The organism is Bartonella doshiae NCTC 12862 = ATCC 700133 (genome assembly GCF_000278155.1).
GTDB lineage: Bacteria > Pseudomonadota > Alphaproteobacteria > Rhizobiales > Rhizobiaceae > Bartonella > Bartonella doshiae.
Genome location: NZ_JH725096.1, coordinates 57,672 through 115,342 on the forward strand (window position 1 = coordinate 57,672; position 57,671 = coordinate 115,342).

Below are 57,671 nucleotides of genomic sequence, written 5' to 3' on the forward strand. Positions count from 1 at the left end.
CTTCATATTTTGTCGCTAAAACGAGCCCTGCTCCACGTGAAAGATCTGAAAGAACTTGGCTGGCTTGGATGAGAAAATGCTCAACTGTTTGTGCATGACCAGCCTCTTTGACTTGCGTTTCAATATTCTCGCGCTCTTCGCTTGGCAAATCACCCGCTTCCATAAATGCATCAACAAAAAATCGTAAACCTGATTGTGTTGGCATTCGCCCCGCAGATACATGAGGTGCATAAATCAAACCGAGATGCTCGAGATCACTCATCACATTACGAATCGTCGCAGGTGATAATGTTTGTTGCAAAAGCCGCGAAAGGTTTCGTGATCCTACAGGCTCACCATCATTAAGATAAGCCTCAACAATATGACGAAAAATATCACGTGAACGTTTGTCAAGACATTTTAATTCATCAGCAATCAATTTGTGCTTCATAACTTTTCATTCATTACTTTTAAAATACTTCCCCTTTATATAAGTTTTGCCAAGATCTGGTCAAATAATCTAAAGCAGTGCAAAATATATTCCATATTTATCATGAAAAACACTATCGCAAAACAGAAAGGTAATTCTCTTTGTCTCTTTAATCATTATCCTTATAAAATATGAAAGATTTCATTTAAATAGAATATCAATAAACAAGTAAAAAATCATGTTTCGTAAAATCTAGCAAAACACATATCACATAATCGTTTAAGCTGATTCTCAGCATAAAAAATGACTACCCTTTTCATTTTTGGAGAAATGTATATGAGAAGCATAGTAACAAAAAAACTCGTTATTGCTACACATAACACCGGCAAATTGCACGAAATTACTACATTGATTGCTCCCTTTGGTTTAACAACAGTCTCAGCAAAAGAACTCGGTCTGCTTGAACCAAAAGAAACGGGAACAACATTTGAAGAGAATGCCTATATCAAAGCTTTTGTAGCTGCAAAAAAGACAGGGCTTCCTGCCCTATCTGATGATTCTGGCATGGAAATAGATTCATTGGGTGGTGCACCAGGTGTTTATACGGCTGATTGGGCTCTCCAACCTGATGGTACACGTAATTTTCCAAAAGCTATGCAAAAAGTAGAAAATGAATTGCAAAAAATCAAAGCACGCGAAAAAAACCAACGAAAAGGCCGATTTATATCGGTTATTTGCATTGCATGGCCAGATGGATATGCGGACTATTTCCGTGGTAGCGTTGAAGGTACATTCATTTGGCCTCCACGTGGAGATAAAGGTTTTGGTTTTGATCCTATTTTTTTACCAGATGGATATGAAAATACTTTTGGTGAAATGTCAACCGAGCAAAAACATGGTTGGAAACTTAATGATAAAACACCTCTTTCGCATCGCGCACGCGCTTTTAAGATTTTGGCAGAAAACCTTTTGGCATTCTCATGAATGAACCTTTTGGTATTTATATTCATTGGCCCTTCTGTGCTACCAAATGTCCTTATTGTGACTTTAACTCACATGTTCGTGTCCATGGAGTTGATCAACCACGTTTTGTCACCGCCTTTGAACGCGAAATAAAAACGCAGTACCAGAAAATAGGTCCACGTCATGTTACGAGTATCTTTATTGGCGGAGGAACCCCTTCCCTTATGACACCTCAAACTGTTGATGCTTTGTTGTGCGCACTCGCCAAAACATGGACAATCGACAATAAAGTTGAAATCACACTGGAAGCAAATCCATCAAGTGTGGAAACAGAGCGCTTTCGTGGATACCGCATGGCAGGTGTTAACCGTTTGTCCTTAGGCGTACAAGCTCTCAATGATAAAGCACTGCGAAAACTTGGCCGCCTCCATGACGTGAAACAAGCGCTTTATGCTATTGCTTTAGCGCGGAAAATCTTTCCACGTCTATCCTTTGATCTAATTTATGCTCGTCCTGAACAAACACTTGAACAATGGAAATGTGAACTTTTTCAAGCTATTGATTTAGCCGCAGACCATCTTTCTCTCTACCAGCTAACTATCGAAGACGGAACTGCCTTCAAACGACTTCATTCTGCAGGAAAACTCATCCTCCCTACTTCAGAACACGCAGCAGACCTCTATCAGCTTACCCAAGAAATAACTGCATTGCATGGACTTCTAGCCTATGAAGTTTCTAATCATGCTCTCCTCGGTGCTGAATCAGTACACAATCTTCTTTACTGGCGTTATCATGAATATGCCGGCTTTGGTCCAGGGGCACACGGACGCTTTATCAAACGATCACCGGACAATTTTTCTCTCTTTTCAAAAGCTCATTCTTCTCAAACTGAAAACCGTGAACGTTATGTCACAATCAATGAAAAAAAACCTGAACATTGGCTCGAATTGGTAGAAACAAAAGGGCATGGCTGTATCGAAACAGAGCAACTAACCATAGAACAACAGGCAAACGAAATGCTACTCATGGGCTTGCGGCTTTCAGAAGGTTTGGATCTTACGCGCTATGAAACATTAAGCTCAAAAAGTTTACCAATAGAAAAGCTTATCAATTTACAACAACAAGGACTCATAGAAATGATAGGAAACCAGCGCTTAAAAGCTACAACCACAGGACGCATTCTTCTTGACTACATCATAAGCCAACTCGCAAACTAATCTTACATCGTCCATAAGTTCATAGTTTCAATTTTGGCTTGCACAATAAAGCTCAAGAACTTGTTTTTGACGATCTAAATTGTCTTTTTGATCATGACTGCATACACATACATAAGCTATCATTCTGCGTTGAATCGTTCTCAGAAACGAAACAGCTCAAATCTCAGCTTAAAGAGATCATAATGGCAATGCCCCCTGGCTATATGGTCAGAAATAATTGCATCTTCTTTCTCCCAACAGCATAGAATGTCAATAAAACACTAAAAGCTTGAGCCACCTTACTTATCTCAACAAACCTATCATAATAGATATTATTATAAGTAAACTGTTAAAGCCCCTCTATAGCTTTAATGCGCCATGATATTAAAAGCTTTCATTTTTCAATGCAAAAAAATCAATAATAAAACGCTCATAAATAGAAGTGAGACTTTCCATTGCATCAAGAGTCACACATTCATCAACTTTATGCATAGTTTGCCCCGGTAAACCCAACTCAATCACAGGACAATAATCTTTAATAAATCGCGCATCTGAAGTACCCCCTGAAGTTGAGCATTCTGGTATATTTCCTGTCACACTTTCAATAGCATTGGACAAAGTTTTAATGAGCTTATTATTTTTAGTCACAAAAACACTCCCTAAACTTGGAATCCATTCAAGCTGATAGTGGAGTAATTGATTGCTGTTATTGTTTGATTCTACTGAAGCAAGTCGCTTTTCAATTTCCATCACAAGCGTTTCTTTTGTCCAAAGATCATTATAGCGTATATTGAAACAGATTGTTGTCTGCGCAGGAATAATATTTACTGCGGAATTACCTGTATCAATAGTTGTTAATTCCAAATTACTTGGTTGAAAATCTTTTGTCCCTTGATCCAAAGCAGTTTCAGTCAATGCTTGAATAAGCTTATTTGCTAAAGGCAATGGATTAGCTGCCCGCTCAGGAAAAGCAACATGACCTTGGCAACCTTTAACCGTAATGATACCAGAAATTGATCCTCGACGACCGATTTTAATCACATCACCAACAGTTTTTACACTCGTTGGCTCTCCTACAAGAGCTGCGGTCCATTTCTCACCTTTTTGTTCTGCCCATTTAAGAAGCTTGACCGTACCATTGATCGCAGGACCTTCTTCATCACCGGTAATCAGAAGGCTTACCATTCCTTTAATGGGATGTTTTTTAAGAACGCGAGCCAATGCTGCAACAAAACAAGCAATCCCGCCTTTCATATCAACAGCACCTCGTCCGTATAATTTTCCCTGATTTATTACACCTTCAAAAGGAGGATACGTCCAGTTTTCCAATACACCTGGTGGCACAACATCCGTATGACCAGCAAACATAAGATGCAGTCCTTCTCTCCCTATCTTGGCATAAAGATTTTCAACATCCGCTGTATTTTTATCCTTAAAAACGGGGCGTTCAACATTAAACCCCATCTTTTTTAGAAATTGTTCCAAAGTTGATAAGGCTCCTGCTTCATGGGGCGTCACAGAAGGACAACGGATAAGCGCTTGTGATAGCTGAATAGGATCTGTAAGGATAGGCATAAGCGCTCTTCCAATCTAAACTAAGAGTTATCAGAAATTATTAAGCTGAATTACAAAAAAGATAAAGAAAAAACATTGAAGACACTCAGCAAACCAAGCAGGGGAAGACAATCGTGCTGAGGCTTCAATGACCCCTCCGCCATATAGACGAAGCATATGCATAATGAAGTACTCAACAAAAAGTTCCATCAAATGGTGTTCTCTTCAAGATTTTTTCATATTTCCAGACTCATCCAACCGATATGAATGAAAATTGATAGCTTGCAGCATATGACCATTTTCCTTCAACCAAGCGCGATATGTTTTACTTTCTGGACAAAGTTTTTCACAAAGAGTCCAAAATTTTGGTCCATGATTCATTTCAATGAGATGGGCAACCTCATGCGCAACAACATACTCAACAATTTCTTTTGGTGCCATAACAAGACGCCAAGAAAAAGAGAGCCGCCTATCTATTGAACAAGATCCCCAACGGCTTTTAGTATCTTTATAACAAACTGACTTCACTTTACGCTCTACTTTATGTGCATAATATGTAACCAATGGCGTTATAGTAAGCGCAGCCTGTTTTTTTAAAACATCAGCAATACGCCTTGGCAAATATTCTAATTGTCCATAAACGACAATTTGAGATTCTTGTCCCGCATCCCCTGCGATGATTTCCGTCACCCCACGCCCTGCTCTGTGTCTTATGGTATGTGCAACACCCAATAAAGGAATCGTTGCGCCCTCTTTGAGATAAGAATGTTCATAAGAAACGCACACTCGAGTAAGACGCGCTTCAATCCAAAATCGGTGCTTTTCAATAAAAGCCTGAACTGAACAAAGACTTATCGCTGGTGGTGTGATTACGCAAATTCGCTGTCTGCTTGCATCAATACGTAATGTGAGACGACGTGCACGCTTATGTTCACGTACCTGTAAAGGCACAACGCAATCAGAGAAAATAAAATGCTGTTCATAAATGGTCATACATTATATCTTCATCATCAATGAATTCGACCCTTCTCCCGCATTAATCCGGTCAATTAATGACCTCAATACCGTTTCGAGGCAATCCAAATCTTGCGGACGCGAAAAGCGATGATCTGCATCACGAACGAGTGTCAATGTCACATCATTCAAAGGCAAATGATTAAGTAAGGTCATAGTATGCTGATAAGGTATCTCCACATCTTCCATCCCTTGTAGAATATGGACTGGACATCCAACATCTATGCATCCCCTCATGACGCAGTTGTCTCTGCCGTCTTCAATAAATACTTTTGTAAAGGGAACCGGCTCCGTATAACTAATCTCAGATCGTTCAATATGCTCTGTCTCTTCTAAAATTTTCCACCCCTTTCGACCCAACCCTGATTCTATCAATGTTTGTGTAAAATCAGGAGCCGGCGCAATCAAGATCATACCAGCAAGCTTCTTATTTCTTTGTGCTAGTATCATAGCAAGCTTCAGAGCAATCCATCCCCCCATAGAGGTACCAATCAAAATTTGCGGCCCTTCACAATAAGTTTCAAAAACCGCTAAACTTTCTTTAACCCAGCGTGAAATCGTTCCTTGAAAAAAATCACCGCCTGATTCTCCATGCCCAGAATAATCAAAACGTAAGCAGGACAAATCATTCTTCTGAGCAAAACTATCAACCAACATAGCCTTATCCCCTGACATATCGGATAGATAGCCATGAAGCCAAACTAAACCTGGAGAATGACTGCCTTTGCGATAACGTACTGCAAGAGCAGTATCTTCAAACGAAAAAAATTGGCAAGAAATATTTTGATTCACAGTTCTTTTCCTCCATAAAACATTTTCTCTATAATAAAAAATACATGCCGAAAATCCATAAATCAAATAATAAAAAGGCTGGAATTCTAGTTGTTTTTCTGTAGATAATTGTATATTAATACGCCATAGATGAATCAGAATTAAGGAGCATAAACCATTCGTAGACCGTTTAAAATGACGCCTACCCAGAAGGATGGGCCACGTTCAAATCAAGATATTCGAGTCCCCTGTGTTCAGCTTATCAACGATGAAGGACAACATCAGGGGATTGTTACGATACAAGAAGCGCTTGCTATGGCTGAAGATGTTGGGCTTGATTTGGTTGAAATTGTACCAAACGCAGATCCACCTGTCTGTAAAATCATTGATTTGGGTAAATTGAAATATCAAACCCAAAAGAAAGCAGCTGAAACGCGTAAAAAGCAAAAAGTCATAGAAATCAAAGAAATCAAAATGCGGCCAAATGTTGATGTCCATGATTACGGCGTCAAACTTAAAGCTGTCCATCGCTTCATTGATAACGGTGATAAAGTGAAAATTACTTTGCGTTTTCGTGGTCGTGAAATGGCGCACCAAGATCTAGGATTAAGGCTCCTTCAGCGGGTTAAGGAGGATACAAGCGAAATCGCCAAAATTGAATCTGAACCAAAACTTGAAGGACGTCAGATGATGATGGTGATAGCTCCCAAATAGTTTGCGAGAAAATAACTTAGAGTGTGTAATCTACTCTAAGTTAAGAGCTAAACACAAAAATATAATTTAAAACACCGCAGGAAAACATTGTGGTGCTTTTTAAAGTTGATGATTAGTGTGCATCTCATCGTAAAAGAATGCTTTTTATAAAAAAGACTAAACATCTTTAAGAGAGTGCTTCAATCTTGCATAAAGCAAACGATAAAATGTAAAAGCACTACATGATTAAAAAACAAATTTCCTCTTTTGATAAATATATCATTATCCGTCTTTTACGGGAAAATTTTCATAAACACGTATATTGGTACGGTGCAGCTATTTTTTCAATGATTATTATTGCCTGTACAACTGCAGCAAGTGCTTGGATGATGCGTGATGTTATCAATTATATTACTGATGCACAAAACTTTGCTATGATTATTTTAGCTTCTAGCATCATTGCTTTCATTTTTATTCTCAAAGGCATTGCAACTTTTGCTCAAACTTATTTTCTAAGCAAAGCAGGAAACAGCATCATTGCTGAACAACAACGAAAAATTTATACGCGTTTTATGGAACAAGGAGTCTCCTTTTACCAAAATAATACTTCATCTGATCTTCTTGTTCGCATAACCCACAACGCCGCAGCAGTTCGTAATATCATTGATACCATTATCACAACTTTTGTGCGTGATTTGCTTTCCGTTATTGGCTTGTTGCTTGTTATGTTTATTCAAAATTTTGCGTTAATCACCTTTACCTTAATAGCAGGACCACTAATTTTTTTAGGCGTTCGAATGGCTTTAAGACATGTTCGCAAACTCGTAAGAAAAGAACTTTTCTCACTCAGTGAAATAATCAAAATTGTACAGGAAAGTACTGTTGGTATCCGAGTCATCAAAACTTTTTCATTAGAAGAATTAATGAAAACACGCATGAATAAAGCTATTTGTGATGCTGAAAAACAAGCAAATAATATTGCAAAGCTTGAAGCCATTACCAATCCAATTACGGAAACACTTGCTGGTATCGCAATTGCCGGTATTCTCTGTTTTTCGGGATATCTCGCAAATCACCGAACAGGTATTCAAGGTGAATTAATGGCTTTTATTGTTGCTTTGATTCTCGCTAACGATCCTATAAGAAGACTTGCAAATGTACGTGTCAAAATTGAATCTGGCTTGGTTAATATACGTACGATGTTTGAAATACTCGACTATCCTCTTACAATTATAGAACATGAAAACGCTAAAGATCTGAAAAAAACACAAGGGACTATTCGTTTTGAAAATGTCTCCTTTGCATATACAGATAATCAAATGGTGTTGAAAGACATCAATCTTGAAATAGAACCCAGAAAAATGACAGCATTTGTAGGACCTTCAGGTTCAGGAAAATCAACCCTTATCAACCTTATCATGCGCCTTTATGATCCAACACAGGGACGCATATTAATTAATGATCAAGACATTCGCTACAGCACATTTCGCTCCCTTCGAAAACTTATGGCATACGTAGGGCAGAATACTTTTCTCTTTCAAGGAACTGTTAAATATAATATCGGACTTGGAAAAGAAAATGCTAGAGATGACGACATTATCAAAGCAGCAAAAGCAGCCAATGCGCATGACTTTATTATGAATCTCCCAAATGGTTATGATACACAAATAGGCGATAATGGTGGTAATCTTTCCGGAGGACAAAAACAACGACTTGCCATCGCCAGAGCAATGCTTCATGATAGCGAAATTCTCATTCTTGATGAAGCAACAAGTGCGCTAGACTCACACACTGAAGCACAAATTAACGAAGCACTTCATCAACTCACAAAAGGACGCACAACAATCATCATTGCCCATCGCCTATCAACAATTGCTCGTGCCCATAAAATTGTTGTCGTACAAAATGGACAGCTTATTGAACAAGGCTCTCCAAAAGAATTGCTGGCAAAGGAAAATAGCTTTTACAAAAAACTTCATAATATACAATTCGAAACAAAAATATTCTAATAAAGTGGAATTTAAAAACGTCAATCTTTAATAATCTTTTTCATAAAAGAGACCAATACTAGAATTTTTTTCATTTCCTATGGCGCCTTTTGCTTTGAGATTACGCGAAATGTCCAAATTAATTGTTCCCTTTGTTAATCCATTCGCTCCCGCTTCAAGGCCTAAATAAATATTATTATGTATATAACGCCCAAGGCGTAAACCTGTATTTCCTTTTTCATCAGTGATAACATCAAGATCATCAAGTCCAATTTTAGTTCGTAAAGCATTCAATAAAGATATATTAGTATTACCAACAAGATCCGCTGCTACCGTCGCAAGCTGAGCAATCTGAAATGCTGATAGTTCACTAAGAGAACGCTTAAAAATTAAACGCGCTAAAATCTCATCCTGTGGTAAATTAGGTTGTGAAGAAAAATTAACACCAAGATTATCAATAGTTCCACTTACAGTGACAGTAACATTAATATCACCACTATTACTGGTAGTCACAAAATAAACAGTAGGATTAAGATTCCCACTAAAACTCGCTTGTCCTTGATTAAAACTAAGACGTTGTGAAAGAATATCAAAACGTCCACGAATCATCTGAAATTCACCCACTGGATGCACATCGTTCAATGGACCTGTCAGATTAATACGCCCTCCCAACTCAGTATCCAAACCTTTCCCACGTACAAAAAACTGATTGAGAGCAGTAATCCGCATATCTAACTGTACAACAGAAGAAGATTTTTTAGTGACATCACGGTTATGGCTATAGTTTTTAATATCAGCACGCTCTAGCGTTTTTTGAATCGGTTTGGTTAAATTTTTATTTTTAATACCAAGCAACTTTACATTTTGAAAATGATCAGGAACTATAATTTCAGCTTTTTCAACTGTAACTTCCCCACCAACAACAAGATTATTTACAAAATCACCCGTCATTTTCATCGTGCCTGATAAAGTTGCTAAAATCATAGAGCCATCATTATAATTAGCGCGATCAAGATGAATAACTAAATCCGTTTGTAGATCATTTGTGATATGACCAGAAGCAGAAAGATTCCCCCCTTCAGACGAAACAGCAGAAGCTTTCTCTATAAGAATATGACTGCCATTAAATTTGCCTTCAATTTTTATATTGTTCAACCCTAAATTTGTTTGTGAATCAATGAAACTACCATCAACTATAGAAAATTTTCCATCCAGTTGTGGCTTAGATAGTTTACCATTTAAAACTGTATCAATTTTTGCTGTTCCCGTTATATGCGCACCATGTTTTGCTAATAATAGATCAATAAAAACAAGGGGCATTATCCCTTTAATATTTAATCCAGCCTCTAAATCATTTAGAGAAATAGGACCATTTATGGAAAAATCTAATCCTTTATCTCCCGTTGCTACCATATGCTCAATATGCAATGTCGCTTTTTTATAAGAACCACGCGCACTCACATTTATTGGCATAAGCCCATCATACGTTGCGACAGTCAAACTTGTACTAGAAAGCTCAAAATAAGCAGATGGATCCTTTATTGACCCACCAATATCTATTTTACCTATTACTGTTCCTCCAAGCGCTTGACCTTCAATAAAACCATTAACCAACCGCGCAGATAACTCTTGTAAATCGACATGGAGATCAAGATTATTTGTATCTAAAAATACAGAACCTTTTGTTTGTGCTTGCATCCCCTCTCCCGTTAAATTTGCATTCACAGTAAGGATTTTGTCTACCGTTTTACCTGTAGCAGAAAACACAAAAGGCGTTATTTTTTTATCTTGAAGAGCAGTCGTAGTCAGTCCTTCTCCCTTTATATCATAGTACACATTTGGATTTTTATAATGACCATCAATCATGATCTGTCCTGTTAGAGTGCCAACAGCACCAAGATCGGATTTCCATAAATTAGCCAAAGCAACAGGAAATGCATTCATCGTAAGACCTAGATTAAGACTATCCTGAATACTACCTGAAAGCATAATCTGGCCTCCATCGACAGAAAGCCCTAATTCCTTTACTTCTATTCCGTTTTTATTAAAAACAATCATAGCCGATTTAGGCAATGTCGCGTGAAAATTGGAACGTTTCACATCTATGCTTTTAATCTGTATTTCCTGTTTTATACCTTCCGGAAAATTTACCGCCATTACACAACCGGAAAGTTGTGCATTGGTATCATTATGCAACATCGCTTTAACAGTAAAACCCGTCTTGCCATTATTGTGACTGGCGTGAGCATTTAACTGATTGATCACTATAAAAGGTGTTTGAATATTCTCTGCATTGATAAAACCTTCAAATTGTAACAAGCCAAAAAGATCAAATATGTCAGTCTCTACCGCCAATTTATTAATTTTATTCTTGGCAAAATTCAAATGATCAATATGTGCCTTCAGACTGGCTTTCTGCTTGCCATTTTGCCCGTCAAAAATAACATGCCCTTTTACTTTTCCACTACCTTCTTGCAACAACAAAGCAGAAAGCACTGAAATATCATCAGCATCAATATGTAAAGCCCCTTTTACAAAACCTTCAAGAGTTTGAGAAAGAGTTCCTGTTATCTTTGCATCCCCTCCCCTTATATTAATATTCTGAAGTTGTCGAATTTGTTTAGAATCTTTGAAAGAAGCAGATACATACAATGGTTTATTAGCAAAAACTCCTTCACCTTTTACAGAACCCGTTAACAAAGTAACGGGCGATGTATTGTCCATAATTGCCTTAAGAGTGAATGTTGTATTCTGGAGATTTTTCCCCATTAAAAGTGCTCTAGCAACATGAGTATGTGCGTTAAGTTTTATAAGATTATCTTTCCCTTTAGCACTACCCCAGACTGTGATCGTACCACCCATATTCGGATGTAATTTGGCAAGATCAGATATTTGAGCATACAGATCCATCTTTGCATTTTCACTTGAAAAATAACCATTTGCTCGTATGTTTACATATTGATTTTTCAAATCAAAACGACGCAAAACTAAATCTGTCTTGTTCCAAGCAGCCCCACCTGAAAATGTAAGATTTCCTTTGAATAAACGATCAAACGATTGAACACCTACCTTCAGGTTATCTGCTATTCCTGATAATTGAAGATCAAAAACACCATTCATTAAACCAACAGTTCCTTTGGCTTTAATATCTGCACTACCAGAAAATGACTGTTCGCTGAACAGATCCAAAAGTGTTAATGCTTGTGCTTTTAAACCGAGATCACCTTTAAAAATAAAACGGTCTACTTTTCCTTTTAACCAAGCAGAAAAATCTTGAGCCATAATACTAAAATTATGAATCATAATCGGTTTTCTAGCAACAATATCAGTATCTAGATGTACATAAACGGTTTGTTTTAAATCTTCTGTCAATGCCTCCTTAATCTTTGTAATTCCCTGTAGCGTTCCATTAACCTGAATACCAACGTGACGAGAAGCAACATCATCAAGATTTTCACTCACCCCCCCCATATCAAAAATCACATCACGAATATGTACATTTTTATTGCTCAAATTATGTACAGCAAACCGCCCTTTCCAAGAGGATTGCCCTTCGCGACCATAGTCAATGGTTAAAGCAACATTCTCCGCACGCGTTAAATCCTCTAGCACCGATAAATGAGTAAATTCATTTTTCTTTTCAAGAGACACTGCACCATCAACAAAAAGCCTCCGTAAAAATCCATCAGCCATTATTTCAGCATTAGCAACAACATTGATTGTTTTTCCTTGAATGACCATATGGTCAAGATGTACTGCACCTTCTTTTGTCATTCTCGCTTCTGCTTTCAGCGTGACATCAGATTCAAAAAAACTACGATACTGAGGAGAAATCAAAAATCCAAGTGAGCCCACAAGCTCACTAGAAAGACTATAGCCTTCTGAAATACTTGCAAGCTTAATATTACCATCTAAAATAAGATGATGATCAGCCTCTAAAGAAAGCTTAACTACCAAATCATCAAAAGAACCATCGCCTTTTATGGAAAAACTTAATGCAGGATGCTTCTCAATGTTAAAGACATGAGCCAGAATACCGTCCTGCGGCTCATAAGTAGAAATATCAATTTTCGCTGTACGGTCGCTATTGGATATTTTTGTGAAAAAAGAAAAGGAACCTGGTGCATCTAAACGGTGCGCTATGATTTTAGCATCAAAGTGATCATTGGCTAAAATTAAATGTCCTTCTAAGGATATATTAGAAAAAAGACCAAAAAAATCCTTCTCAAATGCCACACGCTGAGCTGTAAGCATATTGATAGAAACATCTATAGGCAATTTTGGTAAAGAAAACAGCTTCATTTCACTGGAAAAAGTAGAAGAAGATCCGTACGGTTTTCGTAAAAACGTAATCTGTTCCACCAAAAGCTCATTAACTTCCATCCGCCCTTTAAGCAATGCTAGGCGGTTCCAATCCATTTTAGCATTGGCGATTTTAAGCCAAACCCCTTTCTTATCACTAACAGTAACAGTGCCAATCGTCGTCTGAGAAGACAGCATTCCCTTGACATTATACAAACGAACTTTGTTATTAGGTGTTGAAAGTTTACGTTCAATCAAAGATATAGCCCATGAATGACTATCCTCTGTTACTTTTCTGAAAGATGAAATGTCTAGCAGCGCAAAAACAAGAATGCTTAGTAAAAGAAAAAAAAGCCCAAATAACAAAATCCACAAACGTACTCTTTTTTTCATTAGAATGCTTGTCCTATACCCACATAAAAACCAACACGAGGATCACCTTTCTCTCGCCAAAAAGGAAAAGCTAAATCAATGCGCAAAGGACCAAATCCCGTCATATAGCGACCTCCAATACCAGCTCCCCATTTGATTTTTTGCGCAAAATCAACAACTGCTTTCTCCCCGATGAGACCTCCATCAATAAAACCAACAAGCCCCATCTTATCATTTAAAGAAAAACGCAATTCTGCTGATCCCTCAATAAGCGCACGCCCACCAACAACAGCATTATTTTCCGTTTTTATACCAATATTACGATAAGCATAACCGCGAACAGATCCACCGCCACCAGAAAAAAAGAGCGTATCCGAAGGTACTTCGGCTGTATTACTTCCAACAATTGTTCCAAGCTTTGCCCGTGCGGCAAAAACAAAACGATCCTTTTCATCCAATACCCAATAAGAACGACCTTCCATGGTCATCTTTGTCACAAAATTGCTAAAACGCATTTCATAAAAAGGTTCAAAAATCACTTCACCATATAAACCTTTTGTTGCATTAAATTTGTTATCACGACTATCGTAAGTTAAATTACTTGGAAATCCAACTGTCGTGAAATTACGCTTCCCAAAATAAATATCTTTTGAAGAACTATTAGAAACCTCTATAGCAACCTGCCCTGATAGATTGTTATTGAAGATATGTGTCATACCTAACTTTCCACTGATGGCTCTTGTTGTGTAATTGTCTAGGACATCTTGCTGCACTTTCAGTTCAGTTCTAAGATCCGTATCAGGAGTTAGTATACCAGGTTTTATAAATGTACCTCCAAAAAGATAATCAAAGTTCTTAAAGTTATAGGAGTTTTCCTTATTGCTACCAACACCATTTATTTTCATCTCAATTTTAAGGCGTTCTGCATGGCCAAAAAGATTATTATGTATCCAATATGTTTCGAAACCTGCACCATCTAACGTTGAATAACCACCACCAACACCAAAACGTCGTGGCTTACGTTCTTCTAAAACAAGTGTGAGCGGTAAAGTACCATCAGGGTTAATTGACTCAGCCTCACGTATATTCACCGCACGAAAAACATCAAGCCGTGCAAGTCGCTCACTTGCTTTAACCAATGCATCAGAATCGTATTTTTGACCTGACTTTAATCCTGTCATCCATGCAATATAGGCTGAATCTATACGTGGCCGCTTACTGACATTCTGCACGCTTAAAGAACCGTAATAAGCTTCTCGTCCTGGATCAACCATGATTCGTGCATCAATAAGACGTGCTGCATGGTCAGCAATAATTTCACGATTCATAATTTTAGCTTTAGCATAACCTTGACGACGCCATCCCTCAATCGCCCATCTTTCTGCTTTAAGAATGATTTCAGATTTAGCAATACCCCCAACTTTATAGCCTAACTCTTCAATTGTAGGTATTCTATTGTCTCTTGATTCTATGAATGGGGAAACTTTATCGATATCTGCAATATTAAAAACATATTGGGGACCAGCATCAATCGTAATAATAATATTAGATTGTTCTGGAAGTTGCGCCACAGGACTCAAATCTGCCGCTTCTAAACCATTAATCCGAATGCTAATAACACCACCGTAGCGCCCATCAGCATAAAGAGCAGAAAGAATTGCGCGATAATCTCCACGGGCCTTAGCCAACAAACCAGAAGAACTCAATGATGCTTTATTTTTATCAGCAACTAGAGAAGATACAGCTTTAACTATTTTAACTCCTTCTGAAGGAGCTCCCTGTGGTGCAACAACTACAATTTTATAAAACTTTTCCGTACTATTTCCATCAAAAGAAGTTGCCTTTTTTTGACCAAACAAATGAATACCGAAAAGCTCAAATGCTGCAAGCGGTTGAGAAAAAACAAAAATAAAGCACAAGCTTATAAATACACAGCGCACGGTGTCTGATTTTAATAATTTCCCTGTCTGATATATCATCTAAATCAGATACCTTTAGTATTCTTTTACTATAAATAATATAGAGCAAAAAAGAGAAATATGCTTATTCTAGATATTGTACATGTTTGATCACATTTTTAATATAAAATGATAATCCTTTTCCCATATATTCACAAAATCCAGAACACTTTTGCAATACAAATAACTTCACTCTTTGTTTTTCCTAGCATATTTATTTTGCTCATTATCAATTTTTTACTGCGTTGCATACCATTATGGTTAAATTTGTGCAAATAATCATCCATGATTGTATGGCAAAGCATGCTTACGTATATAGATCTGATTCTTCAAAAAGCCATACAAACACTGCTTGATTTTTATGTGTAAATATGATTGTTTCCTTACAGTCAAAAAAGGGGGAGAGTTTGATGATCGCGCGTGTTACGACTGTTGCTTTTCGCGGTCTAGAAGCAGTACCTGTCGATGTACAGGTTATGATTTCCTCTGGTAAAATAGCAATGGCTATTGTTGGACTGGCTGATAAAGCAATCGCAGAAAGCCGTGAACGCATACAAGCAGCTCTTCATGCTTGTGGACTTTCTATGCCTAATAAACGTGTTACCATTAATCTTGCGCCAGCTGATTTACCAAAAGAAGGATCGCATTATGATTTGCCAATTGCCGTAGGTTTAATGCTTGTTATGGGAATTCTCCCTCCAGAAGTTGCTCAAGACTATATCATTTTAGGCGAATTATCACTGGATGGGTCTATTACAGCCGTTAATGGTGTTCTACCAGCTGCAATGACTGCTTTATCATGCAATAAAGGACTCATTTGTCCTTATCAATGTGGACCTGAAGCAGCATGGGTAAATGCAGAGATGAACATTCTCGCACCAGAAACTCTTCTCACTCTGGTTAATCACTTTAAAGGAACTCAAATTCAAAAACGTCCACAACCACGCCAATATACAATCCAAACTGAACTTCCAGATCTTTGCGAAATAAAAGGGCAAAAAATAGCCAAACGTGCATTAGAAATTTGCGCAGCAGGACGGCATAATCTTTTATTTGTAGGACCTCCTGGCGCAGGTAAATCTATGTTAGCCCAGCGTTTACCTTCCATTTTGCCGCCGCTTGATAGTCGTGAACTTTTAGATGTATCTCTGATTGCTTCTATTACGGGAGAAACAGTGCATAATACCCTTTCTCTCCACTGCCCTTTTCGTGCCCCACATCATTCTGCTTCCATGGCAGCAATGATTGGTGGTGGACTCAAAGGACGTCCAGGAGAAGTTTCACTAGCACATAATGGCGTTTTATTTCTTGACGAATTGCCTGAATTTTCCCCGCAGGTTCTTGATTCTCTTCGACAACCTTTAGAAAGTGGAGAATGTGTTATCGCCCGTGCTAATCACCATATCAGCTATCCAGCCCGTATCCAACTCATTGCTGCAATGAATCCTTGTCGATGTGGTATGGCAGGTGAAAAAGGTCATGTCTGTGCGAAAGGAATACGCTGTCAAATTGACTATCAGTCGCGTATCTCTGGTCCTCTGCTCGATCGAATTGATTTACGGATTGATGTCCCTGCTTTAACAGCTATGGATCTTATGCAACCAGAACAATCAGAAAAAAGCTGTGATGTCGCAAAACGCGTTGCACGGTGTCGTGCCATTCAAAGTAAACGTTTTATGGCACTGGGGTTAGATCATATTCGCACCAACGGCGACTGCCCTGCTAAAATTATAGAACAAATTGCTATTCCTGATAAAAATGCGGCCACATTGTTACAAAATGTGAGTGAAAAAATGCACCTTTCTGCACGCGCTTATCATCGTATTCTTAAAGTTGCACGCACCATTGCTGATCTCGATGAAGCAAACCAACTTTCACGCCATCATATTGCGGAAGCTATTTCCTATCGTCTAGGCAATGAAAGATTAACAGTTCTTAACTAAAAAAGAAAAGCGTTAATAAAAACTAACTGGAAAATAACGCAAATAAAGCTCCACAAGTTTTCCATCATCTTCTAAAGACTTCAAAGCATAATTGAGCATACTAACCAATATTGCATTCTTTTTTGCAACGGCAAGCTGCATACCCTCTCCCAATAACTGTGGAGCTATGTACGTTCCTCCAACAAAATGGCAACAATCATCAGACCTTAAATCGTTTAACCATAGAGATAAGGCAAATCCATCATCGAAAATAAGATCAATTTTATGCTCCTGTAATGCTTTATAGAGCTCCGCCCTCTTCTTAAATCCTTGCCATTTAGCTTCAGGAAAATAACTATGAAATAACTTTTCGTGGGCACTCTTTAACAAAAATCCACTATTTAAATGTACAAGTTTATCACTTATAGGTTCGTCGAGATTCATAAATCGAGAAGCAACAAACCGTGCAGGAAAACGCAAATAAGTTCGCGTAAAATCAAGGTATCGATGTGTTTCAACTGTTTCTTTTAAACCAGCTATAATCACTTCTGCATTACCATTTCTAACATGATCTATAAGCTCTTCCCAAGGAACAACTTCCACCTCACAGAGTTTCTCAAGGCTTAATTTTGCGCAAATAGCACGCAATAAATCGATATTATAGCCTGCAAGATGCCCTGTTTTGTCAAGAAAGTTAAAAGGAGGAAAATCAAAAGTTGTTACGAAACGTAAACGAATTATACCTGTTGTGTCAGGTTTTTCTAAACGTTGGTGTGAATCAAAAAAAGAAGGTAGTCTTCCAGCTTTTTCAGCATTTGCGAAGGATGAAGAAAGAAAACTCCATGCTATAACTGAAACGCCAATAAAAACATTGAATAAATTTATAAGTTTCTTTATTCTCAAAATTCTTGCCCCCATTTTTCAAAATTAAAAGTAACTCTCTTCAATAATCATTAATATCTAACGCGTTTTATTGAAATGTCTGGCACTTTCATAAATTAAAATGCTCACCCATTTTTATAAGCATTAATTTCCTATATACTATTTCAAATAGTGATATAAAATTTCAACAAAAAATATCCTCAAAAAGCGCATTCAAAAGTCATTTGCATTTTGGAAAAAACAATCTTTTTAGTATAAATATTTTGTGTATTTTTTTCTTGAATTATCATGGACAAAAATCATTCTCTCTGTTCCAATGACAGATGTTGAATATAGATCTGATATACGGTAAATGTTTAATATGGTTATTCCATAAATAACTGGTTAGAATATTAAGCTTAGAAAAAGCCGCTGGAATGTTGTAAATTGAATACAGAAATGGATTAACTTATGAGTGATGAAATAACCTCACCAGCACATAATGATGACTATGATGCTGCTTCCATAAAAGTACTCAAAGGTCTTGATGCTGTACGCAAACGTCCTGGTATGTATATTGGAGATACTGATGATGGATCAGGCTTGCACCATATGGTCTACGAAGTCGTAGATAATGCTATTGATGAAGCTTTAGCTGGTCATGCTACACTTGTAAATGTCACACTCCATTCTGATGGCTCTTGTTCTGTTCGTGATAATGGACGCGGAATTCCAACCGATATTCACCCAACAGAAGGTATTTCAGCAGCCGAAGTTATTATGACTCAACTTCATGCTGGTGGGAAGTTTGACCAAAATTCCTATAAAGTTTCAGGTGGTTTACATGGTGTTGGTGTCTCTGTTGTTAACGCATTGTCTGTTTGGTTACAACTACGTATTAGGCGCAATGGCAAAATCCATGAAATGTCATTTACGCATGGAGTTGCTGATTGTCCACTAAAAATTGTCGGTGATTGCGATGCGGAAAGCGGAACAGAAATCAGATTTTTGCCAAGCTCTGAAACCTTTACTATGGTCAAATTTGATTTTGAAACTTTGGAACGCCGTTTGCGAGAACTCGCTTTTTTAAATTCTGGTGTACATATTCTCCTTGTTGATCAACGCCATGCCGATATTCGATCAATTAAACTACATTATGAAGGTGGATTAATTGAATTTGTTAAATACATTGATCAATCGAAAAAAGCATTGCTTGATGATCCTATTTACATCACAAATGAAAAAGATGGGATGAGCGTCGAAGTTGCTCTCTGGTGGAATGATTCCTACCATGAAAAGGTCTTATGTTTTACGAATAATATTCCTCAACGTGATGGTGGAACCCATTTGGTAGGTTTCCGTAGCGCTCTTACACGCCAAATTAATGGTTATGCCGAATCTTCAGGGATTGCAAAAAAGGAAAAAGTTAACCTAACCGGTGATGATTGCCGTGAAGGACTCACAGCTATTCTTTCTGTCAAAGTCCCAGATCCCAAATTTTCTTCACAAACAAAAGATAAATTAGTGTCTTCTGAAGTGCGCCCTATTGTAGAAAATTTGGTGAATGAAGGACTCTCAGTGTGGCTAGAAGAACATCCTAATGAAGCAAAAATCCTTACAAGTAAGGTCGTAGAAGCTGCAGCAGCACGGGAAGCAGCACGCAAAGCGCGCGAGCTCACACGACGAAAAGGAGCTCTTGATATCACCTCTTTACCAGGAAAACTTTCTGATTGCCAAGAACGTGATCCTGTAAAATCTGAAATCTTTATCGTTGAGGGAGATTCGGCTGGTGGTTCAGCAAAAAGTGGGCGTTCACGTCAAAATCAAGCAATTTTACCTCTACGTGGTAAAATTCTCAATGTTGAACGGGCACGCTTTGACCGCATGCTTTCCTCTGATATGATTGGAACACTTATCACAGCTCTTGGAACGTCTATTGGTAAAGATGAATTTTCACCGGATAAATTACGCTATCATAAAATCATCATTATGACCGATGCTGATGTTGATGGTGCACATATTCGCACCTTGCTACTTACTTTCTTCTTTAGACAAATGCCCGAACTCATTGAGCGTGGACACCTTTATATTGCTCAACCTCCCCTCTATAAAGTAACACGTGGAAAATCTTTTCAGTATATTAAAAATGAAGCAGCATTTGAAGAATTTTTGATTGATTCTGGACTAGAAGAAACTGCTTTAGAACTCTCAACAGGAGAAATCCGTACTGGTGCTGATTTGCGCCAACTTGTAGAAGACGCACGTGTATTACGCCAACTTCTAAATGGTCTTCATACCCGCTATAATCGCAATATTGTTGAACAAGCAGCAATCGTAGGAGCTTTTAATCTTGAATCCTTTACAACACCGGAAAAAGCGCAAATAACTGCAGACAACGTAGCACATCGTCTTGATTTGATCGCAGATGATATAGAGCGTGGTTGGAGTGGTCAGTACACATCAGATGGAAATTTATGTTTTGAACGCATTTTGCGTGGGGTTAAAGATGTTATTACCCTAGATGCAGGACTTATAAATTCAGCTGATGCACGTCAAATTGATCGTGTTTCCAGAAATCTTATAGAAATATATAGCCCTACCCCTCGCTTACATCGCAAAGATAAAACAGAGCCTATTTTTGGACCTATATGTTTATTAGAAAGTATTTTTACGAATGGTAAAAAAGGTATAACTCTTCAACGTTATAAAGGACTTGGAGAAATGAACGCTGAACAGCTCTGGGAAACAACCCTCAATCCTGATGCGCGTACTCTTTTACAAGTTAAGATCAATGATGCAACCGATGCAGATTCTCTCTTTTCTCGTTTAATGGGTGATGAGGTCGAGCCTCGAAGAGCTTTTATTCAAGATAATGCCTTGAGTGTTGCCAATCTTGATATCTAAAGGTACTCTTTTGTTCCTAATTGTATAAACGTTACTGTTTTATACATCGCTTTTTCGTATTTGAATATTCTCTCCATATTTCATTTACGATAAAAGAAAAATAAGGAAGGGTCATGCGTATGGCAGCTGAAACAGAACGTGTAGGAGTCAAAGGTGGAATGGAGCGCTCTTTTGGCTTTACAAGTGTAGATGAAACGCAAAAACAATCCATGGTTGATGATGTGTTCCACTCTGTCGCTGAAAACTATGACAAAATGAATGATATCTTATCGTTTGGGCTACATCGTGTTTGGAAAAACTCTATGGTTGCATGGCTCTCTCCACCAGCTCTTTCCAGCTGGAAAGTTCTCGATGTAGCTGGTGGTACTGGTGATATCGCCTTTCGTATCCTTAATGCTTCACGCCAACAAGCCCGTGCTACAGTCCTCGATATTAATGGTTCAATGCTTAGTGTTGGCAAAAAACGTGCACAAAAAAATGGACTCGCTCCTCTCATTGATTTTGTTGAGGCAAATGCAGAGCATCTTCCTTTTGAAAATCAAAGTTTTGATGCCTATACTATTGCCTTTGGAATCCGCAATGTACCTCATATTGATCGAGCTCTTACAGAGGCTTTTCGTGTTTTAAAACCTGGTGGGCGCTTCTTATGTTTAGAATTTTCAAATGTCGATGTGCCTCTGCTTGATAAAATTTATGATCTTTGGTCCTTTCATGCTATCCCAAAACTTGGTCAACTCATTGCAAATGATGGCGATGCTTATCGTTATTTAGTCGAATCTATACGCAAATTTCCTAAACAAGATGATTTTGCCTCTATGATTAGTCATGCTGGTTTTTCACGGATATCCTACCGTAATCTCACAGGCGCAATAGCAGCGCTACATTCAGGCTGGAAGATTTAAGAATGGGGCAAATTTCCACTTACTTTCAATTAATGCGTGCTGGATGGGTCTTAGCACGTGAAGGCGTTTTGAGCGCTCTTCCTAGCGATGATCTTCAAGGATTTCCAGCATTTGTGCACCGAATAGCAAGTGTATTAGCGCGCCGCAAAACGAAAAAAAAACAACGATCTGAAAATATTTCTTATGCCATCAACAAACTCGGTCCCTCCTACATAAAACTTGGTCAATTTCTTGCTACTAGACCCGATATTGTCGGACGTGATATTGCAAAAGACTTATCACTACTACAAGATCGCGTCCAAACATTCTCCTGTACTGCTGCCATCACGCAAATTGAAGGTTCGCTTGGTCAGCCTATTCATGATTTATTTACAAACTTTTATCCTCCTATTGCTGCGGCTTCTATTGCTCAAGTTCATCCAGCTGAATACTATGATGAAGCTGGTTGTATAAAAAAATGTGCCGTTAAAGTGATCCGTCCTAATATCAGAGCACGTTTTACTAAAGATCTTAGAAGCTTTTATCTCATCGCCCATTTACAAGAACGTTATGTGCCTGCCTCTCGACGCCTTCGTCCTGTTTGTGTTGTTGATACCTTAGCACAAACCACACGCCTTGAAATGGATTTACGGCTAGAAGCGGCTGCCATATCAGAAATGGCTGAAAATATTCAACATGATAAAGGTTTTCGAGTCCCCCAAATTAATTGGGAGCGAACAGGACGTAATGTTTTAACAATGGAGTGGATCGATGGTATAAGAATATCCGAAATTTCTGCACTTAAAGAAGCTGGTTTTGACTTGAAAGCGCTTGCAACAACACTTATTCAATCTTTTCTTCGTCATACATTGCGCGATGGTTTCTTTCATGCCGATATGCATCCTGGTAATTTATTTGTAGATTCAAAAGGATGTATTGTTGCTGTTGATTTAGGCATTACTGGGCGACTTGGCAAAAAAGAAAAGCATTTTCTTGCTGAAATACTATATGGCTTTATTACGCGCGATTACCATAGGGTAGCATATGCACATTTTGAAGCAGGATATGTACCTTCACATCACAATATTGAAAGCTTTGCTCAAGCAAATCGCGCTATCGGCGAACCAATTCATGGACAATCAGCGCAGAGCATTTCCATGGCTAAGTTGCTCACACTGTTGTTTGAAGTTACCGAATTATTTGATATGCAAACACGACCTGAACTTTTATTATTACAAAAAACTATGGTTGTCGTGGAAGGTGTTGCCCGCACATTGGATCCAGATTTTAATATGTGGAAAGCATCTGAACCTGTTGTTAAAGAATGGATTGGCAAAAATTTAGGACCAGTAGGGTTGGCAAAAGATTTTAGTGAAGGAGCACAAGCACTCCTTTCATTGGCGCGTAAAACACCGCAATTGATACAAAACTTCCAAAATATGGAAGAAAACCTCAATCAAATGATCAAAACAGGATTCCATCTTTCTCCCTCCACCCTCAAACAACTTGCTGCTGAGCAAAGTCGCACCAACCGTTATGGTCGTTATAGCCTTTTTATCATCGCTCTTTGTTGCATTTGTTTCATTTTTTTATTTTTTCATCTTTTCTAATCTGTTTAATATGCTAAAGAATACCAATAATGAAATCATTACAATCACTTCATTTCTTGGATATATTTTATGGCTAGCATTACCATTCGCAACCTTTCTTCTAAAGCTAAAGAAGCTTTACGTATACGCGCTGCGCAAAATGGTGTTTCTATGGAAGAGGAAGCTCGTCGTCTTTTAAGCAACCCCACTATTCCGGCTATACACACCTCTCAAGCAAGCAGCATCGAAACGCAATCATTGCTATCAAAATCGCTCCTTCTAATTATTGGTGGAAGTATTGCATCTTATAAAGCGCTTGATCTGATTCGTCGCCTACAAGAACGTGGAGCACGTTTACATATTATCATGACACAAGCAGCGCAAAAATTTATTACTCCCTTAGCTGCAGAAGCTCTCAGTGGTGGTACTGTGTATAGCGATTTATTTTCGCGTGAAGAAGAACACGACATCGGTCATATTCGGCTAGCACGTGATGCTGACCTTATTATTTTAGCGCCCGCCACTGCCAATCGTATTGCAAAAATAGCCAATGGCATAGGAGATGATTTAGCTGATTGTGTGCTTTTAGCAGCACGCTGTCCAATCTTAATTGCACCGGCCATGAATCCCGCCATGTGGACACATCCGGCAACTGTTCGTAATGTTGCACAATTGCGTGCAGATGGCGTTCATATCGTAGGGCCAGAAATTGGAAAAATGGCTGAACGTGATGAAACAGGTTGTGGACGCATGAGTGAACCTTTAACCATTGTAGCATCAGCAGAAGCTCTTTTGGAAGTTCAGGAAAAACCACTTTCTGGACGCCATTTCATTGTAACTTCTGGTCCTACCCATGAACCAATTGATCCTGTACGTTATCTTGCAAATCGCTCGTCAGGCAAACAAGGCCATGCCATTGCAACAGCTCTTGCACATTTTGGCGCCAAAGTAACACTGATTTGCGGTCCTGTTGATCTTTCTGATCCACAAGAAGTAAAAACCATTCATGTTGAAACAGCATGTCAGATGTTACAAGCTGTTCAAGAAGCATTACCTGCTGATGGTGCTATTTTCGCTGCTGCCGTTTGTGACTGGCGTAGCCAAACGCAATCTTTACACAAGATCAAAAAGAGCGCAAATAAAACACCGCCCTCTTTGCATATGGTTGAAAATCCTGACATTTTAGCAACAATCGGTCATGCTCAAAATCGCCCTCCATTAGTGATTGGTTTTGCTGCTGAAACGTGTGATATCATTACTAATGCGCAAAAAAAATGCGCCGAAAAAGGCGCTAACTTCATTCTTGCTAATGATATTTCTCTTCATGATGATGGTACAAGCGTTATGGGCGCTGATACAAATCAAATCTATCTCGTTAGTAAAGGAAGCATTGAACAATGGCCACATATGAGTAAACAACAAGTCGCACAAAAACTCGCAAATATTATTGTGTCATTTTTCTGCTCTTCCTCTGTTACACATTAAAATAAACGAAAAGCATCCCATTCTAAATGAAAAAATTTGCTTGTATTTTAAAAAAGATATGAATTAAAAAATCGTTTGAGAAAAGATTTAATATATCTTTTACCAACTGTCTCCATGCAAAAGCAGCCACAACATTAAGAGTTGATAATAAATTATGGTGCCATTGTGCTACTTCATAAGTATAAAACAATGATGCCAATAGATTTTACATTTAGTATTCATAAGAACATCGTGCGATAGGTTTTAGTGTAAAGTGAGATGTCTTTCTAAAACAAGTGCATAAATGAGTAGTGCAATAGTTTATTATTCTTCATGAATAATGTAATCCTATAAAAACAAGAAAATTTTCTCTGTTTTTATTGACTGTCGATTTTTTATTCTATGGACTTCAATAGCTCATAAAAGATAGTCTCTACAAAATAAGCACATCTATTCATACGCGCATAAAGTGTTTTTTTAAGCAGTCTCTTGTTTTTTGTCTCTCTTTATCTTATTTACTCTTCTATGTTTTTTACTGCCGCTTCTCGCGCTCTGCAACGTCTTCTGACTCCACAATATCGTATTATGATATTGAAATCATTAGGTATTACTTTTGTTGTACTTACCATCCTATGGCTATGCGCACGTCAAATATTTATCTCCTATTTTTGGCCTTGGATTGCCGATTTTCTTCCAGGATTACCAAGTTGGGCCGGATGGTTTGGGGTAAGTGCACTTATTGTTTTAAATTTTGGCTTGGCGTTACTTATGGCTTTTTTCATTGCTCCAATCACAGCTATGATTGGAGGTTTTTTTGTTGATTCTGCTGCTGAAATTATTGAAAAAGAAGATTATCCTAACGATCCTATTGGACAAGCTATGCCATTTGGGCGCTCTCTCATTCTCTCTTTAAAATTTGTTACCTTAAGTCTTCTTGGAAATGGAATCGCTTTTATTTTATTTCTCATTCCAGGTGTCAATTTGATTGCTTTTTATACTATTAATGGTTACTTGCTTGGTCGTGAATATTTTATGTTTGCTGCTTATCGCTTTCGATCTGAACAAGATGCTCGTGCTTTTTTACACACACATTACGCAACAGTTTTTTTTGCAGGTTTACTGATAGCACTTTTTGTTTCCATTCCTATTCTTAATTTAGCAACACCACTTTTCGCAGCCGCCTTTATGACACATTTACACAAAATGCTCTCTCAAAATGCTACCAAATATATCATACCTAAATAATGGTATGCATTCCTTTAAAGATAACACAACGCTTGGATATCATGGAAGCAAAAGACAAGTTTATTCCTTGAAAAAACCATTTTCATTCCTCTCATTAAGATTTTTCAAGAAAAAAATCTTGCTCTGATGCTAGCCTTTCGCTAACATAATCCCCATCGCATCCATTATTTTTATGAAGTTTTATGCCTTATTTAATTTTACAGTTATGAAGCTTTTGTTTCAAGTTTGTACTGTTGGCATTAGTAATTGACGAAATGTTGATTTTTCGTCAGAAGAAAATGAGGAGTTTGCCATCCAGCACAAGCTATAAATATTAATATAAAAGCAAAAGAACAGACAATATAAGATATTAAAATCGCTTATTTTACCAGAAAAGCGAATCCTATAATACAGTCTTATATTTCCTCACATTGCGCAAAAATACATAACATTTAAGAAGAGAGACACAAAGATGAACTGGATTACAAATTATGTTCGCCCTAAAATTAACTCCATATTAGGGCGCCGTGAAATTCCAGAAAATCTATGGATAAAAGATCCCACCAGTGGTGAAATGGTCTTCCATAAAGACCTAGAAATGAATCAATATGTGATTCCTACTTCTGGTTACCACATGCGCATAAGTGCTAAAAATCGTCTCATGCATTTTTTTGACGATGGTATTTATACTCTTATTGAAAATCCAAAAGTTGTAACAGACCCTTTAAAATTTCGTGATGAAAAACGCTATATTGACCGATTAAAAGATTATCGTTCCAAACTTGGTGTTGATGATAATATTTTAAGTGCACAAGGCACTATTGAAGGATTATCAATTGTTGCAATCGTTCAAGATTTTGCCTTTATGGGTGGATCTCTTGGCATGGCTTCAGGAGAAGCTATCATTAAAGCTTTTCATACCGCAATTGAAAACAAATGTCCTTTGGTTCTTTTTTCCGCTTCCGGTGGAGCACGTATGCAAGAAGGAACACTTTCTTTGATGCAAATGCCTCGTACAACCGTAGCAATTGAAATGATGAAAGAAGCAAAACTTCCATATATCGTGGTTCTTACCAATCCAACAACCGGTGGCGTTACTGCATCTTACGCCATGCTTGGCGATATACACATTGCTGAACCCGGCGCTATGATTGGTTTTGCGGGGCCACGTGTAATTCAACAAACCATCCGCGAAACTTTACCAGAAGGTTTTCAAAGTAGTGAATATTTACTCGAACATGGCATGATTGATATGGTCATATCACGTTTAGAAATGAAAGCGACTATCGCACGCCTTTTACGCTTGATGATGAAATGCCCTCCAACTGTTCCTTCTTCCGATTCATCCTCAACAAATTCTCAAACATCGCTTTCTAAAATAGAAGCAGCTTAGATTATGCAAACCAGCCAAGTACAAGGAATGATAGATGATTTACTGAAAAACTATCCTAAAAAATTTGATCTTTCTCTAAAGCGTATTTTTCGCCTTTTAGAGCGTCTTGGTAATCCGCATTTAAAGCTTGCACCTATCATTCACATTGCCGGAACAAACGGAAAAGGATCTGCTTCCGCAATCTGTCGCGCCCTTTTAGAAACTGCTGGTTACCGCGTTCATGTATATAGCTCTCCTCACTTGGTCAACTGGAATGAGCGCTGTCGAATAGGTCAAATAGGAGGCGGACAACTTGTTCCAGAAAGCAAACTAGCCGAAACACTACATCAAGTTATAAAAGTAAATCATCAAGAACCCATCACTATTTTTGAAATTTTCACAGCTACTGCTTTTATGCTCTTCAGCACCCATCCGGCTGATGTAATCATCTTAGAAGTGGGACTAGGAGGACGTTTTGATGCTACAAATGTCATTCGTAAACCAGCTGTATCGCTTATTATGCCCATTGACTACGATCATGAAACCTTTCTTGGAAACACAATTGCACAAATCGCTTTTCAAAAAGGGGGAATTATTAAACAAAAAGTTCCTGTAGTCATCGGTAAACAAAATTATGATGAAGCTCTTTCTGTTTTAACAACTTTAGCTGATAAAAATAAAGCACCTTATTATCTATTTGATCAAGATTATCAAAGCTATACAGAACATGGTCGTATGGTCTTCCAAAACAATCATGGTCTCATGGATCTTCCACTTCCTAATCTTATTGGAGCACACCAAATTGCTAATGCTGGAGCCTCTCTTCAAGCAGTGCATCATGCAGGTTTTCAGCTTTCAGAACAAACTATAAGTTATGCTTTGCAAAATATTTATTGGCCAGCCCGTATGCAACATCTTACTCAGGGATATTTAGTTGATCAAATGTCTCCTGATATCGATTTATGGCTAGATGGTGGACATAACCCCGCTGCTGGAAAAGTTGTTGCGGCAGAACTAGCCAGATGGAAAAAAAAATCAAACCGCCCTATTATTATGATCGTCGGTATGCTTAATACTAAAGATGCTGTAGGTTACTTTCGCCCTCTCGCAAATCTCGTAGATGAAGTCTATACAATCCCATTGATGAATAACAATGCGGCCCTTTACCCGACAGATTTAGCTAAATCAGCTAGAAAAGTAGGACTCTTTGCTACCCCACAAGCTCATATCCAAGAGTCTTTACGTAAAATTAATTCTGAGCATAAAAAAGCTATTGTTCTTATTAGTGGCTCCCTTTACCTTGCAGGCGATATTTTACGTGACAATAAAACACCTCCATGTTAGGGTTTGGTCGTTTACAGAGCTTTAAAAGATAGACCTTTTCATCATGCAACTTGATTGTGCACTTTATCAACATCCTAAACTTATTACCGTTTTCGGCGGTTCTGGTTTTGTAGGGCGGCATATTGTAGAAACTTTAACCAAAAGAGGTTATCGCGTTCGCATTGCTGTTCGTCGTCCGCAAAAAGCTTACTACATGCTACAAATAGGAGAAGTAGGGCAAACTCAAATGCTTCAAACGGATATAAAGCATCGTGCCTCTGTTGCACGTGCGTTGCTTGGAGCAGATGGCGCTGTATTTCTTCCTGGAAGCTTAGCACAAGCAAATCAGTCAAACTTTCAAAATATACAAATTGATGGTACACAAAATGTTTCTGAATTAACAGCAGAAGCTGGTATTCCACTCATTTACATGTCAGCACTTGTTGCTAATCAAAACACTTCATGTCTTTATGCACGCGTTAAAGCTCTGAGTGAGAAAATAGTTCAAAACAAGCATCCTCAGGCCATTATTATGCGTCCATCTGTTATCTTTGGCCCAGAAGATTACTTTTTTAATACCTTAGCAGACTTATCGCGTTTTTTACCAATTATGCCCCTTTTTGGAGGTGGACAAAGTAAATTGCAGCCTGTTTATGTTGGTGACATCGCCGAATTTGTTGCACGCGTTTTAGAAGGAAAGGTTATTTTTGGAAAAAGTTATGATCTTGGCGGCCCTCAGATTATGACATTTCAAAATATCCTTGAAAATACATTGAAAATTATACACCGTAAAAAGACAATTCTATCCATACCATTTTCCATCGGACTTTTTATTGGAAGTCTTTTGGGAATTATCGGTAAATTGCCTTTCATACCAACATTGTTAACAGCTGATCAGATACGCTTCCTACAAATGGATAATATTGTCTCTCCAAAAGCAATAGAAAATGGATGCACTTTAGAAGGAGTTGGTATTGTTCCCAGAGCAATGGCTGCATTTTTGCCTAGTTATCTTTGGCGCTTTCGCCCACATGGTCAGTTTTCCACAAACTTTCCAATCTAGTGTATATTTAGTTTTATACATATTTTGTGAATCAATTCATTACTCCTTCACAAAGGAAAAAGAGATTGTTTTGGCATAATTTAGCAAGACTCATAGTGATTTTTAGTTGCTGCACCCCCTCCTATAATTATAATTAAAAAAATAAACGAATACTAACTAGCGCAGTGTTACACACTCAAAAGAATCCTGTATTAAGTTCTTTTATCTCCTGCTGAAAACATTATCACACAGATTTATAAAATTTTGAAAAAGATTTTTTCACATAAAGCAGCTTTTATATCTACTTGCATTTTTTTTTAATTTCTCCTACCGTTTTAAAAAACCGATTTTAAAGGAATAAAAAATGGCAGCTCCAGATTATGTTGTCAAAGATATCGCACTTGCTGCCTACGGTCGTAAAGAACTTGATATTGCTGAAACAGAAATGCCTGGTTTGATGGCTTGCCGTAAGGAATTTTTTTCCAGTCAACCTTTGCGCGGAGCACGTATTTCTGGTTCATTGCACATGACCATTCAAACAGCAGTTTTAATTGAAACATTGAAAGCGATCGGTGCCGACGTGCGCTGGAGTTCTAGCAACATTTTTTCCACGCAAGACCACGCAGCAGCAGCAATTGCAGCGAATGGTACTCCCGTCTTCGCAGTCAAAGGTGAAAGTCTTGAAGAATATTGGACTTACATAGATGCCATTTTCCAATGGCCTGATGGCAATCTTTCCAATCTCATACTGGATGATGGAGCAGATGCTACAAACTATATTTTAACAGGCTATCGTGCAGAAACGAATAAAGATATTTTGTCTCATCCTAAAACAGAAGAAGAGGAATTTTTTTTCAAACAAATTCAAAAACGTATGGATATTACACCAGGTTTTTTCACACACCAACGTGCAGCAATTAAAGGTGTAAGCGAAGAAACCACAACAGGTGTACATCGTCTACATCAATTACAAAAAGAAGGACTTCTGCCTTTTCCTGCCATTAATGTCAATGATAGTGTCACTAAATCGAAATTCGATAATAAATATGGATGCAGAGAATCATTAGTAGATGGCATCCGGCGTGCAACAGACGTTATGATAGCTGGTAAAACTGCCATTGTCTGTGGTTATGGTGATGTGGGTAAAGGCTCAGCAGCCTCTCTTTCAGGTGCTGGAGCCCGCGTTAAAGTTACAGAAATAGATCCGATCTGCGCCCTTCAAGCAGCTATGGATGGCTATGAAGTTGTTAACTTAGATGATGCTGCCTCCAGTGCTGATATTATCATCACAACAACGGGCAATAAAGATATTGTCCGATTAGACCATATGCGACAAGTGAAAGATATGTGCATACTTGGAAATATTGGCCATTTTGATAATGAAATCCAAGTAGCAGCTCTTAGAAATTTGCCGTGGACGAATATTAAACCTCAAGTCGATATGATCACCTTTCCTGATGGGAAACGCATCATTTTGCTCTCTGAGGGGCGTTTACTTAATCTTGGCAATGCCACGGGACACCCTTCTTTTGTCATGTCAGCCTCATTTACCAATCAAGTTTTAGCGCAAATTGAACTCTTTACCCGTTCAGAACACTACAAAAATGAAGTAGCCGTTTTGCCCAAGCACCTTGATGAAAAAGTTGCGCGCCTTCACCTTGATCGGCTAGGAATAAAATTAAGCGTTTTATCAGAAGAACAAGCTGCTTATATTGGAGTTACACCACAAGGACCCTATAAACCAAATCATTACCGTTATTAAACGTTTCCTTGGGTCAAAAGAAAAAAGGAAAACGCATCGTGCTCAACTTTGGTGATATTACCCCCAAAGAAAAAGCTCAAAAAATGATTCGAGTTTGTATTCATATTTTTTGCCTTTTTTTTCTTTTTTCTCCAACACGCGTTGTTGCTCAATCATGGGCAATTCACTTACCATCTACTTTTACTTTACCAGATGGACCATGGCTTCTCTTAGCGCTCTGTGGAGGAATTTCTTGCGCCTCATTTCTTACATGTATGATAGTCATTATGTGTGCAAAAAAAGCTTCACAAAAGCCTTTGAAGGTAATTCAAGCAGATATTTCTGAAAAGCTTCACTATTATGAATGGCTTCTAGAAGTAACTGGACAATACCTTCTCATTTGGGAAAATCCTACAGCCCTACCGCGTGTGGTTGGCAATATTCCTGCACTGCAAAAAGCAGGAATTCATCAGCAAAATTTTCAATGTTTTGAACAGTGGCTTGAAGAAAACTCTTTACGGGAGCTCAATCACGCCCTGAATCAATTGCGTTGTCAGTGTCATCCTTTCGAGCTTTCTGTCACCACTACAAACAATATGCTATTACAAGTGACAGGGGTCATAGCAGGAACCACTGCTATTGCACGTTTTCAAGATATCTCACCACAGCAGAGCAAAATTGCTCGTTTACAAAAAGATATTGCTCAAATCCTTACGGAATTAAGAATGCAACGTAATCTCCTTGATCTTATTCAAGAACCGGTATGGATACGAGATTATGAAGGCAAAGTATGTTTTATCAACCGTGCCTTTAGAGAATTAACAGGCTTCCAAGAAGGTAATAGTGAAGTCATTGATCTCTTTAATGAAACAACACAAAACAAAACAGATGATACAGAAACAGTCTTTCAAGAACATGTTTATACGGTCATTGATGGAGAACGGCGTCGTTTTCATCTCACGCGTATCACAACATCAGAAGGAATGGCAGCTTTTGCCCATGATGACAGCACATATGAAAACCTTGCCAATGAACTAAGACGCGTTCTTCAAAACCATTGTGAAACACTTGATCAGATTTCAACAGCTGTAGCCATTTTTGATACCAATCAAAAATTAAAATTTTGCAATCAAGCTTTTAAAATTTTATGGCCGCTGGAGAGTTCTTTTCTAGAAAGTGAACCAAACCATACATTACTGCTCGAACGTTTGCGGGAAAAAGGGCTTATTGGAGAACATCCTGATTGGCGTGCGTGGAAAGAAGAAATTTTTAAAGCCTATCAACAAACGGAATCAAATCAACAAATTTGGAATCTTCCCGATGGACGCACAGTGCGTGTTATTTCTAGTCCTCATCCACAAGGAGGTGTTACTTGGCTCTACGAAAATCTCACAGAAAAAATTGATCTTGAACGACGCTATAACACATTGATTAAAATACAAGGTGAAACACTTGATAAACTTTCTGAAGGAGTGGTGGTTTTTGGCACAGATGGACGCCTTTGTTTATCAAATCCGTCCTTATCGAAATTGTGGTCTTTGCCTTATAATTTACTGGTAGAAGGAACCCATATTACACAGTTACAAAATCATTGCTCATCCCAAACTGTAGGAAAAGAATGGGATAAATTTACCCAATTTATTACGGGTTTTGCAGAAAAACGTGACACATATTCAGGTCGTATGGATCTAAAAAATGGAACAATCATTGATTACACAGTGGTTCCCCTCCCCAATGGACAAACAATGCTCACTTTTGTTAATGTTACGGACACTGTCCATGTCGCGCGCGCTCTTCAAGAAAAAAATGAAGCTTTAGAAAGTGCTGACCGTCTGCGTAATGAATTTGTCCAACATGTTTCCTATGAATTGCGCACACCTCTTACCAATATTATAGGATTTTCCGATATTCTACGTGATCAAATTTTTGGCTCTATCAATGAACGTCAAAAAGAATATCTTGGGCACATTCACTCAGAATCAGACACTCTTTTGAATATTGTTAATGATATTCTTGACCTTGCAACCCTTGATGCAGGTATTATGGAGCTAGACATACAGCTGGTTAATATTGCCGATGCTATGATACACGCAGTAGCACGTGTGGAAGAGCGTCTTAACGGACGCCATATTACACTTTTACAACAAATTTCTCCCTCCTTAAATGTTATTTCTGCTGATGCAACACGTTTGCACCAAATCTTTGTTAATGTTCTTAGTAATGCGATTAATTTCGCAACAGAAGCAAGCACGATTGAATTTTGTGTGGATGAACAAGATAATAACATCGTCTTTAGTGTTCACAATGAGGGATCTGATATTCCAGAAGATATTCTTGATCGCATTTTCAAACGTTTTTCTTCTCATTCCCATCATGGTGGACGTGCAGGAGCAGGTCTTGGACTTTCTCTTGTCAAAAGCTTTGTTGAACTTCATGGTGGTCATGTTGAAATTCTTACCGGCGCAGGACAAGGAACAACGGTTAAATGTTTTTTCCCAATTCCCAAAGGAGATAAAATTTTTTAATCTCGTTTTTATTGTTACAGAACTTTTTTCTTATCCATTTCATGGAACTTTTAATGCATTTTAGTTTTTTTCTCGAAGATGAAGAAGCCACAAAACTTTTCGCACAAGATTTAGCTCTTGCCTTAAAACCAGGTGATCTTGTAACACTCCAAGGTGATCTTGGAGCAGGAAAATCAACCATCGCACGGACAATTATTCACACACTTGCTAATAACAATAATCTGGATGTTCCTAGCCCAACTTTTACTCTCGTTCAAAATTATCAACTTCCACAATTTGAAATTCTTCATGTTGATCTTTATCGCCTTTCTATGAAAGAAGAAATTGATGAGTTAGGACTTAATGAAGCACGTGCGCAAAGTATTTTACTCATTGAATGGCCAGAAAAAGGAGAAGATATCCTAGATCCTGCTACCTTTGCAATTACCTTACAGCACGAAGGCTCTGGGCGTCGTGTGACTCTTAAATCAGCACAACATTCTATTGAGCGTCTACAGCGATCTTTTGCAATTCGCACATTTTTAAAAACCCATAACCGTAGTCATGTTCATCGTCGTTTTTTAGCTGGAGATGCTTCAGCACGTTCCTATGAACTTTTGGATGATGGCCATTCTCAAGAAGTTCTTATGAATGCACCAACCATGCAGATGGAACAAAACACAGATCTCTCTTACATAACAATGGCACATCTTGCGCAAGATATTCGTCAATTTGTAGGAATTAATCAGCTCATTTTAGATAACGGATTTTCTTCTCCCCGTATTTTTGTCGAAGATTTTGAAAAAGGCCTTTTGATTCTAGAAGATTTAGGAGATGAAGGAATTTTAGATCAAAGTAGTAATCCTTTGGAAGAGCGTTACATCGCCTGTAGTGAATTATTGGCTTCCTTTCACCAAAAATCGTGGCCTTCTGAAAAACAATTTGCAACATTTTTGCTTCAAATTCCCTCCTATGATTGCCAAGTACTACAAACAGAACTCTCCTTATTGTTAGATTGGTACGTACCCTTTCAAATGCAAAAAAACTTAGATCAACAACAGCGTGAAGATTTTTTTACCTGTTGGCAGCCTTATCTCGACAACCTCACCCAAGGAGAAAGTACTTTTGTTATGCGCGATTATCATTCACCCAATATTCTTTGGCGTGCGCATAAAGAAGGAAATGCCTGTATTGGTCTACTTGATTTTCAAGATGGATTAAAAGGCCCAACAGTTTATGATCTCGTCTCTTTAGCACAAGATGCACGTGTATTTATTTCACCAATACTCGAAGCAAAAATTCTTGATGCTTATTGCAATGCACGTCATAAAACACCACAATCTTTTGATGAAGATGAATTTCGTAAGCTCTATACATTTGCAGGTGCTCAACGGGTTTCAAAAATTTTAGGAATTTTTGTACGTCTCCATAAGCGCGATGGAAAATCAGCTTATTTGAAACATATCCCCCATTTACAGGATTATCTTGCCCGCAATCTCTCACACCCGATGCTTGCACCTTTACAAAGTTTTTATCAAGAAATAGGCCTCCTTTCAAAAGCATAATAGAATTTCATACTTTAACCTTTGCAAAATACTCTTCATCCAAGCAATCTACTTTTACTAAAGAACGTGAGGATAAGTGTATGCCCGCGGGCATTCCTCTTTTTCCAAACCTTTTATGAGAATTAATAAATATTAATCTACTCAACTAGCGACTTAATCAAAGTTAAAAAAATCTATTGCACAAGTATAGCTTTTTAGTTTTTCCCTGCATGAAAATTGTATACAGTAGAGATAATGCAAACAATCCATAAAATGGAATATTTTCTATTACACATGAGATCACATGACTTATAAGCCGCGTGTTTTTTCTATTTCTCCAGGAACTTCTTTTTTACCACATTTTGTTGATGCACTACTCTCCGGTGCTCTCATTGACAACTTTACACAAAATGGAGATATTCAGGCTGCCCTTGCTGATACTCTTATCTATGTACCAACACGCCGTGCTGCGCGCACTTTACGTACAGCTTTTGTTGAAAGAAGCGCTACACACTCAACCTTTTTGCCAACCATACGCCCCTTAGGAGATCTGGGTGAAGATAGTTTCCTTTTTGTTGAAAACTATACCAGTATCCTAAACCCCCCGATTGGAGAAAGTGAACGCCTTCTGCTTTTAGCGCGTCTTATTCGTCCTTGGCGTGAAAATTTACCTGCTCATTTGCGTGCTATGTTTGGTACAGAAGATGTGCTTATTCCTGCTCATACTGCCGATGCAATTTGGCTTGCCCAAGATTTGGCACATTTGATGGATGAAATTGAAACAGAATCAGCAGATTGGTCAAAACTTAAAGACATTGCACCTGATATGGTAGCTGAATGGTGGCAAATAACCCTAAATTTTCTCACGATTGTAACGCAAAATTGGCCAAAAATTTTACAAGAACGAAAACGAAGTAATCCTGCAGAATGGCGTAATCAAGCACTCAGAATACATGCAGAGACTTTACACACCACACAACCCAATACACCTATCATTGCTGCCGGTGCAACAGGTTCTATTCCCGCAGTTGCGTATCTTTTAAAAGTGATCTCGCGACTACCAAAAGGAGCTGTTATTCTTCCTGGACTTGACTTGCATATGGATGAAGAACAGTGGGAGACATTAGGAAAAGTTCATGAAGAAAAAACAGCGTGTGATGTTTTCAATCATGCAGTGGATGCTTTTAGTCATCCTCAATATCATTTAAAAAAACTGCTCTCTCTCATAGGATGTTTGCGCACTCATGTTCGCGAAATTGGCCAACAAAGTGCAATAAAGAAAAAACGTGCAGCTCTTTTATCAGAAGCACTTCGACCAGCCTCAACAACAGACCGATGGACACAAATTGTCCGTAATGATTATGAAAATCTTTGTGAAAATTGGTCATTCATTGAGGCTATAAACGAGCGCGAAGAAGCTCTTGCTATTGCTGTTGCTTTACGTAATGCTATTGAAGAACCTCAAAAAACTGCTGCCCTTATTACAAATGATCGTAATTTAGCACGCCGCGTCGCAGCTGAATTACAGCGATTTGGAATTGAAGCAAATGATTCAGGAGGAATACCACTAGCACAAACACTGCCTGCAACTCTGTTACGGCTTCTTTTAGAAAATGTGTTTCAACCGCATAATCAAATTGCCTTTCTTTCGCTTCTTAAACATCCACTTACAACACTTAAACAAAGTCGTCATCGCTTACGCGAAATGGCCGAAAATTTTGAACTTTTTGTTCTTCGAGGTAACTTCAGTCGTATCAACCTTTGTGAATGTGATCAATTTCTTGAAAAATGGATGAAAACACGTTCCCAGAATACTTCTGATGACTGCACTCTTGATCGACAAAAGAGTGAAGAAGCACATCTACTTTGTCAACTTTTGATCAAAGCTATAGAACCTTTAGCATCTCTCATGAAACAAGAGAAAGAATGCACCATTAATGAAGCCGTAGTAGCAACAGTTGAGGCTTTTGAAAATTTTGGACGTGACGAAAACGATTCTCTTGTCCATCTTTATCAAGAAGAAGCGGGACAAGCCCTTTTAACTTTTTTGCGTGAATTGGTGTGTGATCAATCAGGACTAAAATTTCGTCTTTGCGAATGGCCCGCTATATTTTCAGCGCTCATAGCAACACGCTGCGTTACACCCTCCCCCGGAGGACATCCACGCTTATTCATTTGGGGCACTTTGGAATCACGATTGCAAACAGTGGATACAGTAGTCATCGGCGGTCTTAATGAAGGATCATGGCCTATTACAACCTGCAATGATGCTTTTTTATCGCGTCCAATGAAAATGATGTTAACCCTCGAACCACCCGAACAGCGTATTGGTCTTTCCGCGCATGATTTTCAATGGGCAATGGGAATGAATAAAGTGGTGATGAGCAGAGCACTACGGGTTAATCATATTCCTTCACTTCCTTCGCGTTGGTTACAGCGCTTAGAAACGGTTATAGGAAAACAAATTTGGAAACAAATCCGTGCACGTGGGGAAATATTGCTTCATTGGGCAAAAATGCTTGATAATGCAAACGTGATTGCTAGGGCCACCCGTCCTTGCCCTGTCCCTCCCCTTAAAATGCGTCCACGTCATTTTTCTGTCACTGAAATAGCAACATTACGATATGACCCTTATACTATTTATGCCAAAAAAGTCTTGCGGATCAGACCGCTTAAGGCGCTCATTCACAATCCTGGTGCTGCTGAGCGGGGAACGCTTTATCACGCTATTCTTGCTGCTTTTGCTGCACAAATAAAGAATCTAAATGCCGAAAATGCATTAGATATACTCCTCACGCTCGGACGACAAGAATTTGATAAGTTTAATTTACCTGCCGATGTTGAAACAATCTGGTGGACAAATTTTGAAAATCTTGCTCCTTTCATTCTTCAATGGGAACAAAGTCTAGAGCCTCGAACACGATATGCTGAAGTGGAATCGCAAAAAATACCCATAGGTACAACAGGTGTAACTCTTTCAGGACGCGCTGATCGTATTGATGTATTGCCAAACAAAACGGTTGAAATTATTGATTTTAAAACCAGTACACCACCCTCAACAAAACAAGTTCGTGATTTATTGTTTCCACAATTGGCACTAGAAGCAGCTTTGTTAATGAAAGGAGCCTTTGCAGATTTTAAAAATTTTACCCCCTTAAATCTATTTTACATCCCCCTCAATGGAAAAGGTGAAATTACTCCTAAATCAGTTTTTTCAAAAAAAGGGGGAAAAGAGCACCAAAGTGTCATTAACCTCGGTGAAAAAGCATGGGAACATCTTATCGCATTAATAGAGTATTATAAAAATCCACAACAAGGCTATCTTTCACACGCAGTTCCCATGATAAAACAATATGAAAATGACTATGACCATCTGGCACGCTTATGGGAATGGTCAAACGGATTTCATAAAGGGGATCAATCATGACTCTTTTTTCTATTCCTGAAGCAGCCCTTGATGCACAAGCAACGGCAACACACCCAAAAACAAATGTATGGGTTTCTGCAAATGCAGGCTCTGGAAAAACTCATGTTCTAACCGAACGCGTTATTCGTTTGCTTGTAAACGGTACTCCCCCAGCACGTATTTTATGCCTTACTTATACGAGAGCCGCCGCTGCTGTTATGCAATCACGGATTTTTCGTACGTTATCCAGCTGGAATGAGCTTGATGATGCACATCTTAAAGAAATATTATCTAAACTCGAAAACAAACCTATCAATGCAAAAAAAATAACTTATGCACGCCAACTCTTTGCTCGTGCCTTAGAAACACCTGGTGGCTTGAAAATACAAACTATTCATGCATTCTGCGAATCTCTCTTGCATCAATTTATGCTAGAAGCCAATATTGCTGGACATTTCGAACTCATAGATGATGTCAACCGCAAAAAACTACAACAAGAAGCTCGCTGCCAACTCCTAAAGCATAATGATGCACAACCCGCTTTAAAACAACTGCTTAAGGTTATCAGCGAGCACACTTTTAACCAATTGCTGTATGAAGCAACTGAAAAGCAACATAAACTGTCTGGTTTCTTGTCTTTCCTTCTATCTGAAAATGCAGAAGAAAAACTACGGGCACTCTTTAATTTAACGCCTGATGAAACAAACAAACAACTGCTGGGAAAAATTCAACAAGTTGCTAGCATGCCTCTTTATGCCCTTAGTCATTGTCAAACCTATGGTGACAAAAGTCTTAGAGATACTGTTGAAAAATTTTCTCAGTTAGCAGCTACCTCTGATGAAAAAAACATCATTAATATTATTTCAGATATTTATTTTAAAACGAAAAATGATCCCCGTAACTTTTCACTTTTATCATCCCACAAATCAAATGAAATTTGGCCCTCTATTCAACAAATGATTAAAGAAAAACAAAGCCAACTTTCCATCCTTCTAGAAAAATATCAATGCATCAAAACAGTCACACTCAACATGGCCGCTTTTCAGCTTTGTGACATTTATCTTAAAATCTATGCGAATTTAAAAAAAGCCAATGGTTTTTTTAATTTTGATGATCTCATTGAGCGTACACTCCATTTGTTGCAACGTGAAGGTGCAAGCCAATGGGTACACTATAAACTTGATAATGGTCTTGATCATATTTTGCTTGATGAAGCACAAGATACTAACCCTGATCAATGGAAAATTATTCAACTTTTAACGCAAGAATTTTTCACAGGTCATAGTCAACGTACAAATATACGCACTCTTTTTGCTGTTGGAGATGAAAAACAATCTATATATTCTTTTCAAGGTGCTGCTCCAGAAAATTTTGCTACAAATGGCAGAATAATTCAAAAAAAAGCAGAACAAGCAAAGCTGAAGTTTGAAAAAATAAAACTGAATTATTCTTTTCGCTCCACAGCCGATATTCTTAAAAGCGTTGATCTTGTTTTTGAAACACCAGAAAATTACAAGGGACTTTCAGCAGAAAATACAAAAACGGTACATGAAGCTATTCGTGTTCATAGCCCAGGTGAAGTTATTTTATGGGATGCCATTTCTAAAGAAAAAAACGCATTTCCTGATGATTGGCATTTAACCGTTGATCAGTCAGATACCCCAGAAGTCCGTTTAGCGGAAAAAATTGCTGAAACAATTGCAGCCTGGTTACACAATGGAGAAATGCTTCCAGCAAAAGGCCGTTTGTTACGTGCAAGTGATATTATGGTCTTGGTTCGTAAGCGTAATCAATTTGCCTCAGCGCTTTCTCGTGCCCTTAAACAACGTAATGTACCCGTCGCCGGTGCTGACCGCTTACAACTTACAAAACATATGAGTGTACGCGATTTAATGGCGCTTGCACGTTTTGTTTTGCAAACACAAGATGATCTGTCTCTTGCCTGTGTTTTAAAAAGTCCGCTCTTTGCGCTTAGCGAAGAGGAACTTTATCAACTTGCTGCTCACCGTACAGGTTCCCTTTGGCAAAGCCTTTGTAAACAGGCATCATCGCATATCCCTTTTAAAGATGCTTTTGAAAAGTTGAGTAAATATCGTATTTTAGTGGATAAAATACCAGTTTTCGAATTCTATAGCTATATCTTAAACAATGACAAGGGACGACTAAAGATTCTTGCTCGCTTAGGATCGGAAGCAAATGACGTGCTTGATGCTTTTATGGATTACACACTCACGATTCAAAAAACAGGTTTGCCAGGATTGCAAGCTTTTTTGGAAACATTAAGTGTAAGTGAACCAGAAATTAAACGTGAGTTTGACCAAAATCATGAAGAAATTCGTATCATGACTGTTCATGCTGCGAAAGGACTGGAAGCTGCTGTTGTATTTCTGGTTGATCCCGGTAGTGCAATCTGGCATCCTCAACATGCTCCCCACTTACTTAAAATTCCCTTGAACAATACACATTTGAGTGACCAACAAGCTTTTATCTGGCATCCTAATGCAGAATTCGATACAATGCCTTCTAAACAAGCAATTTCGCACTTAAAAGAGCGTGCAGAAGAGGAATATAGGCGCCTTCTCTATGTAGGAATGACACGCGCTGAAGATCGATTATTTGTTTGCGGATATAGCAGTGAACGAAATACCCCTCATACGTGGCTACAATTGGTAAAAAAAGCTCTCAAACCGCATGCGGTTCCCATAAAAGGTCCCGCAGAAGATATTGCAGCTTGGCGTTATTGCATCACAGATTCTTCTTCTACCCCAATAAACCAAGAAGCATCTTCTGCTGAGTGCCAAGCATTTCCACCTCTACCGGATTTTTTCTTCCATAAAGTGCCAGAAGAACCAGTCTTACCAAAACCGTTAAAGCCCTCTGTTGCCAGTCTCTCTATTGAAGATGATACAGTGTTCTCCTTCAATCCAAAACAATTCACTGTTTCTCCTGTTTTAGGAGAAACAAACACCCATAGGGCTTTCTCCATTGAATATGGTCATCTTATTCATAAATTGCTCCAATATCTACCCGATTGCACTCCTCAAAAACGTCAAGAATATGCTCGAAACTACCTCAATACTAAAGCCTCTCACTGGCAAGAAATTCAAAGAGAAAATGCACTACGCCATGTTTTGCAGATCTTGAATTGTTCGTACCTCAAACCACTTTTCTCTGAATCTTCACATGCCGAGGTTTCTTTAATGGGCATTATAAAAATTCGTGGAAAGGAACGCGCAATTTCTGGTCAAATTGATCGTTTATACATAACAAAAAACAGTATTATCTTTGCTGATTTTAAAACAGGAATCCCACCAGAAAACGAAACTGGTATCGCCCCTCATTATTTGCTACAAATGGCTCTTTACCGAAAATTGCTGCAAGCTATTCATCCCGATAAAGAAACTCAAGCCCTTCTTGTTTACAGTAAAGAAGCCAAAATTTTCAAACTTTCTCCGGAAAAACTCGATGCACTTCTTGATGAAATTGCCTTATAAGCTAAGAAACTTCTCTTATAATTTATCTTTGCAACAACTTGATATGAAGTGCCATCATACCAATCTATAAAAAGGATATAAAGGATAAACTCATGACCTGTATAAAAATTGATAAGAGCAATTTTGAAAATGAAGTTCTCACCTCTTCCACCCCTGTTGTGGTTGATTTTTGGGCAGAGTGGTGTGGTCCTTGCAAAATGATTGCTCCAATTTTGGATGAAATTTCAACAGAAATGCAAGATCAGATCAAAATTGCCAAAATAAATATTGATGAAAATCCAGAATTGGCAACCCAATACGGAGTTCTCTCAATTCCTACCTTATTGATATTCAAAAATGGAAATGTCTCATCGAATATGGTTGGCGCTGCTTCTAAAGGACGTGTTTCTGAATGGATCAAAGATTGTCTTCGTTAAGCCAATTTACAATAACTTCTTCCAAAGGAGAGAGACTTTATCTCTCCTTTGTGTTTTGTTAAAAAAGATAACTGCTTTTATCATAACAGAAGCTTTTGTTTATTCAGAACGTATTTGATAATCTTTAAAAGTTGCAAATTTTATTTTTGGCGCTCGTTCTGCTTCATAATTCAATGAAAAATGGTTTTCTGCCAAAAAAACTGGATCACCATCCAAATCATGTGCAATCGCAAAGCGGTGATTGATAAGAAATTTTTGCAGATCATCTTTTGTCTCTGCTGAAATCCAGCGACATACATTAAAACGCGCAGATTCAAAGCTTACCGGTAAAGAATATTCCACCTTCAGTCGCTCTGTTAAAACATCAATTTGCAAAGCACCAATGACACCAACAAGAGCAGGTGACCCATCATCAGGAATAAATAATTGCACGACACCTTCTTCAGCCATTTGCTGTAAAGCTTCTTTAAGCTTTTTTGCTTTCATTGGATCACCTAAACAAACACGACGTAAAATTTCCGGTGCAAAATTAGGTACACCTTTAAAAATAATCTCTTCACCTTCAGTCAATGTATCACCAATCCGCAGTGTTCCATGGTTCGGAAGACCAACTATATCACCAGCATAAGCTTGATCAGCAATTTGACGTGAACGCGCAAAGAAAAATTGTGGTGTCGAAAGCGTCATTGACTTTCCAGTACGTACCAACTTTGTCTTCATACCACGCTCAAGTGTCCCTGAACACACCCGTAAAAATGCAATACGATCACGATGATTAGGGTCCATATTAGCCTGAATTTTAAAAACAAACCCTGTCATTTTTGGTTCTGTCGCTATGACATTGCGTTGATCAGCACTCTGATCACGAGGGCTAGGACCAAAATCAACGAGTGCATTGATTAAATCACGGACTCCAAAATTTCGTAAAGCTGAGCCAAAATAAACCGGAGTCATATGTCCTTCTTGGAAAGCTTGAAGATCAAAATTCTTACAAGCATTTCGCGCAAGGTCTACTCCTTCGATAAAAGACAAGCGTTGATTTTCAGAAAGCAAATTTGCAACTTCATCAGGTCCAGAAACCATCTGTTGTGTAACCTCAGCATCTTTTTTTCGAAAACGATTATGATGAAGATCAAATGTTCCAACAAAATCCTTACCTATACCAATGGGCCATGTTATTGGCGCGGTATCAAGCGCAAGTTTCTCTTCAATTTCATCTAAAAGTTCTATAGGGTCGCGCACCTCACGATCCATTTTATTGATAAAAGTAATAATCGGAATATCCCGCATCCGACACACTTCAAACAATTTCAGTGTTCTGGGTTCAATTCCGCGTGCACCATCTAACACCATAATAGCACTATCAACTGCTGTGAGAGTACGATACGTATCATCAGCAAAATCCTCATGACCTGGGGTGTCTAATAAATTAAAAATATGGTCTTGATATTCAAATGTCATAACTGAGGTTACAACCGAAATACCACGGTCTCGTTCGATATTCATCCAATCAGAACGGGTTTGAATACGATCCTTTTTCGCCTTTACTTCACCGGCAAGTTGAATCGCTCCACCAAACAATAAAAGTTTTTCTGTTAATGTTGTCTTGCCAGCATCAGGATGAGCAATAATCGCAAATGTACGCCGCCGTTTTATCTCTTGCGCTCTCTGTTCCATTATTCCCCCATAGGCCGTGTAAGCGCTTCAGCAATCAGTGCCCGCATTTCATTAATCCCATACAGTGCAATAAATGATCCTAATCGTGGTCCTCGTTCTTGCCCTAAAAGGACTTCATAGAGCATTTGAAAAAAGATATTTGAAACACCTGGCCCTCCTTCAGGGCTTTTTTTGTTATGGTCTTGATAACGCTCCGTTAAACGTGCAACATTAAGAAGTGTATTTTGTATAGTATCTCCGTCTGCAGTTTCAGATAAACTTGCTAATTTTTCATCAATTTGCACCAACGTTAAGCGTTCACTGTCGTCTGGTATGCGAAATTTCTTGTTTGGTTTAACAAAATCATCAAAATATTTAATGGCAAATTGCACCAACTGATCAAGTTCCGGATAAACTTGCGCATTGGCTCCTTTGGCATAGCGAGAAATAAAACCCCAAAGGACCTCTTTATTCTCTGCATTTGAAGCACTGACCAAATTTAAGAGCATAGCAAAGGATACAGGCAAATCAACCTGTGGAGGGCAACCATTATGGATATGCCATACAGGATTATTAAGCCGCTCTTGCCATTTTTGACGACCATAGGCTGAAAGATGCGCATAATACTCATCAACGGCTTTTGGAATAACATCAAAATAAAGTCGTTTTGCTGTTTTGGGCTTTGAAAACATGTAAAGCCCTAAACTTTCCGTTGGTGCATAGGTTAACCACTCATCAATGGTTAAACCATTTCCCTTGGACTTGGAAATTTTCTGTCCCTTATCATCCAAAAAGAGCTCATAATTAAATCCTTCCGGCGGATTTCCACCAAGCACTTTGCAAATTTTAGAGGAAAGATTGGTAGAATCAATAAGATCTTTACCCGCCATTTCATAATCAACCCCAAGCGCTTTCCAGCGCATAGCCCAATCCACCTTCCATTGGCATTTAACCTTGCCACCTGTAACTTCTGTTTCAATGGTTTCTCCGGTTTCAGGTTCAATATAGGTAACTGTTCCTTTTTCAACATTACGGGCAATCATTGGCACTTGTAATACTTTTCCAGAAAAAGGAGAAATAGGTAAAAAGAGTGAATAGGTAGCCCGCCGTTCTTCACCCAATGTTGGTAGAATAATTGCCATTACCTTGTCGTAACAGGTAAGTATTTTTAAAAGTGTTTCATCAAAACGACCGGAATTATAATAGTCCGTGGCACTTGCAAATTCATAGTCAAAACTAAAACGATCAAGAAAAGCGCACAAACGTGCGTTATTCGCTGCCCCAAAAGAAGGATAACTATCGGCAAAAGGATCTGGTACACGGCTGAGCGGTTGACCAAGATAACTTTCCATCTTTTCGCGATCAGGTACATTATCAGGTACTTTACGTAAACCATCCATATCATCAGAAAAACAAAGCAATTTTGTTTTAACCTTGTTTTCAGTGAGAATATGGAAAGCATGACGTACCATGGTTGTGCGTGCTACTTCTCCAAAAGTTCCAATATGCGGTAAACCAGAAGGTCCATAACCTGTTTCAAATAAAATGCTTTTTGGAAAACCTGTTTTTTCATACCGTTTGATAATCTTGCGCGCTTCTTCAAATGGCCACGTTTTTGATTGAGCAGCTGCATCTCTTAATTCAGGCGTAAGGCTAAGGGCATCACATTGATCACGCATCATCATCTTTATCCTAAAAAATTAAATTCTCTAACAGTACGGTATATGGTTCTTGAATTTATTCGCTAATAATAGCAAGTAAAAAGCCAAAAACTTATCATATTCTTGTCGTGATACTGCATTCGTTCCAACTCTCTTTATGTTTTTTGTCATTTTTATCGTGAATCATAATTAACTTGTTTGGATTATCGGAGCTCTCATGATTACTGTTGTGCATCTTTTCTATGACATTAATAAAAAATGCAAATCTTCAGTATTAAACAAAAAAAGCAGAAAAATTGCTCAAAATGCAATGTTAAGTGTTTCATACACAACAGCTCTTCTAAACAAAAAAGCGATTTGTTATTTTTTCTTTATGACCTTGACGAACGCATAGCTAACGTGCGCAAACGCAGAGCATTTAACTTAATGAAACCCGTCGCATCTTTTTGATCATAAGCGCCTTCATCATCCTCAAAAGTTACCAAATGACTGGAATAAAGAGATTTTTTACTTTGGCGACCTTCAACGATAACGTTTCCTTTATAAAGCTTTAATGTAACTTCACCTTCAACATCTTCTTGAGATAAATCTATCGCCGCTTGCAACATCTTACGTTCAGGTGAAAACCAAAAACCATAATAAATAAGCTCTGCGTAACGCGGCATCAATTCATCCTTCAAATGCGCAGCACCACGATCCAATGTTAAAGATTCTATAGCCCTATGGGCAATTAAAAGAATGGTCCCACCTGGTGTTTCATAAATACCCCGTGATTTCATTCCCACAAAACGGTTTTCCACCAAATCTATCCGACCAATACCATTGTCGCGACCATAATTATTTAGTTCTGCAAGTAAAGTTGCAGGAGATAAATTTTTCCCATTAATTGAAACAGCATCACCTTTTTTAAAACCAAGAGTAATTATGGTCGCTTTATCTGGAGCATCTTCCGGTGAAAGAGTACGCATATGCACGTATTCAGGAGCAGAAACAGATGGATCTTCTAAAATTTTCCCCTCTGACGATGAATGCAATAAATTTGCATCTACTGAAAAAGGCGCTTCACCTTGCTTATCCTTTTCTATCGGAACTTCATGTATACGCGCAAATTCAATGAGATCTGTCCGACTCTTAAAATCCCAATCACGCCATGGGGCAATAATCTTGATGTCAGGATTAAGAGCATAAGCGGAAAGCTCAAAACGTACCTGATCATTCCCTTTTCCCGTTGCACCATGAGCAATCGCATCTGCACCAGTTTCTTTGGCAATTTCAATTAAACGTTTTGAAATAAGTGGACGCGCAATTGATGTCCCCAAAAGATAGACACCTTCATAAACAGCATTGGCACGAAACATAGGAAAAACAAAATCACGCACAAATTCTTCACGCAAATCCTCAATATAGATTTCTTTAACACCCAACGTTTCGGCTTTACGGCGTGCAAACGTTAATTCTTCCCCTTGACCCAAATCTGCTGTAAAAGTTACAACTTCCACCCCTAATTTACTTTGCAGCCATTTGAGAATAATTGATGTATCCAATCCCCCTGAATAGGCTAAAACAACTTTTTTAATATTTTGCCACTTTTTCATTTTAAAACTCTGTTGTATTTATTTTCTTTGTATATAGAAATTAAAAACTATGCAAACAATGAAAATAATCCTTTTTAAGCAGTATGTTAAAAAATGTAAAAATGAAAACGTATAAAAAAACATTTTTATGTAAGAGGTATAAATAACTTAAATATCTTACATGGCAACAAAGAGGTTTACATGTCGTTTATCCCTGAATGGTCTATATTAATACAATTCTCTGTAGCATCATTGATTTTAGCCCTTATTCCAGGACCTGATATGATGCTATCTATAGGAAGAACCATTACACAAAGCAAAAAAGCTGGAATTATGTGTGCTCTTGGAAGTGCAACAGGTTTTGCTATTCAGGTTACTACTGTTGCGCTTGGCTTATCAGCTCTTATTTTCGCTTCACCGCACGCTTTTGTTTTTCTTAAAACTGCCGGTGCTTTTTATCTTTTATGGATTGCCATTCAAGCGTTGTGTAAACATACAACACTCTCTTTTGAATCAGCATCAACCAAATACCAAAGCTCTAAACGTAATTATCTTGTTGGTATTGGAATTAATCTTTTAAATCCTAAAATCATACTTTTTAATGTGACTTTTTTACCACAATTTATCAATGCCCATGACCCTATGGCAACACAAAAATTACTCATTTTAGGGCTTTCTTATATCCCCATTTCCCTCCCTATTACAATTTTCATGGTTTTTATAGCTCATAAGCTTTTTAAAAACCTCAAAAAAAATCCTTCTTATATTCGATTGCTTGACTGGCTTATCGCTGGCACTTTTACCAGTTTTGCTCTCCATCTCCTTATAACAGAAAATTGAGTTTATTCACTTCCAATCGCACTTTCGAAAAACTGAAAACGTTCAGATTTTCGGAGACGCTCTGAAGCTGATTTGAGCTGTCCACATGCAGCAAAAATATCACGTCCACGTGGTACCCTAATAGGAGAAGCATAGCCTGCTTGATTAACCACATCAGCAAAACGCTCAATTTGTTCCCAATCAGAACATTGATAATTAGTCCCAGGCCATGGGTTAAAAGGAATCAAATTGATCTTAGCAGGAATACCTTTAAGCAGCTGAACCAACTGTTTAGCATCCTCCAAACTATCATTTACATCCTTCAACATAACATATTCAAATGTAATTCGCTTAGCATTGGAAAGACCAGGATAATTACGGCACGCTTCCATTAATAAAGCAAGCGGGTATTTTTTATTGATTGGAACAAGCATATCTCGTAGCGTATCATGCACAGCATGAAGTGAAATGGCCAACATAACACCAATTTCTTCCCCAGTTCGTATAATTCCAGGAACTACTCCACTGGTAGAAAGCGTAATGCGACGTTTTGATAAAGAAAGCCCATCTCCATCAGAGGCTATTAATAAAGCTTTTTTAACTGCCTCGAAATTATAAAGCGGTTCCCCCATTCCCATCATAACAATATTGGTAATTTTACGCCCTTCAAGTGGAATAATCGCTCCATTAGGGGTATCCTTATCAGGAAAATCCCCCAAACAATCACGTGCAATCAATAATTGTGCTAAAATTTCTTCCGCTGTCAAATTACGAACAAGAACCTGTGTTCCCGTATGGCAAAAAGAACAGGTTAGCGTACACCCTACCTGAGATGAAATACATAAAGTGCCACGCCCCTCTTCAGGAATATAAACCGTTTCAACTTCAACAGGTCTTCCAGCTCCACGTGCTGGAAAACGCAAGAGCCATTTACGTGTACCGTCTTGTGATATTTGTTCTTCGACGATTTCCGGACGCGCAATAGAAAAATGGATTTTCAACATTTCTTGCATTGGCTTAGAAATGTTCAACATCTCACCAAAGTCTGAGACACCACGTACATAAAGCCAATGCCAAAGTTGGCGTACACGCATACGCACCTGACGTTCTGGTACACCAAGTTCTGTTAAAGCTTGTTCGATTTCATCACGCGATAAGCCAATTAAAGAGTGCTTAGTTCTTTTTTTTACGACAACATTATTCGGTTGTCGCATTGAACATACATTAACTGGTTTGAGGTCATATGAAATGGCCATTGTTTTCCAATTTATACTACTACCTTAGAATCACAGATACCTTAATGGCATTTCTGTACTGCATTTAATGCAGCGGTTACTCCTTTTAAAGAATAAGTATAAGTAGTATGAGTTCCTCGTTTCGAAGTAGCTTTCACTATCATAGTTTTCCCAGCACGCATAGCAGAAACAAGCTGCTTTTCTAATGCTGATGACGCTAACCAAGCTGATGAATCCTTCGTAAAAAAATCAAAATTCTTATCTCCAATGGTCACGGTAACTCCTGACCCTTCTTTTAGTGTATAACCCGCCATGAATTGCGGTTCAAATAAAACCGGAGAATGAGAACGCTTGGTAACCAAAAAGAAATTATCACCATGATTCACCGTTGTTGGAAGTGACTCTAAAGGTATGGACAACACGTAACAAATCGTATCCTCTGGCGATTTATAAGAATAAGCTCCCCAAGCTTCAAATTGATCTAAACGGCTTGGCGCTTGCGCCCACGTTGCTCCGGCATTAACCAGAAACATTATAAACGCAGCAATAAAAGTCTTTTCAAACATCTTCATTTAGCTCACTTCTTTAGTCTCTAACAAGATTTCCTTCATTGGCAAAAAAGTAACAAAAGCGCGATCGACACTTCGTAGTTCTCAAGTATAATTATCCTAATTTCCTCAACAAGAGAAACATTTTTGTGTCAATAAGAACAGATTTTTGCTCCCAATTGTACCCTTTTAGTTGTTACTAAAACATGAATTTTTCATTCAATAATCAGATTATTTTAAAATATTATCAACTTGATAACTCTTCAAATATCAGCAAAAAATTTAACAAACTGAACCTGTTTACATCAAAAAAAATCGCATATCTCCCCGCCAATTATAGTATGCTCACTTTTCGCATTCAATCTCAATGAGATACCGTATTTTTACTGTTTTAAAGTTAAAAAATAATCAAAAGCAGCAATTTTTTCCACTCTCTGTTTTTTAAAGTTGCCTTTTTCCTAATGCTCTTTTTGCAAAATAACATAATATAATGAGTGATCATCAGTTCTTTACGTAGGCTATATCATTTTTATCCTATGCTCTATAGTGCATTATCGGCAATGTATACACCACACCATCTCTTTTAAGCTGCATTTGATGCTGAGTTCTGAATCAATAAAACATAAAGTGCATGAGCATCATGCGTATTGCGCAATTTTTGAACAACATCAGAATGACGTAAAACGCGCGCAATCTGTGATAAAGCTTTTAAGTGATCTGCACCAGCGTTCTCAGGCGCTAAAAGGAGAAAAACAAGATCAATAGGTTCGTCATCAAGAGCTTCAAAATCAACAGGACTTTCAAGGCGAGCGAAAATACCAATGATTCGGTTAATATCAGGTAGTTTTCCATGAGGAATTGCAATACCACCACCTAAACCTGTTGAACCTAGTTTTTCACGTTGTAAAACAACATCAAAAATCATGCGTTCATTAAGACCTGTCAATTCAGCAGCTTTTTCGGCTAAAACTTGTAGAACTTGTTTCTTCGAATTCGCCTTAAGAGCCGGAATAATTGCTTCCGGTGCAATTAACTCACTCAAATTCATACTTTAATTTTCCTTTTGCACACTCAAATGCCCACCAATAAACCGGTAAAAGGTATAGATATTTAGGGTTATGTTAGTTTTTTTCATCATTGGACATATATCTACTTTTCAATTCATAACAGATGATAGCTCAATCATGTCATTTCACTACCAACTCAACATAAATAATATTTAACGTCTAATTAACAGCACGAGAAAAAGGAAATGGAATTGTCCATAGAATTAATTTCCTTATAATATATGATAAAATCATCGTTCACAAATTCATCAATCTTTTAATATTACAAGTTGGTGCACAATGTTAAACATTCCTCTTCCTTCTAGGAACTGGATCCTATTAAGATAAATATATCAAAGCAAAATAGTACTTTACTTTGACAATTATCTGTAACTTAAGTTGCCCAACAACGATGATCTAAACAGGTTTTGATAGCGTAATAAATATTCTAAAAAAGCTCGCACATCTGTTCTGATATCCCTAGCAGTAACTTGACTTTTAAATGCGCAATACAAACCAAGAAAATATCACAAACCATATTTGACAACCGTAATATCTATAACCCATAGTGCTTACCATCAAAATATCTGAAATAATATTACCGATCTGCTATTTTATTCGATAAAACAAATATTACCACTATCCATATAACTTTCTGCAACACGTACATTTATTCGCAGCATTATTTACCACTCATTATACGCTTAATCTAGAGATATCTTTTTCATGATGCAATTAAAACAAACTAAATCAATGCAACAATATATCTAGCTCATCTTGATGAGGACTTTTTCATTACTGAGAAAAAATTTAAATACAAGATTATAGCCATCAAAAAAGGTCACTTAAATTATAATACCATAAACACAATAACCCTTTAAAAATCTGATAGCCTACCCCAATAAAAACACCAATTTTTCCCTTATTTCTACCTCACAATGACCAAATTTTCTATTCTACTTGGTTCTTTATAATATTGTCATTATTATTTTCACAAAATCAAAATTTTTCCTATTATTTTATAAATAATGTATATTAATGGCGTCTGTCTGTGGAATCAAAAATTTTTTTAATTTTATGGATGAATTTAATTACCTCAATGTGATGAGGTTCTGGCTCGGCCATATCAATCATTTAAGTTTAAACAAAGACTCACAGAAAGTGTAAAATTAGAGAGAAAACTGATTTCCCAAATAAATTCTGCGTACATCAACGTTGTTGATAATATCATTAGGACAACCATGAACGAGCACTTTTCCCCCATGAATGATATAAGCTCGATCGACGAGATCCAATGTCTCACGCACATTATGATCTGTTATTAAAACACCAATCCCACGCTGCGTTAAATAACGAATAAGCTGCTGAATATCAAAAATAGCAACAGGATCAATGCCTGCAAATGGTTCATCAAGTAACATAAAATTGGGACGAGAAGCTAAAGCGCGTGCAATTTCAAGTCGCCGTCGTTCTCCCCCTGATAAGGAAAGTGCAGGCATTTTACGTAAATGATCAATTTTAAACTCATGTAAAAGAGCATCTAATTCCTTACGTCGTTTAAGACGATCTTTTTCAATAATCTCCAAAACAGCTTTAATATTATTTTCTACTGAAAGACCACGAAAAATAGATGCTTCCTGCGGAAGATACCCAATACCTAAACGAGCACGCCGATACATTGGTAGGTGGGTGATATCAAATCCGTTAATTTTAACATTCCCCCCATCCGGCTTGATGAGTCCTGTAACCATATAAAAACACGTCGTTTTACCCGCTCCATTAGGGCCTAAAATACCAACAGCCTCTCCGGTACGAATATCAAAGGAAACGCCATTAACAACCTGTCTTCCACGGTAGACTTTAATTAAATTACGAGCAATTAAAGTCCCTTTTAAATGCTCTCCTACAGCTTCTCTTGCAAAATTACATGCGTTCGTCTGTTTTTTTCTCTTGATTCCAAACATGAAATCTTAATAGCCACCCTTTTGACTTTGTTTAAAAATGATTGAAACACGTCCTTGTTGCTTAGACGTCCCACAACCTTCGAAAAAAGTCTCTCCACTTTTCATATTTGCTGTCAGCTTGCATCCCGTTGCTACATTATCACCATCGGTTAATACAACATTATCCCCTGTCAAGATCATAATTTTTGATTTTCCATCAAAAATACCTTTATCACCCGTCGCAATTCGCGTAGCATTTTTTATATAAACTTTTCCTAAAGCTTCTATTTTCTTGATACTCATTGAGTCAAATCCCGCAGAAAGTATAACATTTAACTCTTCCTGAGACATATCAGAAGCTTTATGCTTCTTATCATAGTAAATAACTAATTTTGACGTCCGTAAAAGGTATTCACCTTGAGCCACTGAAACATCACCACTTAAAAGTGCCACCCCTTCTTTATCACGTATTTCTAAAGAATCTGCATAAAGTTCTACTGGTTCTTTGTGGTCTGATAAATTAATGCCCAAATAGGACACTTCAGCATATCCACAAACTGTCCTAAATCCTAATATTCCTACAATCAAAGCCAAATATATACCTAACCATTTTCTGTACAACTTCCTTAGCTTCATCCCATTACTTTCAATTTCTTTGTTCACACAAACATGATATCTCTCTCGCATAAAACTTACTTTTTGTTAATTACTAAATGTACTCCACCGTGAAAATATATGTTTTGCCCTTTTTCTCGAATTTCCAAAGCATTTGCTGCGAGATGCAAACCTGCTCGCTGAATATCGATACGTTGATCTGTACTTAATTTCCCCTCAACGAAATTAAGCTTCGCAGCCATAAATTGTGCAATCATTCCGTCATTTGTTGTAATTGTGAATGGCTTATTCAACCGCAAACAACTATTGGTATTATCATAAACACCTTCTTGAGCATTGAGAAAAACTCGTTCTTGTTTGCCCACAAGTGCCTCAGCTGTAATATTTTGCAATCCAATTATTTTAGAATGTGTACGATCTTGAAAGACTTTTTCCGCTTTCAGCCAATAAGATTCTCGAGATCCCGTATAACTCTCTAATTTTGGATTGAACATCGTTAATTTCGTTATACCATTCCCTTCATCATTTGAATTTACAGAATCAGAAGCAACAGGAGTAAAGAAAAACGTAAACCAAGAAAAAACAAATGCTATAACGAATACAAAGAGAGGCAAAAAAAATTTTAATATGCTCACACGTTGTGAATGACGGGATGCTTTTTTAAAGACATCACCAAAAGATGATTTTGTTGAAAAAAATTCCTTATGATCGAGTACGGACATACTATCCTAATTTCTTAAATATTCCGTTTTCCTTCAATTTGTATAACCTTCAGAAGACGTATTTTCAAATTTTGCTTCTTGCAATTTGTTTTTTCTTGATTTTATTTTGCTTTCATCTGTTTATATATGTAATGTGTGCATGTGAAGTACACAATTGTTAAAAAACTTTTTTGTGTGAAAGCGAGGCTATTTTGGTTAAATCAGAGCTTGTGCAAATTATTGCCCGTCAGAACCCACATCTTTTTCAACATGATGTGGAAAATATTGTGAATGCTATTTTTGAGGAAATTTCAACGGCTCTTGCTAATGGAAATCGCGTTGAACTTCGCGGATTTGGAGCTTTTTCTGTTAAAAGCCGCTCGGCCCGTAATGGTCGTAATCCACGAACAGGTGAAGCCGTTATTGTTGAAGAAAAATGGATTCCTTTTTTTAAAACGGGTAAAGATTTACGTGATCGGCTTAATAAATGAGTAAATTTATGACAGCTAAACGTATTTTTTTAGCAATTATTTTGCTGCCTCCTACTGTTGTTTTTATCGCTTTTATCGTTGCTAACCGTCAAATAGTGACATTAACACTTGATCCTTTCCAAATGAGCTCTAAAGGTTTTACTTACCAAGCTCCTCTCTTTATATGGCTCTTTATTTTCTTTAGTTTTGGTATTCTATTAGGGAGCCTTATCAATTGGTTTGCATACCATAAATGCAAAAAGTCTCTCAAAGAAAGTAAAATTGAGCTCGAAAAACTAAAAATGTCTATTGCAAACATGCAATGAGATACTTTAACGAAAGCTTTCTTTTGGTGCTTTTCATAACAACTTTAAAAGTGCTCTTTCTCTTTTATCCTATACATGCTTTAATTGACTCTCGATCTTTGGGCTCTTACGGAAGTCTAAGAACCTTTTAACATAATTTTTAAATACATGTCTTGTGACAACAAATATGGCTGCACAATATTTTCAATCACCCGAAAACACTCTACTACAGGAAAATTTGCCTGTTATTTTAGAAACAGGTGTCAGTGCAAATTATGCTCTCATTGATTCTGGTCACGGACGAAAATTAGAGCGTTACGGAGATTACCACATTATTCGTCCAGAAGGTCAAGCATTATGGAAACCAGCTTTATCACAAAAGCATTGGGATGATGTTGATGCCATCTTTACAGGAAACCGAGATGAAGAAGGTATTGGTCGTTGGTATTTTCCCAAAAAACCACTTGGTGAAACATGGCCACTTTCTTGGAATGAGCTGCCCTTTTTAGGCCGTTTTACTTCCTTTCGTCATGTTGGCGTTTTTCCGGAACAAGATGCTCATTGGCGCTTTATGGAAGAAAAAATTGCTAAAACCATGCGTCCTCTTAAATTATTAAATCTTTTTGGTTACACAGGCATTGCTTCTTTGATTGCTGCGCGCGCTGGTGCAGATGTTACACATGTTGATGCTTCTAAAAAAGCTATCGCCTGGGCGAAAGCCAATCAAGAAATAGCAAAATTATCCGATCGCTCCATTCGCTGGATTTGTGACGATGCTGTAAAATTTGTCGAACGTGAACTGCGCCGCAAAAAAAATTATGATATGATTCTTCTCGATCCACCTGCATATGGACGTGGACCTCATGGTGAAGTTTGGCAATTATTTGATCATTTACCAGCTATGATCACAAACTGTCAGAAACTCCTGTCTGATAAGCCTCTTGCCGTTATACTCACAGCTTATTCTATTCGTGCTTCTTTTTATGCACTTCATACTTTAATGCATGATGAATTTAAAAATCTTGGCGGTTTGATCGAATCAGGAGAACTGATCTTGCGTGAAGAAGCCGCTGGACGTGCACTTTCTACTTCTCTTTTTAGCCGTTGGATTGCTTGAACATGTGTGTATCAAAAACTGGTAAAGTTAAAGAAATTACCTCCCTTAGTAATCCCATTATCAAAGATCTTAAAGCGCTCAGCCAAAAGAAAAATCGTAATCGAGAAGGACTTTTCATAGCAGAAGGACTGAAATTAGTAATTGATGCTTTACACCTTGGTTGGACATTACAAACGCTTATTTTTTCCAAAAGTAAAATTGGCAATACTGCTACCGAAAACGCTGCTGCACACACGATAGCTCATGGTGGTTTTGTTATTAAAACCTCACAAAAAGTCTTGGAATCCATCACCCGCCGCGATAACCCACAAACTGTTATTGGTGTTTTTAAACAGCAATGGCACCCACTTGAAACAATTAAAGAACAAGCCAAAGACGTTTTTGTTGCACTTGATCGCGTTCGTGATCCAGGAAATCTCGGAACTATTATTCGCACCGCTGATGCCATAAGCGCTAAAGGCGTTATTTTGATTGGCGAAACAACAGACCCTTTCTCACCTGAAACTGTGCGAGCAACAATGGGATCTATTTTTTCCATCCCACTTTATCGCTGTGATGAAAGTATCTTTTTAAAATGGTCTAAACACTTTAAAGGCATGATTGTTGGTACACATCTCAAAGGATCTACCGATTATCGCACTATTGATTTCAAAAAGGGACCTGTAGTACTTTTAATGGGGAATGAGAAACAAGGTTTACCAGATATTCTTGCCAATTGCTGTGATCAACTTGCACGTATTCCCCAAAGTGGAAAAGCTGATTCGCTTAATCTCGCGATAGCAACAGCTATTATGCTTTATGAAATCCGTCGTCCTTATTTAACATTGTAACCATTTGAGGCCAGAATATGAAATACAAATCACTGTTCTTTTTTCTTCTCGGCTTAGCTCTTACTATAGGGTTTGATCAAGCAGTAAAATACTGGGTTATGCACACTATGCTTCTCGGATCAGAAATTCCGCTTTTTCCTTTTCTTTCTCTCTACCATGTGCGTAATTCCGGTATTGCTTTTTCGTTTTTTTCTTCCTTTTCCCATTGGGGACTCATTTCCCTCACGCTCATTATTCTTGTTTT

41 protein-coding genes (2 of these 41 cut by a window edge) are annotated in these 57,671 nt (G+C 37.9%); 25 read left to right on the top strand and 16 right to left on the bottom strand.

Annotated elements, in window-relative coordinates; genetic code table 11:
- A protein-coding gene (gene hrcA / locus MCS_RS05020; protein WP_004856171.1) for a heat-inducible transcriptional repressor HrcA crosses the window boundary here: on the bottom strand, positions 1-430 show its 5' portion. The gene continues 641 nt to the left of window position 1, outside the view; 430 of the gene's 1,071 nt are visible here — the first part of the coding sequence; its start codon is at positions 428-430; its stop codon lies off the left edge, out of view.
- Between the two features lie 315 nt (positions 431-745).
- On the opposite strand from hrcA, the gene rdgB reads away from it, so the two are divergent.
- On the top strand, positions 746-1,393 hold the full coding sequence (gene rdgB / locus MCS_RS05025) for an RdgB/HAM1 family non-canonical purine NTP pyrophosphatase (protein WP_004856172.1): 648 nt from the start codon (positions 746-748) through the stop codon (positions 1,391-1,393).
- Complete coding sequence (hemW, locus tag MCS_RS05030) at positions 1,390-2,589, top strand: radical SAM family heme chaperone HemW (RefSeq protein WP_004856173.1); 1,200 nt, start codon at positions 1,390-1,392, stop codon at positions 2,587-2,589. Before rdgB ends, hemW begins: the two co-directional genes overlap by 4 nt.
- 363 nt (positions 2,590-2,952) lie before the next feature.
- On the opposite strand, the gene dapE is transcribed toward hemW, so the two are convergent.
- The 3 genes from dapE to MCS_RS05045 all read right to left on the bottom strand — a co-directional run bounded on the left by dapE (position 2,953) and on the right by MCS_RS05045 (position 5,928).
- Entirely contained in the window at positions 2,953-4,143 is a 1,191-nt protein-coding gene (gene dapE, locus MCS_RS05035; protein WP_004856174.1) for a succinyl-diaminopimelate desuccinylase, read from the bottom strand.
- A 204-nt stretch (positions 4,144-4,347) separates the two neighbouring features.
- Complete coding sequence (locus MCS_RS05040) at positions 4,348-5,115, bottom strand: M48 family metallopeptidase (protein WP_004856176.1); 768 nt, start codon at positions 5,113-5,115, stop codon at positions 4,348-4,350.
- Positions 5,116-5,118: 3 nt separating this feature from the next.
- Positions 5,119-5,928: an alpha/beta hydrolase gene (locus MCS_RS05045; RefSeq protein ID WP_004856177.1), complete on the bottom strand. Its 810-nt coding sequence runs from the start codon at positions 5,926-5,928 to the stop codon at positions 5,119-5,121.
- Between the two features lie 174 nt (positions 5,929-6,102).
- Here MCS_RS05045 and infC point away from each other — a divergent pair, with 174 nt between their 5' ends.
- The gene (gene infC / locus MCS_RS05050) at positions 6,103-6,621 is read left to right on the top strand and encodes a translation initiation factor IF-3 (RefSeq protein WP_004856178.1); all 519 of its coding nucleotides are present in this window, start codon (positions 6,103-6,105) and stop codon (positions 6,619-6,621) included.
- Positions 6,622-6,842: 221 nt separating this feature from the next.
- Positions 6,843-8,609: an ABC transporter ATP-binding protein gene (locus MCS_RS05055; protein ID WP_004856179.1), complete on the top strand. Its 1,767-nt coding sequence runs from the start codon at positions 6,843-6,845 to the stop codon at positions 8,607-8,609.
- 27 nt (positions 8,610-8,636) lie between these two features.
- Here the strand turns inward: MCS_RS05055 and MCS_RS05060 are convergent, their stop codons facing one another.
- Both MCS_RS05060 and MCS_RS05065 read right to left on the bottom strand, forming a co-directional pair.
- A complete protein-coding gene (locus tag MCS_RS05060) occupies positions 8,637-13,283 on the bottom strand; it encodes a translocation/assembly module TamB domain-containing protein (RefSeq protein ID WP_004856180.1) in 4,647 nt (1,548 codons plus the stop codon).
- Positions 13,283-15,241, bottom strand: coding sequence for an autotransporter assembly complex protein TamA (locus MCS_RS05065; RefSeq protein ID WP_004856181.1), 1,959 nt, complete (start codon positions 15,239-15,241; stop codon positions 13,283-13,285). The genes MCS_RS05060 and MCS_RS05065 overlap by 1 nt, the downstream gene beginning before the upstream one ends.
- A gap of 389 nt (positions 15,242-15,630) precedes the next feature.
- Here MCS_RS05065 and MCS_RS05070 point away from each other — a divergent pair, with 389 nt between their 5' ends.
- A complete protein-coding gene (locus MCS_RS05070; protein ID WP_004856182.1) occupies positions 15,631-17,163 on the top strand; it encodes a YifB family Mg chelatase-like AAA ATPase in 1,533 nt (510 codons plus the stop codon).
- Positions 17,164-17,175: 12 nt separating this feature from the next.
- Here MCS_RS05070 and MCS_RS05075 read toward each other — a convergent pair whose 3' ends face one another.
- Complete coding sequence (locus tag MCS_RS05075; protein ID WP_024864143.1) at positions 17,176-18,045, bottom strand: ABC transporter substrate-binding protein; 870 nt, start codon at positions 18,043-18,045, stop codon at positions 17,176-17,178.
- A gap of 429 nt (positions 18,046-18,474) precedes the next feature.
- Here MCS_RS05075 and gyrB point away from each other — a divergent pair, with 429 nt between their 5' ends.
- From gyrB to trxA, 14 genes are all read left to right on the top strand, one after another.
- Positions 18,475-20,907 (top strand): DNA topoisomerase (ATP-hydrolyzing) subunit B, encoded by a 2,433-nt coding sequence (gyrB, locus tag MCS_RS05080; RefSeq protein WP_004856184.1) that lies wholly within the window; start codon positions 18,475-18,477, stop codon positions 20,905-20,907.
- Positions 20,908-21,026: 119 nt separating this feature from the next.
- On the top strand, positions 21,027-21,809 hold the full coding sequence (gene ubiE, locus MCS_RS05085) for a bifunctional demethylmenaquinone methyltransferase/2-methoxy-6-polyprenyl-1,4-benzoquinol methylase UbiE (RefSeq protein ID WP_024864144.1): 783 nt from the start codon (positions 21,027-21,029) through the stop codon (positions 21,807-21,809).
- Positions 21,810-21,811: 2 nt separating this feature from the next.
- Entirely contained in the window at positions 21,812-23,398 is a 1,587-nt protein-coding gene (ubiB, locus tag MCS_RS05090; RefSeq protein ID WP_004856186.1) for a 2-polyprenylphenol 6-hydroxylase, read from the top strand.
- Positions 23,399-23,467: 69 nt separating this feature from the next.
- Positions 23,468-24,862, top strand: coding sequence for a bifunctional phosphopantothenoylcysteine decarboxylase/phosphopantothenate--cysteine ligase CoaBC (coaBC, locus tag MCS_RS05095; protein ID WP_004856187.1), 1,395 nt, complete (start codon positions 23,468-23,470; stop codon positions 24,860-24,862).
- A gap of 504 nt (positions 24,863-25,366) precedes the next feature.
- Positions 25,367-26,086: a sulfate transporter family protein gene (locus tag MCS_RS05100; RefSeq protein WP_004856188.1), complete on the top strand. Its 720-nt coding sequence runs from the start codon at positions 25,367-25,369 to the stop codon at positions 26,084-26,086.
- Positions 26,087-26,537: 451 nt separating this feature from the next.
- Positions 26,538-27,458, top strand: coding sequence for an acetyl-CoA carboxylase, carboxyltransferase subunit beta (gene accD / locus MCS_RS05105; RefSeq protein ID WP_004856189.1), 921 nt, complete (start codon positions 26,538-26,540; stop codon positions 27,456-27,458).
- A gap of 3 nt (positions 27,459-27,461) precedes the next feature.
- Complete coding sequence (locus MCS_RS05110) at positions 27,462-28,781, top strand: bifunctional folylpolyglutamate synthase/dihydrofolate synthase (protein WP_004856190.1); 1,320 nt, start codon at positions 27,462-27,464, stop codon at positions 28,779-28,781.
- 43 nt (positions 28,782-28,824) lie between these two features.
- Positions 28,825-29,823: a complex I NDUFA9 subunit family protein gene (locus MCS_RS05115; protein ID WP_004856191.1), complete on the top strand. Its 999-nt coding sequence runs from the start codon at positions 28,825-28,827 to the stop codon at positions 29,821-29,823.
- Between the two features lie 343 nt (positions 29,824-30,166).
- Positions 30,167-31,564, top strand: a complete 1,398-nt coding sequence (gene ahcY, locus MCS_RS05120; RefSeq protein ID WP_004856192.1) for an adenosylhomocysteinase — start codon at positions 30,167-30,169, stop codon at positions 31,562-31,564.
- A gap of 38 nt (positions 31,565-31,602) precedes the next feature.
- Positions 31,603-34,068, top strand: coding sequence for a sensor histidine kinase (locus MCS_RS05125; protein ID WP_004856193.1), 2,466 nt, complete (start codon positions 31,603-31,605; stop codon positions 34,066-34,068).
- A gap of 53 nt (positions 34,069-34,121) precedes the next feature.
- Positions 34,122-35,612, top strand: a complete 1,491-nt coding sequence (locus MCS_RS05130) for a bifunctional tRNA (adenosine(37)-N6)-threonylcarbamoyltransferase complex ATPase subunit type 1 TsaE/phosphotransferase (protein ID WP_004856194.1) — start codon at positions 34,122-34,124, stop codon at positions 35,610-35,612.
- A 283-nt stretch (positions 35,613-35,895) separates the two neighbouring features.
- Positions 35,896-39,018 carry a double-strand break repair protein AddB gene (gene addB / locus MCS_RS05135; RefSeq protein WP_004856195.1) on the top strand — a complete coding sequence of 1,041 codons (3,123 nt, stop codon included), beginning with the start codon at positions 35,896-35,898 and terminating at the stop codon, positions 39,016-39,018.
- Positions 39,015-42,491 carry a double-strand break repair helicase AddA gene (gene addA, locus MCS_RS05140; protein ID WP_004856196.1) on the top strand — a complete coding sequence of 1,159 codons (3,477 nt, stop codon included), beginning with the start codon at positions 39,015-39,017 and terminating at the stop codon, positions 42,489-42,491. Before addB ends, addA begins: the two co-directional genes overlap by 4 nt.
- A 92-nt stretch (positions 42,492-42,583) precedes the next feature.
- Positions 42,584-42,907 (top strand): thioredoxin, encoded by a 324-nt coding sequence (gene trxA / locus MCS_RS05145; RefSeq protein ID WP_004856197.1) that lies wholly within the window; start codon positions 42,584-42,586, stop codon positions 42,905-42,907.
- A gap of 99 nt (positions 42,908-43,006) precedes the next feature.
- Here the strand turns inward: trxA and MCS_RS05150 are convergent, their stop codons facing one another.
- From MCS_RS05150 to MCS_RS05160, 3 genes are all read right to left on the bottom strand, one after another.
- Positions 43,007-44,584, bottom strand: coding sequence for a peptide chain release factor 3 (locus MCS_RS05150; RefSeq protein ID WP_004856198.1), 1,578 nt, complete (start codon positions 44,582-44,584; stop codon positions 43,007-43,009).
- The gene (locus tag MCS_RS05155) at positions 44,584-46,245 is read right to left on the bottom strand and encodes a lysine--tRNA ligase (protein WP_004856199.1); all 1,662 of its coding nucleotides are present in this window, start codon (positions 46,243-46,245) and stop codon (positions 44,584-44,586) included. The genes MCS_RS05150 and MCS_RS05155 overlap by 1 nt, the downstream gene beginning before the upstream one ends.
- A gap of 350 nt (positions 46,246-46,595) precedes the next feature.
- The gene (locus MCS_RS05160; RefSeq protein ID WP_004856201.1) at positions 46,596-47,819 is read right to left on the bottom strand and encodes an argininosuccinate synthase; all 1,224 of its coding nucleotides are present in this window, start codon (positions 47,817-47,819) and stop codon (positions 46,596-46,598) included.
- 180 nt (positions 47,820-47,999) lie between these two features.
- Here MCS_RS05160 and MCS_RS05165 point away from each other — a divergent pair, with 180 nt between their 5' ends.
- The gene (locus tag MCS_RS05165) at positions 48,000-48,638 is read left to right on the top strand and encodes a LysE family translocator (protein ID WP_004856202.1); all 639 of its coding nucleotides are present in this window, start codon (positions 48,000-48,002) and stop codon (positions 48,636-48,638) included.
- Between the two features lie 2 nt (positions 48,639-48,640).
- Here the strand turns inward: MCS_RS05165 and rlmN are convergent, their stop codons facing one another.
- The 6 genes from rlmN to lptC all read right to left on the bottom strand — a co-directional run bounded on the left by rlmN (position 48,641) and on the right by lptC (position 54,726).
- Positions 48,641-49,873, bottom strand: coding sequence for a dual-specificity RNA methyltransferase RlmN (gene rlmN / locus MCS_RS05170; RefSeq protein WP_004856203.1), 1,233 nt, complete (start codon positions 49,871-49,873; stop codon positions 48,641-48,643).
- A gap of 41 nt (positions 49,874-49,914) precedes the next feature.
- Positions 49,915-50,418: an invasion associated locus B family protein gene (locus tag MCS_RS05175; RefSeq protein WP_004856204.1), complete on the bottom strand. Its 504-nt coding sequence runs from the start codon at positions 50,416-50,418 to the stop codon at positions 49,915-49,917.
- Between the two features lie 565 nt (positions 50,419-50,983).
- Positions 50,984-51,448, bottom strand: a complete 465-nt coding sequence (ptsN, locus tag MCS_RS05180) for a PTS IIA-like nitrogen regulatory protein PtsN (RefSeq protein WP_004856205.1) — start codon at positions 51,446-51,448, stop codon at positions 50,984-50,986.
- Between the two features lie 1,167 nt (positions 51,449-52,615).
- On the bottom strand, positions 52,616-53,410 hold the full coding sequence (lptB, locus tag MCS_RS05185) for an LPS export ABC transporter ATP-binding protein (RefSeq protein ID WP_004856206.1): 795 nt from the start codon (positions 53,408-53,410) through the stop codon (positions 52,616-52,618).
- A gap of 6 nt (positions 53,411-53,416) precedes the next feature.
- Positions 53,417-54,025 carry an LptA/OstA family protein gene (locus MCS_RS05190; RefSeq protein ID WP_024864146.1) on the bottom strand — a complete coding sequence of 203 codons (609 nt, stop codon included), beginning with the start codon at positions 54,023-54,025 and terminating at the stop codon, positions 53,417-53,419.
- Between the two features lie 56 nt (positions 54,026-54,081).
- The gene (lptC, locus tag MCS_RS05195; protein WP_004856208.1) at positions 54,082-54,726 is read right to left on the bottom strand and encodes an LPS export ABC transporter periplasmic protein LptC; all 645 of its coding nucleotides are present in this window, start codon (positions 54,724-54,726) and stop codon (positions 54,082-54,084) included.
- Positions 54,727-54,917: 191 nt separating this feature from the next.
- On the opposite strand from lptC, the gene ihfB reads away from it, so the two are divergent.
- From ihfB to lspA, 5 genes are all read left to right on the top strand, one after another.
- Complete coding sequence (ihfB, locus tag MCS_RS05200) at positions 54,918-55,196, top strand: integration host factor subunit beta (protein WP_004856209.1); 279 nt, start codon at positions 54,918-54,920, stop codon at positions 55,194-55,196.
- Positions 55,197-55,204: 8 nt separating this feature from the next.
- A complete protein-coding gene (locus MCS_RS05205) occupies positions 55,205-55,501 on the top strand; it encodes a LapA family protein (RefSeq protein ID WP_004856210.1) in 297 nt (98 codons plus the stop codon).
- A 166-nt stretch (positions 55,502-55,667) separates the two neighbouring features.
- Positions 55,668-56,597: an RsmD family RNA methyltransferase gene (locus MCS_RS05210; RefSeq protein WP_004856211.1), complete on the top strand. Its 930-nt coding sequence runs from the start codon at positions 55,668-55,670 to the stop codon at positions 56,595-56,597.
- A gap of 2 nt (positions 56,598-56,599) precedes the next feature.
- The gene (locus MCS_RS05215; protein ID WP_004856212.1) at positions 56,600-57,427 is read left to right on the top strand and encodes a TrmH family RNA methyltransferase; all 828 of its coding nucleotides are present in this window, start codon (positions 56,600-56,602) and stop codon (positions 57,425-57,427) included.
- A gap of 17 nt (positions 57,428-57,444) precedes the next feature.
- On the top strand, positions 57,445-57,671 hold the start of the coding sequence (gene lspA / locus MCS_RS05220; RefSeq protein WP_004856213.1) for a signal peptidase II. Its footprint extends 277 nt past the window's final position; only the first 227 of its 504 coding nucleotides appear in the window; it begins with the start codon at positions 57,445-57,447; the stop codon falls past the right edge of the window.

Coding starts and splice junctions, on each gene's coding strand:
- rdgB (WP_004856172.1), top strand. CDS start 746: ATGAGAAGCATAGTAACAAAAAAACTCGTTATTGCTACACATAACACC.
- hemW (WP_004856173.1), top strand. CDS start 1,390: ATGAATGAACCTTTTGGTATTTATATTCATTGGCCCTTCTGTGCTACC.
- dapE (WP_004856174.1), bottom strand. CDS start 4,143: ATGCCTATCCTTACAGATCCTATTCAGCTATCACAAGCGCTTATCCGT.
- MCS_RS05040 (WP_004856176.1), bottom strand. CDS start 5,115: ATGACCATTTATGAACAGCATTTTATTTTCTCTGATTGCGTTGTGCCT.
- infC (WP_004856178.1), top strand. CDS start 6,103: ATGACGCCTACCCAGAAGGATGGGCCACGTTCAAATCAAGATATTCGA.
- MCS_RS05055 (WP_004856179.1), top strand. CDS start 6,843: ATGATTAAAAAACAAATTTCCTCTTTTGATAAATATATCATTATCCGT.
- MCS_RS05060 (WP_004856180.1), bottom strand. CDS start 13,283: ATGAAAAAAAGAGTACGTTTGTGGATTTTGTTATTTGGGCTTTTTTTT.
- MCS_RS05065 (WP_004856181.1), bottom strand. CDS start 15,241: ATGATATATCAGACAGGGAAATTATTAAAATCAGACACCGTGCGCTGT.
- MCS_RS05070 (WP_004856182.1), top strand. CDS start 15,631: ATGATCGCGCGTGTTACGACTGTTGCTTTTCGCGGTCTAGAAGCAGTA.
- gyrB (WP_004856184.1), top strand. CDS start 18,475: ATGAGTGATGAAATAACCTCACCAGCACATAATGATGACTATGATGCT.
- ubiE (WP_024864144.1), top strand. CDS start 21,027: ATGGCAGCTGAAACAGAACGTGTAGGAGTCAAAGGTGGAATGGAGCGC.
- ubiB (WP_004856186.1), top strand. CDS start 21,812: ATGGGGCAAATTTCCACTTACTTTCAATTAATGCGTGCTGGATGGGTC.
- coaBC (WP_004856187.1), top strand. CDS start 23,468: ATGGCTAGCATTACCATTCGCAACCTTTCTTCTAAAGCTAAAGAAGCT.
- MCS_RS05100 (WP_004856188.1), top strand. CDS start 25,367: ATGTTTTTTACTGCCGCTTCTCGCGCTCTGCAACGTCTTCTGACTCCA.
- accD (WP_004856189.1), top strand. CDS start 26,538: ATGAACTGGATTACAAATTATGTTCGCCCTAAAATTAACTCCATATTA.
- MCS_RS05110 (WP_004856190.1), top strand. CDS start 27,462: ATGCAAACCAGCCAAGTACAAGGAATGATAGATGATTTACTGAAAAAC.
- MCS_RS05115 (WP_004856191.1), top strand. CDS start 28,825: ATGCAACTTGATTGTGCACTTTATCAACATCCTAAACTTATTACCGTT.
- ahcY (WP_004856192.1), top strand. CDS start 30,167: ATGGCAGCTCCAGATTATGTTGTCAAAGATATCGCACTTGCTGCCTAC.
- MCS_RS05130 (WP_004856194.1), top strand. CDS start 34,122: ATGCATTTTAGTTTTTTTCTCGAAGATGAAGAAGCCACAAAACTTTTC.
- addB (WP_004856195.1), top strand. CDS start 35,896: ATGACTTATAAGCCGCGTGTTTTTTCTATTTCTCCAGGAACTTCTTTT.
- addA (WP_004856196.1), top strand. CDS start 39,015: ATGACTCTTTTTTCTATTCCTGAAGCAGCCCTTGATGCACAAGCAACG.
- trxA (WP_004856197.1), top strand. CDS start 42,584: ATGACCTGTATAAAAATTGATAAGAGCAATTTTGAAAATGAAGTTCTC.
- MCS_RS05150 (WP_004856198.1), bottom strand. CDS start 44,584: ATGGAACAGAGAGCGCAAGAGATAAAACGGCGGCGTACATTTGCGATT.
- MCS_RS05155 (WP_004856199.1), bottom strand. CDS start 46,245: ATGATGCGTGATCAATGTGATGCCCTTAGCCTTACGCCTGAATTAAGA.
- MCS_RS05160 (WP_004856201.1), bottom strand. CDS start 47,819: ATGAAAAAGTGGCAAAATATTAAAAAAGTTGTTTTAGCCTATTCAGGG.
- MCS_RS05165 (WP_004856202.1), top strand. CDS start 48,000: ATGTCGTTTATCCCTGAATGGTCTATATTAATACAATTCTCTGTAGCA.
- rlmN (WP_004856203.1), bottom strand. CDS start 49,873: ATGGCCATTTCATATGACCTCAAACCAGTTAATGTATGTTCAATGCGA.
- MCS_RS05175 (WP_004856204.1), bottom strand. CDS start 50,418: ATGTTTGAAAAGACTTTTATTGCTGCGTTTATAATGTTTCTGGTTAAT.
- ptsN (WP_004856205.1), bottom strand. CDS start 51,448: ATGAATTTGAGTGAGTTAATTGCACCGGAAGCAATTATTCCGGCTCTT.
- lptB (WP_004856206.1), bottom strand. CDS start 53,410: ATGTTTGGAATCAAGAGAAAAAAACAGACGAACGCATGTAATTTTGCA.
- MCS_RS05190 (WP_024864146.1), bottom strand. CDS start 54,025: ATGAAGCTAAGGAAGTTGTACAGAAAATGGTTAGGTATATATTTGGCT.
- lptC (WP_004856208.1), bottom strand. CDS start 54,726: ATGTCCGTACTCGATCATAAGGAATTTTTTTCAACAAAATCATCTTTT.
- MCS_RS05205 (WP_004856210.1), top strand. CDS start 55,205: ATGACAGCTAAACGTATTTTTTTAGCAATTATTTTGCTGCCTCCTACT.
- MCS_RS05210 (WP_004856211.1), top strand. CDS start 55,668: ATGGCTGCACAATATTTTCAATCACCCGAAAACACTCTACTACAGGAA.
- MCS_RS05215 (WP_004856212.1), top strand. CDS start 56,600: ATGTGTGTATCAAAAACTGGTAAAGTTAAAGAAATTACCTCCCTTAGT.